This window comes from Akkermansia massiliensis, assembly GCF_023516715.1.
GTDB lineage: Bacteria > Verrucomicrobiota > Verrucomicrobiia > Verrucomicrobiales > Akkermansiaceae > Akkermansia > Akkermansia massiliensis.
Genome location: NZ_JAMGSI010000002.1, coordinates 1094221 through 1151891, shown reverse-complemented (window position 1 = coordinate 1151891; position 57671 = coordinate 1094221). Strand labels below are relative to the sequence as shown.

The 57671-nt window shown below is 57.9% G+C and carries 54 protein-coding genes (1 of these 54 running past the window's edge); 36 read left to right on the top strand and 18 right to left on the bottom strand.

From position 1 onward, the window contains the following. From M8N44_RS12505 to M8N44_RS12495, 3 genes are all read right to left on the bottom strand, one after another. A protein-coding gene (locus M8N44_RS12505; RefSeq protein WP_102728720.1) for an alpha/beta hydrolase crosses the window boundary here: on the bottom strand, positions 1-502 show its 5' portion. The gene continues 230 nt to the left of window position 1, outside the view; 502 of the gene's 732 nt are visible here — the first part of the coding sequence; the start codon lies at positions 500-502; the stop codon falls past the left edge of the window. A gap of 92 nt (positions 503-594) precedes the next feature. Continuing rightward, positions 595-1224, bottom strand: a complete 630-nt coding sequence (locus M8N44_RS12500; protein ID WP_102728721.1) for a DUF805 domain-containing protein — start codon at positions 1222-1224, stop codon at positions 595-597. A 9-nt stretch (positions 1225-1233) separates the two neighbouring features. Then, positions 1234-3393: a sulfatase-like hydrolase/transferase gene (locus tag M8N44_RS12495; protein WP_102728722.1), complete on the bottom strand. Its 2160-nt coding sequence runs from the start codon at positions 3391-3393 to the stop codon at positions 1234-1236. A 386-nt stretch (positions 3394-3779) separates the two neighbouring features. On the opposite strand from M8N44_RS12495, the gene M8N44_RS12490 reads away from it, so the two are divergent. After that, positions 3780-3986, top strand: a complete 207-nt coding sequence (locus tag M8N44_RS12490) for a hypothetical protein (RefSeq protein WP_102722657.1) — start codon at positions 3780-3782, stop codon at positions 3984-3986. 69 nt (positions 3987-4055) lie between these two features. Here M8N44_RS12490 and M8N44_RS12485 read toward each other — a convergent pair whose 3' ends face one another. Then, positions 4056-5870 (bottom strand): DEAD/DEAH box helicase, encoded by a 1815-nt coding sequence (locus tag M8N44_RS12485; RefSeq protein WP_102722656.1) that lies wholly within the window; start codon positions 5868-5870, stop codon positions 4056-4058. A 194-nt stretch (positions 5871-6064) separates the two neighbouring features. Here M8N44_RS12485 and M8N44_RS12480 point away from each other — a divergent pair, with 194 nt between their 5' ends. From M8N44_RS12480 to M8N44_RS12405, 16 genes are all read left to right on the top strand, one after another. Next, the gene (locus tag M8N44_RS12480; RefSeq protein ID WP_102749486.1) at positions 6065-6868 is read left to right on the top strand and encodes a VC0807 family protein; all 804 of its coding nucleotides are present in this window, start codon (positions 6065-6067) and stop codon (positions 6866-6868) included. 11 nt (positions 6869-6879) lie between these two features. Beyond that, positions 6880-8418: a sialate O-acetylesterase gene (locus tag M8N44_RS12475; RefSeq protein WP_022396491.1), complete on the top strand. Its 1539-nt coding sequence runs from the start codon at positions 6880-6882 to the stop codon at positions 8416-8418. A 21-nt stretch (positions 8419-8439) separates the two neighbouring features. Further along, positions 8440-9417 carry a GDSL-type esterase/lipase family protein gene (locus M8N44_RS12470; protein WP_102728725.1) on the top strand — a complete coding sequence of 326 codons (978 nt, stop codon included), beginning with the start codon at positions 8440-8442 and terminating at the stop codon, positions 9415-9417. Between the two features lie 235 nt (positions 9418-9652). After that, a complete protein-coding gene (locus M8N44_RS12465) occupies positions 9653-10114 on the top strand; it encodes a DoxX family protein (protein WP_022396489.1) in 462 nt (153 codons plus the stop codon). A 103-nt stretch (positions 10115-10217) separates the two neighbouring features. Beyond that, a complete protein-coding gene (gene purM / locus M8N44_RS12460; protein WP_022396488.1) occupies positions 10218-11219 on the top strand; it encodes a phosphoribosylformylglycinamidine cyclo-ligase in 1002 nt (333 codons plus the stop codon). Positions 11220-11284: 65 nt separating this feature from the next. Further along, positions 11285-13204, top strand: a complete 1920-nt coding sequence (locus M8N44_RS12455; protein WP_022396487.1) for an amidophosphoribosyltransferase — start codon at positions 11285-11287, stop codon at positions 13202-13204. Between the two features lie 60 nt (positions 13205-13264). Then, positions 13265-13837 carry an RNA polymerase sigma factor gene (locus tag M8N44_RS12450; protein WP_179218865.1) on the top strand — a complete coding sequence of 191 codons (573 nt, stop codon included), beginning with the start codon at positions 13265-13267 and terminating at the stop codon, positions 13835-13837. A gap of 106 nt (positions 13838-13943) precedes the next feature. Then, positions 13944-14465, top strand: a complete 522-nt coding sequence (locus tag M8N44_RS12445; protein ID WP_102722652.1) for a hypothetical protein — start codon at positions 13944-13946, stop codon at positions 14463-14465. 72 nt (positions 14466-14537) lie between these two features. Further along, entirely contained in the window at positions 14538-15347 is an 810-nt protein-coding gene (locus tag M8N44_RS14080) for a PDZ domain-containing protein (protein WP_146019197.1), read from the top strand. A gap of 112 nt (positions 15348-15459) precedes the next feature. Beyond that, a complete protein-coding gene (locus M8N44_RS12435; protein ID WP_022396483.1) occupies positions 15460-15828 on the top strand; it encodes a hypothetical protein in 369 nt (122 codons plus the stop codon). Positions 15829-15841: 13 nt separating this feature from the next. Beyond that, positions 15842-16381, top strand: a complete 540-nt coding sequence (locus M8N44_RS12430; protein ID WP_022396482.1) for a flavoprotein — start codon at positions 15842-15844, stop codon at positions 16379-16381. A 64-nt stretch (positions 16382-16445) separates the two neighbouring features. After that, positions 16446-17030, top strand: a complete 585-nt coding sequence (locus tag M8N44_RS12425; protein WP_022396481.1) for a hypothetical protein — start codon at positions 16446-16448, stop codon at positions 17028-17030. Between the two features lie 15 nt (positions 17031-17045). Further along, positions 17046-18095 carry a M23 family metallopeptidase gene (locus M8N44_RS12420; protein ID WP_022396480.1) on the top strand — a complete coding sequence of 350 codons (1050 nt, stop codon included), beginning with the start codon at positions 17046-17048 and terminating at the stop codon, positions 18093-18095. Positions 18096-18102: 7 nt separating this feature from the next. Then, positions 18103-20766 carry a tetratricopeptide repeat protein gene (locus M8N44_RS12415; RefSeq protein WP_146021155.1) on the top strand — a complete coding sequence of 888 codons (2664 nt, stop codon included), beginning with the start codon at positions 18103-18105 and terminating at the stop codon, positions 20764-20766. 16 nt (positions 20767-20782) lie between these two features. Then, positions 20783-22126 (top strand): PPK2 family polyphosphate kinase, encoded by a 1344-nt coding sequence (locus M8N44_RS12410; RefSeq protein WP_180971043.1) that lies wholly within the window; start codon positions 20783-20785, stop codon positions 22124-22126. Positions 22127-22341: 215 nt separating this feature from the next. Then, a complete protein-coding gene (locus tag M8N44_RS12405) occupies positions 22342-23091 on the top strand; it encodes a DeoR/GlpR family DNA-binding transcription regulator (RefSeq protein ID WP_022396477.1) in 750 nt (249 codons plus the stop codon). Between the two features lie 59 nt (positions 23092-23150). Here the strand turns inward: M8N44_RS12405 and M8N44_RS12400 are convergent, their stop codons facing one another. Next, positions 23151-23438 (bottom strand): GNAT family N-acetyltransferase, encoded by a 288-nt coding sequence (locus tag M8N44_RS12400; protein ID WP_022396476.1) that lies wholly within the window; start codon positions 23436-23438, stop codon positions 23151-23153. A 212-nt stretch (positions 23439-23650) separates the two neighbouring features. On the opposite strand from M8N44_RS12400, the gene M8N44_RS12395 reads away from it, so the two are divergent. Continuing rightward, a complete protein-coding gene (locus tag M8N44_RS12395; protein ID WP_102726651.1) occupies positions 23651-27142 on the top strand; it encodes an autotransporter family protein in 3492 nt (1163 codons plus the stop codon). 157 nt (positions 27143-27299) lie between these two features. Here M8N44_RS12395 and M8N44_RS12390 read toward each other — a convergent pair whose 3' ends face one another. Beyond that, entirely contained in the window at positions 27300-28502 is a 1203-nt protein-coding gene (locus tag M8N44_RS12390; RefSeq protein WP_180972886.1) for a cysteine desulfurase family protein, read from the bottom strand. 70 nt (positions 28503-28572) lie between these two features. Between M8N44_RS12390 and M8N44_RS12385 the strand changes: the two genes are divergently transcribed. The 3 genes from M8N44_RS12385 to M8N44_RS12375 all read left to right on the top strand — a co-directional run bounded on the left by M8N44_RS12385 (position 28573) and on the right by M8N44_RS12375 (position 31474). After that, a complete protein-coding gene (locus M8N44_RS12385; RefSeq protein WP_022396473.1) occupies positions 28573-29247 on the top strand; it encodes a phosphopantothenoylcysteine decarboxylase domain-containing protein in 675 nt (224 codons plus the stop codon). An 81-nt stretch (positions 29248-29328) separates the two neighbouring features. After that, positions 29329-30450 carry a ribosome small subunit-dependent GTPase A gene (gene rsgA, locus M8N44_RS12380; RefSeq protein ID WP_102728839.1) on the top strand — a complete coding sequence of 374 codons (1122 nt, stop codon included), beginning with the start codon at positions 29329-29331 and terminating at the stop codon, positions 30448-30450. 52 nt (positions 30451-30502) lie between these two features. Further along, complete coding sequence (locus M8N44_RS12375; RefSeq protein WP_102728729.1) at positions 30503-31474, top strand: retropepsin-like aspartic protease; 972 nt, start codon at positions 30503-30505, stop codon at positions 31472-31474. Here M8N44_RS12375 and M8N44_RS12370 read toward each other — a convergent pair. The 3 genes from M8N44_RS12370 to M8N44_RS12360 are packed head-to-tail and all read right to left on the bottom strand — an operon-like array spanning position 31458 to position 34133. After that, the gene (locus tag M8N44_RS12370; RefSeq protein WP_022396470.1) at positions 31458-32744 is read right to left on the bottom strand and encodes a 3-deoxy-D-manno-octulosonic acid transferase; all 1287 of its coding nucleotides are present in this window, start codon (positions 32742-32744) and stop codon (positions 31458-31460) included. The genes M8N44_RS12375 and M8N44_RS12370 overlap by 17 nt on opposite strands. Before the next feature lies 1 nt (position 32745). Beyond that, entirely contained in the window at positions 32746-33321 is a 576-nt protein-coding gene (gene rsmD, locus M8N44_RS12365; protein ID WP_022396469.1) for a 16S rRNA (guanine(966)-N(2))-methyltransferase RsmD, read from the bottom strand. 35 nt (positions 33322-33356) lie between these two features. Next, on the bottom strand, positions 33357-34133 hold the full coding sequence (locus M8N44_RS12360; RefSeq protein ID WP_022396468.1) for a hypothetical protein: 777 nt from the start codon (positions 34131-34133) through the stop codon (positions 33357-33359). A gap of 58 nt (positions 34134-34191) precedes the next feature. Here M8N44_RS12360 and M8N44_RS12355 point away from each other — a divergent pair, with 58 nt between their 5' ends. Continuing rightward, the gene (locus M8N44_RS12355) at positions 34192-34635 is read left to right on the top strand and encodes a hypothetical protein (protein WP_146017859.1); all 444 of its coding nucleotides are present in this window, start codon (positions 34192-34194) and stop codon (positions 34633-34635) included. Between the two features lie 139 nt (positions 34636-34774). Here the strand turns inward: M8N44_RS12355 and M8N44_RS12350 are convergent, their stop codons facing one another. Together M8N44_RS12350 and M8N44_RS12345 are read right to left on the bottom strand one after the other, a co-directional pair. After that, on the bottom strand, positions 34775-35701 hold the full coding sequence (locus M8N44_RS12350; RefSeq protein WP_102728840.1) for a polyphosphate kinase 2 family protein: 927 nt from the start codon (positions 35699-35701) through the stop codon (positions 34775-34777). A 128-nt stretch (positions 35702-35829) separates the two neighbouring features. Continuing rightward, a complete protein-coding gene (locus tag M8N44_RS12345; RefSeq protein WP_180975229.1) occupies positions 35830-38016 on the bottom strand; it encodes an NPCBM/NEW2 domain-containing protein in 2187 nt (728 codons plus the stop codon). Positions 38017-38248: 232 nt separating this feature from the next. Here M8N44_RS12345 and M8N44_RS12340 point away from each other — a divergent pair, with 232 nt between their 5' ends. Further along, positions 38249-38716 (top strand): hypothetical protein, encoded by a 468-nt coding sequence (locus M8N44_RS12340; protein WP_180972888.1) that lies wholly within the window; start codon positions 38249-38251, stop codon positions 38714-38716. Beyond that, positions 38713-39528 carry an alpha/beta hydrolase gene (locus tag M8N44_RS12335; RefSeq protein ID WP_180972889.1) on the top strand — a complete coding sequence of 272 codons (816 nt, stop codon included), beginning with the start codon at positions 38713-38715 and terminating at the stop codon, positions 39526-39528. The genes M8N44_RS12340 and M8N44_RS12335 overlap by 4 nt, the downstream gene beginning before the upstream one ends. Positions 39529-39534: 6 nt before the next feature. On the opposite strand, the gene tsaE is transcribed toward M8N44_RS12335, so the two are convergent. After that, on the bottom strand, positions 39535-39984 hold the full coding sequence (gene tsaE / locus M8N44_RS12330) for a tRNA (adenosine(37)-N6)-threonylcarbamoyltransferase complex ATPase subunit type 1 TsaE (protein ID WP_102722640.1): 450 nt from the start codon (positions 39982-39984) through the stop codon (positions 39535-39537). Between the two features lie 88 nt (positions 39985-40072). Between tsaE and rplU the strand changes: the two genes are divergently transcribed. From rplU to M8N44_RS12270, 12 genes are all read left to right on the top strand, one after another. Next, on the top strand, positions 40073-40390 hold the full coding sequence (rplU, locus tag M8N44_RS12325; RefSeq protein WP_022396461.1) for a 50S ribosomal protein L21: 318 nt from the start codon (positions 40073-40075) through the stop codon (positions 40388-40390). A gap of 28 nt (positions 40391-40418) precedes the next feature. Continuing rightward, positions 40419-40682 (top strand): 50S ribosomal protein L27, encoded by a 264-nt coding sequence (gene rpmA / locus M8N44_RS12320; protein ID WP_022396460.1) that lies wholly within the window; start codon positions 40419-40421, stop codon positions 40680-40682. A gap of 154 nt (positions 40683-40836) precedes the next feature. Beyond that, on the top strand, positions 40837-41277 hold the full coding sequence (locus M8N44_RS12315; RefSeq protein ID WP_022396459.1) for a Fur family transcriptional regulator: 441 nt from the start codon (positions 40837-40839) through the stop codon (positions 41275-41277). Between the two features lie 15 nt (positions 41278-41292). Further along, positions 41293-42051, top strand: coding sequence for a Fe-S cluster assembly ATPase SufC (sufC, locus tag M8N44_RS12310; RefSeq protein ID WP_102722639.1), 759 nt, complete (start codon positions 41293-41295; stop codon positions 42049-42051). Positions 42052-42074: 23 nt separating this feature from the next. After that, complete coding sequence (gene sufB / locus M8N44_RS12305; protein ID WP_022396457.1) at positions 42075-43511, top strand: Fe-S cluster assembly protein SufB; 1437 nt, start codon at positions 42075-42077, stop codon at positions 43509-43511. Positions 43512-43519: 8 nt separating this feature from the next. Further along, positions 43520-44776, top strand: coding sequence for a SufB/SufD family protein (locus M8N44_RS12300; RefSeq protein WP_102728731.1), 1257 nt, complete (start codon positions 43520-43522; stop codon positions 44774-44776). 383 nt (positions 44777-45159) lie between these two features. Continuing rightward, a complete protein-coding gene (locus tag M8N44_RS12295) occupies positions 45160-46122 on the top strand; it encodes a glycosyltransferase family 2 protein (RefSeq protein ID WP_022396455.1) in 963 nt (320 codons plus the stop codon). Continuing rightward, positions 46109-48364, top strand: a complete 2256-nt coding sequence (locus tag M8N44_RS12290) for a glycosyltransferase family protein (protein ID WP_102728732.1) — start codon at positions 46109-46111, stop codon at positions 48362-48364. Before M8N44_RS12295 ends, M8N44_RS12290 begins: the two co-directional genes overlap by 14 nt. A gap of 58 nt (positions 48365-48422) precedes the next feature. After that, positions 48423-48689, top strand: a complete 267-nt coding sequence (locus M8N44_RS12285; RefSeq protein WP_102728733.1) for a hypothetical protein — start codon at positions 48423-48425, stop codon at positions 48687-48689. An 84-nt stretch (positions 48690-48773) separates the two neighbouring features. Then, entirely contained in the window at positions 48774-49739 is a 966-nt protein-coding gene (gene bioB, locus M8N44_RS12280) for a biotin synthase BioB (protein WP_102726658.1), read from the top strand. Positions 49740-49769: 30 nt separating this feature from the next. Further along, positions 49770-51119, top strand: coding sequence for an adenosylmethionine--8-amino-7-oxononanoate transaminase (gene bioA / locus M8N44_RS12275; RefSeq protein WP_102728734.1), 1350 nt, complete (start codon positions 49770-49772; stop codon positions 51117-51119). Between the two features lie 106 nt (positions 51120-51225). Next, on the top strand, positions 51226-52311 hold the full coding sequence (locus M8N44_RS12270) for a hypothetical protein (RefSeq protein ID WP_022396450.1): 1086 nt from the start codon (positions 51226-51228) through the stop codon (positions 52309-52311). Between the two features lie 81 nt (positions 52312-52392). On the opposite strand, the gene M8N44_RS12265 is transcribed toward M8N44_RS12270, so the two are convergent. From M8N44_RS12265 to rffA, 6 genes are all read right to left on the bottom strand, one after another. Then, complete coding sequence (locus tag M8N44_RS12265; RefSeq protein ID WP_102728735.1) at positions 52393-54171, bottom strand: hypothetical protein; 1779 nt, start codon at positions 54169-54171, stop codon at positions 52393-52395. A 128-nt stretch (positions 54172-54299) separates the two neighbouring features. Next, on the bottom strand, positions 54300-54644 hold the full coding sequence (locus tag M8N44_RS12260; RefSeq protein ID WP_022396448.1) for a hypothetical protein: 345 nt from the start codon (positions 54642-54644) through the stop codon (positions 54300-54302). After that, positions 54637-54978 carry an EamA family transporter gene (locus tag M8N44_RS12255; protein ID WP_022396447.1) on the bottom strand — a complete coding sequence of 114 codons (342 nt, stop codon included), beginning with the start codon at positions 54976-54978 and terminating at the stop codon, positions 54637-54639. Before M8N44_RS12255 ends, M8N44_RS12260 begins: the two co-directional genes overlap by 8 nt. A 23-nt stretch (positions 54979-55001) precedes the next feature. After that, the gene (locus M8N44_RS12250) at positions 55002-55940 is read right to left on the bottom strand and encodes a glycosyltransferase family 2 protein (RefSeq protein ID WP_022396446.1); all 939 of its coding nucleotides are present in this window, start codon (positions 55938-55940) and stop codon (positions 55002-55004) included. After that, on the bottom strand, positions 55937-56437 hold the full coding sequence (locus M8N44_RS12245) for a GNAT family N-acetyltransferase (RefSeq protein WP_102722630.1): 501 nt from the start codon (positions 56435-56437) through the stop codon (positions 55937-55939). The genes M8N44_RS12250 and M8N44_RS12245 overlap by 4 nt, the downstream gene beginning before the upstream one ends. Next, the gene (gene rffA, locus M8N44_RS12240; RefSeq protein WP_102728736.1) at positions 56434-57573 is read right to left on the bottom strand and encodes a dTDP-4-amino-4,6-dideoxygalactose transaminase; all 1140 of its coding nucleotides are present in this window, start codon (positions 57571-57573) and stop codon (positions 56434-56436) included. Before rffA ends, M8N44_RS12245 begins: the two co-directional genes overlap by 4 nt. Positions 57574-57671 lie beyond the last annotated feature (98 nt).

Here is a 57671-nt window from a genome sequence, read left to right as displayed (position 1 = left end):
GGGAAATGGCCTTATCGACCAAAAGGGGATGCCTGGCCGCAAAAAGCATGACCATGTCCCCTCCGTTTGAGTGCCCTATGAGAATAAGCTTTCCCCAATCCAATCCCGGTTTCAGCTTCCTGAACTCCTGAATGGCAAACAGGATATTTTCCACTCCCCTTTCCCAATTCGGCATGCGGGCCTCCATCAAATTCCCTTCCATTGCCAGAAGCGGATCCTGGGGCAATTCATGCTGTATGCTGATTACATAATACCCCTTTCCTGCAAGAAAACGGTTCAAATAGGAATATGCCTGGCTGGATTTGACGTTCCTGTTTCCGTCATAGCCATGATTGAAAATGATTACCTTTGTCTCGGAGCTTTCCTTCTCCGGCTGATAAACGGTTACCGGAACCACTCTGTTCCTGCCGCCATCAAAAAGGCCAATGGTGAATTCCATCTGGGAGAAGCCATGGGCAGCGCTTTGAACCAGCACAACCAGTATAACAAAAAAACTGTTCATTTTCAATGCTGCAATCATGCAGAAATTCCCTTAACCGGACGTTCCATCCCGGCCTGTTCTCCTTCAATGCGTCCAGCTTCCGGCTTCATTCTTCAACTCCAGGGCGGATCACCGTACTTGTTCTCTCCCGGCAGGCTCTCCCCATAACACAAATACATCAACAGCAGCCAGCCCACTACGGGCACGGCCAGCCATATCAGGAAAAGGCCGCTTTTCCCCACATCATGCAGGCGCCGCACCATCGTAGCCGCCAGGGGGAGAAACAACACGGGAAGCACCACGTAAGCCAGGGGAAAAAGCAGCTCCAACAGGGGGGACACGGAAAAAAAACCGCTTTTCATGATGGACGGAACCCCTGCCACGACCAGCCACGCGATGCCCATGGTGGAATAAACCTCGCGCATCTCCTGTTTTCCGGCGCGTCCTTCAAAACTGCACCATCCCTTAATGATGCGCGTCCAATACTTCTTCCGCGTCCAGGCGGGAATGGCGGGCTCTCCCCCGGTTTCGAGCTCCGGCATGGCTGATTCCTCCATATCGGCATCCATGACGGTCATGGAGGGAATGAAGGAAGACAGCGGCTGCCAGCCCCCGTCGGGAAGCTTCCTCACCAGGGTACGGTTGGACAGCCGCCCATGGTTGCGAGCCTGAATCAGAAGCACCAGAGAGACGGGTCCCTTGGAGGAACCGTCAATCGCCTGGTACTCGTAAAGGTCGCTCATCGGAGGTTCTTATTCGGCCCCGCCGTCATGGCTGAACGCGGACGCGGGAATCTCCTGCTTGGACAAGCCGGGGCCTTGCCACTTCAAGACCAGCTTGGAGGCGGGACCGGCATTGCCCACATAGCCGATGCGGATGGGATGCAACCCGGCCTTTAAATAAACGGGATTCTTCCGGTCGCCCAAATCGGAGGAAACTTCGGAGCCCGGTTCGTAAGTCTTGTCCGCATCAATCAATTCCATGCCGTGCAGGCGGACAAAAGCCTTGCTTCCCTTATTCGCATCCGTGGACAGATAAAAAGTATACTCCCCGTCAGCGGGCACCTTCACGTACCCCGTCAATTCCACCCCGCGCTTCCGGGGCCCGTTCATCTTGACGGACGGAGACGGGGCCACGCCATGCGCGGCAGCCTGCTTCTTGAGCTGGCGGAAATCCGGAACCCAGGGGAACTCTCCTTCATAGAGGGACCACTTCAAGCCGGGGGAGGCAGCCCCTTTTGTCTCCACTGCCGGGACCAGCGCCGTATCAAACACCGTCTTGGAAGGAAGGGAGGCACGCCGATTGGACAGGGCAGCGGCCTTCATGCGGGCCTGAAGCTCCGGCTTGGAGGAAGCAAGGTCCTTGCTTTCCTGCGGATCATTCAGGGTATCGAAAATCATGAAATCCTTGTCCGCGTCCTTCACCCCCATGCGCAGGCCTTTCAGGCCGTCCACAAAGACGATCTGCTGCTGGCCCCGTTCCGCTCCCTTGTGTTCGCCCAGGAAATCCTTGTAGCCGGGCGTCTTGCCGCCGACGTTATATTCGGAATAAATAATGCCGGGCTTCTGCTGGTCCGCATGGCCTGTCAGCGTCGGCAGCAGGGAAACGCCGTCGCTGCGGGCGGGAACCGGCACTCCGGCGGCATCCGCCAGCGTAGCCAGCCAGTCATGGAACTGTCCGGGCTGGAGGCTGATCTGGCCCTTGGGAATGCGGGCGGGCCAGCGTACCAGCGTGGGAACGCGCATTCCGCCTTCCCAGCAGTCGCGCTTGATGCCGTCCATCATGCCGTAACTCTTGAAAAACTGCGGATTCTGCGCCCCATGCCTGTGCTTGGGGTCGGCGCCGCCTTCATTGTGGGGGCCATTGTCGGAGGTAAAGACAATCATCGTATCGTTGTCGATCTTCAAATCCTTCAGCAGATGAATCAAATCCGCCACGGCATCATCCACGCGGCGGATCATCGTGGAATGCCGTTTGGCCACCTCATTCGGGAAGCGGGCATTGTCCGGATAAATGTACGTGTCCTTGTCTTTTTCCGCCTTGGCGTCAAAAGCCGTATTTACGGATTCCGTGCCGTTCTTCTTCACCCACTGCAGGCCGCCTTTCAAACCGCCGCCGGAAGGATAGGGCGTTCCGGGAACCACCAGGTTGCCGTGAGGGGCCGGAAAAGCCAGGTACAGGAAAAACGGCTTGCCGGTCTTGCGGGCGGACTTGCGCTGGTCCACAATCCATTGCTTGGCGCGGGCGGCAAACAAATCCGTGGAATAGGCGGTCTGGGGAACCTTGTCCTTGATATTCTTCCATTCGGGATTGGAGGCGTAACCGTTGTACTCGAAAATGTCGCGGGACTCGGAAGGATAATGGAAATGCCCGGCCAGATGGTCCAGGATGCCGTAAAAATAATTGAAGCCGCGCTGGTGGGGACCGCCCGTCACCGGACCATGGCTTTCGCCGCCGCCGCCCACGCCCCACTTGCCGATGGCGGCGGTATCATAACCGGCGTCACGCATCACGGTGCCCAGCGTATGGGAATCTTCAATGGGATGGTCAAAGCGGTTGTTCCTCACCACGCGGGAATTCCCCTGGTGCACCCCCAGCAGCAGGGAGGCGCGCGCCGGAGCGCAGACCGGAGCGGCGGAATAATGCCGGCGCAGTTGAATTCCCTCCCGGGCCAGCGCGGACAAAGCCGGGGTCTTGAACTCGTTCTTCCTGTCCACCGTCCGCCCGTTCAGCTTCTGCTGGCTCCAGTTGGAATCCAGATCGCCCCAGCCCATATCGTCTACCAGAATAAAAATAACATTGGGTTTTGAATTCTTGACGGCCCGGGCGGCGGGCTTCGCAGCCTGCCCGGAAGCGCTCATGCACGGAACCAGGGCAGTCAGAAGAACGGATAGGAAAGATACCAGCTTCATGATTCAGATGAAAATAGACTCTAGGGGAAACGTTAAAACAGAGCGCGATCTTACATGAATTCTCCCATCTCTCAAGATAATTAAACGGAAAGGGAATTGATGATTGCTGTATCAGGCCTATAGTGAAAAAACTATGAAACTGCCCCATACTCTATTGATTGCATCCGCCCTTCTGCTTCCCTCCGGTACGCTCTGCGGGCTGGACGTGTGAATGGCTGACCTGGAAAAAGCCGCCGCACAAGCCGAAAAAGAGAATAAGGACCTGTTCATCGTTTACAGGGGGGGCGCCTGGAATCCGGAGGCATACGGCGTGCCGGAACGGCAGATCTTCCAAATCTGCATGGCAGGGCGCCATTTAAAAAAAGGAACTGTCTGCCGGACTGGAAATGCTGAAATCCGCCAGGGGCATGGCTCCATGGAGCAAACACGCCAACAAGGCCCACACCGATTTCCTGCGCATCCCAGGCAACCGGGATACGCTGCATAGGCTGTGGAAGCAGTACAAAAACGGCGCCGAGGAGGCGGGGACCGCCTACCGGAAAGGCATCCTCCTGAATCCGGACCCCGTGCCCATGGAACTGAAACTCCAGTAAAGCAGCCGCTCCCGTGGAAAAAACCGTTTCCGGAAGGACGCAAGTAACGTGTCCGGAACCGCGGAAGCGTCAGAACCGCTTCTTCCTGTCGTCCCTGCGGGGGCGGTCGCCCCAGCGTTCACCACGGTCACTGCGGAAGCCTCCGCGGTTTCCCCTGAATCCGCCGCGGTCGCTCCGGTCCCGGTCTCCGCGGTAGCCGCCGCGGAAACCTCCGCTGCGGCGGGGTGGACGCGGCCCGTCGGAATATTCCGGCGTGCCCTTGTCCTCGCGGACGTTGACCTCATACCCGCAGACGGTGGCCGTAGCCAGGGCGTCCAGGAGCTGGGGAGCTACGGAAGCGTCCACCTCAATCAGGGAATGCTTGGGGAAAATCCGGATATCGCCCACGGCGCCCTTCTCCATTTCCACCGTATTGTAAAACAATCCGGCGATGTCCTTGGGCCGCAGGCCGATCATCTTGCCGCCGTTCATGAACAGCGTGACCGTATCCCCCTTGTGCTGCCAGGAATCTCCCTTTTGCGGGCTCTCCGCCTCTTCTCCGGGCTGGGATACATGGCGCGTCCTGCGGGCGGGCTTGTCCTCCGGAATGGGCTGTACTTCCCGGTGCGTGCGCTCCCGGAGCAAATCAAACAGGGCGGCGGCCATGGCTTCCGGAGCGGCTTCCACTTCCTTCAATTCCTCCGGCAGAACGGCATCCGGCTTGAGGCGTTCCAGAATATCATCCACCAGGGATTCCGTCCGGAGCTGGTCCACCTGAACGGCGGTCAGCACGGGTTCCGGAGTCAGCTTGACGCCGATGAAGCGTTCAATGCGGCTCATCAGGGAAAAATCACGGCGCCCCATAAAAGTGATGGCCTTCCCCTTGCGCCCGGCGCGCGCCGTGCGGCCGATGCGGTGCACGTAATCCTCCGGATCACGCGGCAGTTCAAAATTCACCACGGCATCCACATCGTCCACATCCAGGCCGCGGGCGGCAATATCCGTAGCCACCAGCAGACGCAGGCTCCCCTTGCGGAAGGAATCCATCACGCGCTCCCGCATGATCTGGGGCATGTCCCCGTGGAGACGGTCCACGGGATAACCCCGGGCCGTCAGGCCGTCCACGATGTCGTCCACCACTTTCTTGGTATTGGCAAAAACCAGGCCCATCTTGATCTTCCCCGTGTCCAGCAAGCGGCTGAGCACCTCAATCCGGGAAGAAAATACCACCTCATAATAAGACTGTTCAATGGTGGGCACCGTCAGCGTGGGCCGCTCAATGGTGATCTGGACGGGGTCCTTCATGAACCGGTTCACCAGCCGGTTGATTTCCGGAGACATGGTGGCGGAGAAAAACAGGGTCTGCTTCGTTTCCGGCATGAACTCCGCAATACGTTCAATATCTTCCAGAAAGCCCATGTCCAGCATCTCGTCCGCTTCATCCAGAATCAGCATGCGGAGATTGTCCAGCTTCAGCGCACCGGACTCCATCAGGTCCATGACGCGGCCGGGCGTTCCCACCACGAACTGGACCCCGCGCCGCAGGGCGTCCAATTGCGGGCGGAAGGAGGAACCGCCATAAATGGGAACGGCGGAAACGCCGTCCATGAACAGGGCCAGCTTGTCCACCTCCCGGCAAATCTGGACGGCCAGTTCCCGCGTGGGGCAAAGGGCCAGCACCTGGACATTCCGCTCCTCGGGATCAATGCACTCCAGGGCCGGAATGGCAAAGGCAAGCGTCTTTCCGGAACCCGTATGGGACAGCCCCACGATATCGGACCCTCCGATCGCAGCGGGAATCGCCTGCTCCTGAATGGCGGAAGGAGTATCGAAGCCGAGCACTTCAATGGCTTCCAGAATCTCCGGCGAAATGCCAAGCGTCGAAAAAGAAGATGTTTGAGTCATGGGGGAAAAATGATCTGTCAGAGTCACGGGAGAAGCTGAACATTATTCACACCTGTGTCCAGCCAAAAGAACGGAAGATGCCGTTAGATGCCACGATTTCCGCGGGGCCGCCTGCGGAGGAAAAAACCGCCTCCCCCCGCTTCTGGTCTTTACATTCACACACGGGGTTGCAACTTGCGGGGACGCATCTGCGTATGATACAAGTACCTGCCTCCGAATTCATGGATAAAACGCAAAACAACTCACGTTCCTCCCTGCTGGGAATTTTCATCAACATCCTGCTCCCGGTATTGATTCTGGACTACTGCAGCGCGGGCCCCGCCAATCCCCTGGAACGTCCGGCGGGGGAAAGCTTCTGGCACATCGGCCCGGTATGGGCGCTCGTTTTCGCCCTTTCCCTTCCCCTGGTCTATGGAATCCGTTCCCTGGTCGTCACCAGGAAATTTGACCTGATGTCCGGCGTAGGCATGGCCGGCGTGCTGCTGACGGGCGTCATCAGCATCTTCGTCATCGGGCCGGAGGGGCGCATCCACAGCGCCACTCCCTGGCTGTTTGCCGGAAAGGAGGCCCTGATTCCCCTCATCCTGGCGGCGGCGGTCGTCGTCTCCCGCTCCACCGGCTCCCCCCTTCTCAACATGTTCATTTACACGCCGAAGCTGTTTGACGTGCGCAGGATAGAACAGGCGGTGGCCGCCAACGGCGAGGAACAGACCTACCAGCGCCTGCTGGCAAACTCGTCCTGGATTCTGGCGGGCACGCTGGTTGCCTCCTCCATCGGCAACTTCTTCCTGAGCCTCTCCTTCATGTCCTCCGTCATGCGCCAGCCTGAGGCGGAACAGCAGGTGGCCTACAACGTGGCCATCGGCAGCATCACCTGGTGGGGCTTCCTGATCATCGGGGTGCCCATCCTGGTCGCCCTCGTCTTCATCATGACGCGCCTGATCAAACGGCTCGGACGGCTGACCGGCCTCACACGGGACGAACTCCTTCTCAAATAACCTGTTAAATCATGCATCTCCATACTCCATGCATCCTGGCTGCCGCCATCGCCCTGAATGCGGCTTGGGCGGCCGCTCCCCAATTCGACCGGGTATTCGGTTCCCACATGGTCCTTCCCCACGGGAAAAACGTGCCCGTCTCCGGCACGGCTGATCCCAACAAGGAAGTGACCGTCACCTTCGGAAGCTCCTCCCTGAAAACAAAGGCGGATTCCAAGGGAAAATGGAGCGTCACCCTGCCCCCCATGAAACCCAGCGCAGAGGGACAAACGCTGACGGCCACCCAGAACGGAGACTCTTCCAAGCTGGACGACGTGCTGGTGGGAGAAGTGTGGCTGGCCTCCGGGCAGTCCAACATGCTGTTCCGCCTGAACCAGACCTCCACGGCCAAGGAAGACATAGCCGCCTCCGCGGACGAGCAGCTCCGCTTGTTCAACAACGTCCCACAGGCCCACACGAACAACGCCCCCTATTCCGACAAGGATTTTGACGCCGTCACTACGGACAAATTCTATAAGGGGCAGTGGGCCGTCAGTTCCCCCGCCGCCTCGGGCCCGATGGCGGCCGTCGGCTACTACTTCGGCAAAAAACTCCGTGAAGGGCTCGGCATTCCGGTAGGCATCATCCATTCCTCCCTGGGCGGCTCGGAAATAGCGGCGTGGATTCCCCGGCAGGTCATCAATGCCAACAGCAGCTTCCGCACCCTGCGCGGCAACCACTGGCTGGACTCACCCCTCATCTCCGACTGGGTAAGGGGACGCGCCAGAAAAAACATCTCCCCGCGTCTGGACCAGGGGTCTCCGGACCATCCCTACAAACCGGCGTTCCTTTATGAATCCGGCATCGCGTGGATGACAGCCCTCCCCATCACGGGCGTCATCTGGTACCAGGGCGAATCCGACGCTGAAATCATTGACAACGAACAGAACGGCATGCTGCTGAAAACCATGATCTCCTCCTGGAGAAAAGCCTTCCGCAATCCGGAAATGCCCTTCGTCATGATTCAGCTCCCCCGCATCAACGATCCGTCAAAAATCCGTGCCGGCTGGCCGGAATTCCGGGAAATGCAGGACACGGTAGCCAAAACCGTCCCGCAGGTCTACAGCGTCAACACCATTGACCTGGGTTCCACCAACGCCGATGTCCACCCCCCCTTCAAGCGTCCCGTGGGAGAACGCGCGGGGAACACGGCACTCAACAAGGTTTACGGCAAAAAGGTTCCCTGTGAAGGCCCCTCCTTCAAAGCCTTCAAACCCTCCGGCAGCGCCCTTCTGATCCAACTGGAACACGCCAAAGACCTGACCACGACGGACGGCAAGGAACCGGCCCAGTTTGAAATTGCCGGGGCGGACGGCGCTTACCATCCCGCCACGGCGGAAATCACGAACAGGAAAGGCAGCACCGCTGTCATCCGCCTCACCTCCCCGGAGGTCAAATCCCCCAAACACGCACGGTACTGCTGGAACCGCTTCGTGACCCCCAACCTGGTCAACGGCGACCAGCTCCCCGCCCGCCCCTTCCGCACGGATGCGCCCACTCCTAAAAAATAACCCTTCTCACTCCACCATACCATGAACCTTCATCTTCTCTTCGCTTCCCTGGCCGCGGCCCTTTCCCTGGGCACCGCGGCACAGGCCGTCCCCACCAAAGTAGCCTGCGTGGGGGACAGCATCACCTTCGGCTCCGGCCTCCAACCCGGAGATGCCCGGTATCCGCAGGTGCTCGGCACGCTGATGGGCCCGGACTTTGACGTCCGGGGATTCGGCAACCCCGGAAAAACGGCGGGCGACTATCCGGGCCAAGTGGGCCGCTGGTACGGCAGCACCAAGGAACACAAGCAATCCCTGGAATTCAAGGCGGACGTTTACATCTGCAACCTGGGCATCAACGATACGGGCCGCTGGTGGGACCCCAAGCTGTTCGCCAAGGGTTATGACGACCTGTTCAATGCCTGGAAATCCGCCAATCCCAAGGCCAGATTCTTCGCCTGGGGCCTGCTGGGTCCGGACTACCGCGGCCCGCTCAACAAAAAGGCGTTCCCCGGCAACTGCTACCCGGATGTGCGCAAATACGCAGGCTCGGACAACGGCTCCGCGGCCAACCGTCCGGAAGCGGAAAAACTGATCGCCACCGTGGCGCGCAAGCACAAGGTCGGCCTTTTTGACGCGCTGCACCCCCTTTCCGATCATCCGGAATGGTATGTGGACGGCCTGCACCCCACGGAGCCGGGCGCGCGGCGCATTGCTGAAATCACCTTCGCCAAGCTGGCAAAAAGCATGAAGCTCAAGCAGCCCGCCCCCAAGCTGGAACCTGGCATCGGCAACGTGATTATCAACAATTCCGGAGACTCCGGCATCCTGCTGGACGGCTGGAAGCTGACGGACGGCTCCAATACGCTCGTCTTTGAAAACGCTACCGTCATCCACCCCAAAGACAGGCTTATCATCACCATAGGCGCGGAAACTCAAAAGGACCCGACCAAGCCCCTGGAAATCAAATCCGCCAAATCCCCCTCCGCCTTCCGCCTGATTCCCGCAAAAAAGCATTGAACACCCCTTGAAAAACCTATTGAAGAGGCTGTCTGCCAGCCTCTTCAATAAGAAACATTATCTCCTTCTCCACCCGCGCGCGGCAGTGTCTGCCGGCAGGCCGGAAACTGCGGAAAGTGCCCGGCTTCTCCTCAAACGGAACGTCCGCGCAGCAGGCCGCTTCCTCCTGGTTCCGGATATTTCATTTCATCCTATTTTATTTGAGCATTTCTGCCGCACGAACGGTCTACAGTGCATGGAACAGAATAAATGCAAATCATCCGCGTGCTGCCTGCTGGGCTCTTTCTCCACCAACACCAGCATGGACTTCGGCGTCCTATTGCTGCGCCTGGGCGTAGGCGCGATGATGCTTGTGCACGGCATCCCCAAGCTGGGAATGCTCATCAGCGGAAACTGGGCGGCTTTCCAGGACCCGCTGGGAATCGGCAACTTCCTGTCCCTGCTGCTGTGCGTAGGCGCGGAATTCGGATGTTCCATCCTCATCTTCCTGGGGCTCTTCACCCGCCTGGCCTCCCTTCTCCTGATCATCAACATGTGCGTGGCTCTCTTCCTCGTCCTGGGCCTCTCCGGCTGGGGCGCACAGGAGCTCGCCGCCATCTATCTGCTGATTTACCTGACCCTCTTCTACACGGGACCGGGCAAATTCTCGCTGGATGCCTGGTGGCTCTGGCGCGACTGCAAGATAGAAGTGGAATAAAAAGGCTTCCTCCTGCGCGGCCTATGGCAAAAATACTTCTTTTTTCACTCGCCGCGGCAGGAGCCTTCCTTTAGGATGCTGGCACACCCAGTCCATCCGTTCAATGTCCGGCAAACTAACCTACAAGCAATCGGGGGTCGATACCAAAGAAGCAGCCGCTTTCGTATCCGACATCAGCTCTCACGTTAAAAGAACGCAAAAGCAGAGATCCCTGCACCAGGCCTTCGGTCTTTTTGCCGCCGCCTATGACCTGAGCTCCTACAAGGAACCGGTCATCGTCACCGGATGCGACGGCGTAGGCACCAAGACGGAAATCCTTTTCGAACTGGACATGGTGGAAACCGCCGGCAAGGACCTGGTGGCCATGAACGTCAACGACATCCTTACCACGGGCGGAGACCCTCTTCTTTTCCTGGACTACCTGGGCATCTCCAATCTGGAACAGGAACGTACCCGCATCACCCGCCTGGTGGCCGGCATGTGCGACTATCTGGAATCCTGCAACTGCATCCTGGCCGGCGGAGAAACGGCGGAAATGCCCGGCGTGGTTCCGGAATCCATCGTGGAACTCTCCGGCTTCTGCATCGGATGCTGTGAAAAAAGCAAGCTGATCGACCCCAAGACCGTTCGCCCCGGAGACGTATTCATCGGCTACAAATCCGACAGCTTCCATGCCAACGGCTGGAGCCTTATCCGCCGCATTCTGGAGGAAAACCCGGACGTGGTTGATGAAGAGGAACTCCGTTCCCTGCTACAGCCCACCCGCCTGTACCATGACGTGGTGGCGGACATGCGCCGCTTCAACGTCATCCCGAAGGCATACGCCCACATCACGGGGGGCGGCCTTCCGGAAAACCTGGAACGCTTCCTGGGCGACTACGGCGCGGACCTCACCATTCCCTGCTGGGACAACACCGCAGCCCAGAAAATCCTGAAGCATGTGGACCCGCAGGACCGCTTCAACACCTTTAACATGGGCATCGGCTGGGTAGCCATCGTGAAGCCGGAGGACGTGGAAGCCGCGCTGAAGGCAGGCCCCGGCGGCACCGTCATCGGCACGTTGAGAGAAGGCCGCGGCATTCATGTCAAGGTACAGGGCGAATAGAGAAGGCACCATCTCCTTGCAGCGGATACACCACACTTACAGGACAATCTTTTCATCACAATCCCATGAGCGATTTTCTTAAACACGAGTGCGGCGTAGCCGCCATTCGTCTGCTTAAGCCTCTCTCTTATTTTCAGGATAAATACGGCTCCACCCTCTGGGCGTTCAACAAGCTGCTCATCCTGATGGAAAAGCAGTACAACCGCGGCCAGGATGGCGCGGGCATCGGCTGCGTGAAACTGAACATGCCCCTCGGCCAGCCCTACCTGTTCCGCACCCGGGACGCCAGCAAGGACGCCCTCACCACCATCTTCAACGGGCAAATCAAGAAGCTTAACAAAAAAGTCCGCCGCGGTCAGGTCAACCTGAAAGACGCTGAAGACATTAAAAACAACTTTGACTACGGCGGGGAAATCCTGATGGGGCACCTCCGCTACGGCACCTCCGGCCTCTTTGACGAAGGCTCCTGCCATCCCTACCTGCGCCGCACCAACTGGCCGACGCGCACCCTGATGGTGCTGGGCAACTTCAACATGACCAACACGCCGGAACTGAACCAGCGCATGATTGAGCGCGGCCAGCATCCCGTCTTCGGCACGGACACGCAGACCGTCCTTGAAGAAATCGGCTACCATCTGGATGAAGCCCATACGGACCTTTACCGCGCCCTGCGGGACAGCGGCATGCCCGGCCCGGAAATCCCCCATGCCATCTCCTCCCGGCTCAACATCCAGGAAATCATTCACAACTCAGCCAGGCAGTGGGACGGCGGCTACGCCATCATGGGCGCCATCGGCAACGGGGACTACTTCTGCCTGCGGGACCCGCACGGCATCCGCCCCTGCCACTACCTGATTACGGATGAATTCATTGCCGTGGCCTCTGAACGCGTCCCGCTGATGACCGTCTTTGAAGTGGAAAGCGAACAGGTGCAGGAACTGCCGCCGGCCAACATGCTTTCCATCAAGGCGGACGGCACGCACGTCATCACGGAATTCACCACGCCCCTGAAACCCACGCCGTGTTCCTTTGAAAAGATATACTTCTCCCGCGGGAACGACCCCATCGTGTACCGGGAACGCAAGGCCCTGGGCGCGGCGCTGACCCCGCAGATCGTGGACTCCCTGGAAGACCGCTTTGACAAATCTGCCATCACCTACATTCCCAACACGGCGGAAACCGCCTACTACGGCCTGCTGGAAGGCCTGCGCGTCTACCGCCGCAAGCGCGTGCACGCCCAGCTACTGGAAGCCCTGAGAAACGGGACCCTGGATGAAAACATGCTGGACAGCGCCATCCTGAAACGGTGGCCGCGCGGTGAAAAAATCGCCCACAAGGACATCAAGATGCGCACCTTCATCACGCAGGAAAAGAGCCGCGCGCAGCTTGTCTCCCACGTATATGACCTCACCTACGGGGCCGTGGGACCGGAAGACGTGCTCGTCGCCATTGACGACTCCATCGTCCGCGGCACCACGCTGAGAAGGTCCATCCTCCGCATCCTGGGCCGCACCAATCCGCGGAAAATCGTCGTCGCCTCCACCGCTCCGCAAATCCGGTATCCGGACTGCTACGGCATTGACATGTCCGAACTGGGGAACTTCATCGCCTTCCAGGCGGCAGTCTCCCTGATCAAGCAGCACGGGCAGGCCCGGTTGCTGGAAGAAGTATACAAGGCATGCAAGGAGGAACTGACCAAGCCCAGGGAAGAACGGCGCAACTGCGTCAAGGCCATTTACGAAGGCTTGACGGACGCTGAAATCTCCCGTGAAATCACCCGCCTGGTCACTCCGCACGACGCCCCGTGCCCCGTGGAAGTCATCTTCCAGACCATCGAAAACCTGCACGAATCCATAGAAGGCCCCTGCGGCGACTGGTATTTCACCGGAGACTACCCGACTCCGGGCGGATATACCACAGTTAATGTGGCATACATGCGCTGGTTTGAGGGTAAAGGGGGGCGTGCATACGATTTGCCCTTGTAGCGGGTCCCTATTTTTGGGTATTCTGCTGCTAATATGTCGGGACCCATTGCATATACGACCTTGGAAGACACTGAACTGGTCGCCAGGGCGCGGGAGGGAGATTCGCGAGCTTTTGACGAACTTGTCATTCGCCACAGCCGCAAGCTCCATGCCACCCTGTACCAGATGACGGACAACTACGACGATGCCTATGACATCGCCCAGGAAGCGTTCTCCAAAGCCTACCGGGCCTTGCGCTACTTCAACGGACAAAGCGCCTTTTATACATGGCTGCACTCCATTGCCGTCAACCATGCCAGAAACTTCCTGAAAAAACGCAACCGCAGGATGACCTACAGCCTGGACGACGACGAGTACGGCGACCATACGGAAAAGGACATGAACATGGCTGACGAAACGGACGGAGCGGACCCTGAACGACGCACCCATCTGAACGAACTTCAGCTCAAGATTAATGAAGCATTGAAAAAACTATCCACCAAGCACAGAGAAGTCGTTGTGCTTCATGATGTAAAAGGACTCAACCACACGGAAATATCCGCCCTTCTGGGCATCTCTGAAGGAACGCTCAGATCACGTCTGCATTATGCCCACAAGGAGCTGCAAGGCCTGCTGGCGGAATATCTGAGTTAACGGTGGAAAAAATATTGAACATCGGTTCCCTCCGCCCTGTCAAACGCATAGTCCCAGATTCGGGACTAAAACACCCTAACCTTTATTACACTTAACATCAACGACGATGGATAAACAATCCACAGAACATAACGAGGAAACTCTGGTTGCCATGCTGGCATCTTTCCGTAAGGAAGCTTGTTACCATGACAACTTTGAAGAAGATTTCCTCCGCAATTTTCATCTTAGAAAGGAAACCGATCCGGCTACCCACTCTGCTTGGAAATTGTTACTCGAACGCCTGGACAACTATCTGCAGAACTTTCGTGGCTGGCAGTGGGTCTATGCTTCCATGTCCATCGTGACATTGGCTGCGGTAGGCGTTATTATCGCATCCGGGAACATGGATGATCCTTCCGACTCTTACGCATCCTCCACCAAGGATAAGGAAGAGATTCTCCTGAAGGAAAAAGCGGTTCCCGTAAGTAAGGAAACTATTGAACAACCCTCAACCGAAGTCGCCCCTGCGGAAAAACCCGAATTCACCACGGGAGCGCCTTCATATGAAACATCGGCCAACGACAATCAGCTGAAAACTGATTCCAATACCGATAAAAAACCGGTATCCCGAGTTCTCATCGAGATGTAACAATCCATGATGAACCTGGCTCCGATATTGGCGGGCATAGCCGTTGCAGGCTTGATTTATCAAGCGGCGGCCGTGCCTGCCCCTTTTAAGGTAGAAGCCATTCCCCACCAGGCGGAAGGAGAGCCGTACACGGCCATGGCGGCGCAGGTCGGAAAAGACATGCTCGCCTCCCTGATTCCCTACCGGGTCTTTAAAAACGGCGGTGTGACCTACTACCTTGGGGACAAGGACACCCCTCCCCTTCAGGTATGGGCCCAGGAAAAGCTCACGGGCCTGACGATTTTCAAGGTGGACGCTGCCCGCATACACGACGGGCAGGCGGTTGTGACGCCCTCCGGCCTTCTCAAGCGCGGCGACAAGCTGGCCTTTGCCAGCAGCCGGAATGAAACCACCCTGGGAATTTACGTGGGCATGGAGCACTCCATAGGAGACACCAGCTTCCCGCTGCGTCTTGTCCGCGCCCAATTCCCCAAACTGGCTGCGCCGCCCATCGGCCAGCCGTGCTATGACGCTGAAAACCGTCTGGTCGGCATCGTGCTGGGAGTTTCCCGCAAGGGAACCTGCCACCTGCTGCCCGCCCAGGCCATCTCCTTCCTGGCAGCCCATCCGGAAGCCAAGAGGGTGCGCCTGGGATGCCTGCTGGATATCAACGCCTCCACTCCCGTCATTGAAGGCCTCATTAACGGAGGCCCTCTCGCGCGGGGAGGCATCCAGACAGGAGACATCCTCATCAGCATCAACGGCACGACCATTAACAACTACGGGGACATGCTGGATGCCACCTATTACCTCACGGGGGAAAAGCCTCTGACCGTTGAAGTCATTCGCGGCACCCAGGTGGTAAAAAGCAGGGGCATCATCCCCACGCAGGACTCCCGTTAATCCGGAACCCCGGCTCCCAAGGGAATGCCGGGGTTCGGAACGGTCCTTCTCAAAATCGGCCCGTGCCTTGTTTCAGGCTTGAACTAACCCGCCGGCGCACTTAAAAAAGGGCGTGCTTCAAATCGTCTTCAATAAAATCAGCGCTGCGGAAGTATCCAGCATCCCCACCCTGGAACAACTGGACCTGCTCGGGGACTTCCAGGTCTCTGAATCCACCCTCCAAACCCTTGATGACGCCCGCTTCGGCAAGATGGAAAAGGATGGCAAAATTCTTTACCGCTACGTAGCCAGGGACTACCGCATCTACTTTGAAGTCATTGAAGGCAAAGTGGTCGTCCACCGCGTTCTGCACGCCAACAGCCTGAACGACTTTCTGTTCCGCACCAACATCTCCCCGACCGCAGGGGAAGATGAAATCCTGAGCCAGTCCAAACACTTCTGGAAACTCATTGACGAAGGCAAAAAAGCCTCCAAAGCCTGACCCCTCCCCACCCATGGCCTGCATCATTCTGGGCATCACCGGCTCCATTGCCGCGTACAAGGCGGCGGACATCGCTTCCGCCCTCGTCAAAAGCGGGCATGAGGTGCACTGCGTCTGCACGGCCAAGGCCCTGGAATTCGTTACAGCCCTCACCCTGCACACGATCTCCCGCAATCCCGTCTTCTCCTCCTTTGAGGATGAAAAGGCGGACTGGGTTCCCCCGCACATCCAACTGGCCCAGCGGGCGGACCTTCTGCTCGTGGCCCCCGCCACGGCCAACACCATGGCCAACTTCGCCCACGGCTTCGCCCCGGACATGCTCAGCTCCCTCTATCTGGCCTGCCAGGCCCCGGTGCTCATCTGTCCGGCCATGAACGTCCACATGTGGGAACACACGGCCACGCAGCAAAATGCGGCCGTCCTGAAACAAAGAAAGGGCCACTGCATTCTGGGGCCCTGTGAATCCGGCGTGCTGGCCTGCGGAGCGGAAGGAGCGGGAAAACTGATGCCAGTAGACCTGATTGTTCAAAAAACGCTCTCCCTCCTGCCGTAACGGCGGCATAAAATTACTCCATGCCTGTTTATTGGTTTGCCCCGGGAGAACTAAATCTTTTATCATGGACATTATGAAAATGCTCCTGTTCTTCCTTGGCTCCCTCATGCTCTGCTCCTGCGGCCCGGACAAGTATCCCGTCAGCTTCCACATGGAGACGGGAGCGACGGACAGCAAAAAATTCGCCTTTGAGCGGGACGGGCATTACTACAGCAAGGCTCCCTTCATTTCCCAGAAGGACATTGAATCCTACTACTCCTTCCCGGCAGAGGACAATACCTACGGCATTGTGGTCAATGTCAGAAAAGGCCTGGACAGCCGGGTAGAAGGAGTAACCGCCGCCAACCTCGGCAAGCAGATACTGCCGGTCGTCAACGGTCATGCCATGCAGCCTCTGCGCCTTTACAACAAACCCGTTACCTCCGGCAAACTGGCCGTCATGGGCGGCTTCTCCCCGGCGGACCTTGCCGCCATGGCGGAATTCATTCCTCCGGCGGACCCCAAGAGGGAAGAGCCCATCAACAAGCTGGCCGCCGTCACCAAGCCCCTTCTTCCCATCAAGGACCCCACCCAGGAAAAGAAGGAAGCCAAGGAGCCCGAAGAACATAAGGACCGCACCGTGGTCAGCACCCGCCGGGGGCGGATCTGATCCAGCACCCCTTGTATGAGCATGCACGGCAAGTTCTTCCCTTCCCTGATCGGCATCCTCTTGTTCTTCTGGAGCATGCCATTCCTGATGGCGGATATTGTCGTGCGCTTCCCCACGGAAAACACGGCCTTGCTGGACAACCGTCCGCAGGACTTCTACATGTACGTGGACCGGAACTTTGAAGGGAAGAAATCCCAGCCCTGGGAGGCGGGAGCCTACGGCTTTACCCGGACCCTCGTCAGAACCCAGGCAGGCCCCGTAGCCGTCAAATTCCATGAAGGAATCGATATCAAGCCGCTCAGGCGCGACGCCTCCGGCATTCCGCTGGACGACGTGCATCCCGTAGCCGGAGGCACCGTGGTCCACGCTTCCGCCAACCCCACCCACAGCAACTACGGCCGCTATGTGGTCATCGAACACCAATTGGCGGACGGCCCGCTTTACAGCCTGTACGCCCATCTGGCTTCCGTCTCCTGCAAGGAGGGGGACCGGGTAGGCACCGGAAACGTCATCGGAAAACTGGGCTACTCCGGAGTGGGCCTGAACAAAACACGCGCCCATGTGCATCTGGAACTTTGCCTCAAGCTCCAGGACGACTTTGAAAACTGGTATTCCAGCCTGAAACTGGGTACCCCCAACCGCCATGGCGCCTACAACGGCCTGAATCTGGCCGGTTTTGACCCGGCCCCCGCCCTCATGCAGTGCAAGGACGGCGCGGAATTCTCCCTCTCCCGCCATATCTCCTCCCTGCCCGTTCAGTACGTCGTACGCGCTCCATCTACCGGAAGCCTGCCCAATCTTGTCAAACGCTACCCCTTCCTGCTGAAACCGGGACCGGCCAATCCCAAGTCCTGGGAAATCAGCTTTACGGGAACGGGAGTTCCCGTTTCCGTGACTCCCTCCGACCAACCCTGCACGGAACCCTCCGTCATCCGGGCTGTTCCCCATCCCTTCTCCCAACTGTACAGGACCTGCAACCGCGTTTCCGGCTCCAGCAAAGATCCGAAGCTGACCGCCTCCGGCAAACGCTACATCCGGCTCATCTTCATGGGGCCTGAATCATAATCCTACGATGATGCACACCTTCTTCAGTCCCCGTTTTTCCCTTGCCGTTCTTACGTCCTGCGCGGCTTTTCTGCTCACCATGGGGGGCACTCCCCCTGCAGCCGCGGCAACACCTCCTCCGGAGGCTCCCCTCTCGCAGGACAGGCAGGCCCTCCTGAAAAATAAAAAATACCAGCAGGGTCTGAAAGCCCTGGAAGACCGCCTGCCCCTGGAAGCCAGCAAGCATTTTCAGGAATGCCTGAACTCCAAAAATCTTCCGGAATCCCAGAAAGCCATCATCCGCCCCTTCCTGGCGGAAGCCCTGATCCGCGCCAGAAAAACGGAAGAAGGGCTGACTGCCTGGGAACAACTTCCGGACTCCTCCATGAAATCATACTGGATGGCGGCGGGCCTCTTTAACAAAGGCTCCTTTACCAGGGCCCTGGAAAAACTCTCCTCCATTCCTGAAACGGACCCGCTCTCCCTCTACGGCTTCCAGCTGAAAGCCCAGCTCGCGCGCCAGCTTCAGGACCGGCAGCTTTTACTGGATGCCCTCACCAGGCTGGGGCAGGCGGAATCCACCGCCATCTCCCGGACCGCGCACGTCCTTCTGGCGGACGTTCTGGTGAACCTGGGGCGCTATGCGGAGGCCGCCGCCATTCTTGAACAATTCAAGACGGGAATGGACGACGGCACGGCCAGGGACCTGCCCATGCGCTCTTATGCCGAACTCGTGGAAGGCAAACTGGCCGACAAACAGGGGAACCTGGACCAGGCCATAAAAATCTTCGCCGCCGTCATGGACAACAAGGCCTATCCGGGGAAAATCCGGGATCTGGGCCGTCTGGCCCTCGCCAGGGCGGAAATCGTCCGGGAGAAAAACAACCCGGAACAGGCGGAAGAGGAAACGCGCGCCCAGCCTCAGGAAGAGGAAGCCCCACACACTGCCGGAACGGCGGAAGAACGCCTGCTGGCGTTCATTGGCGGCAAATCGGAATCCTCCCTGCTGATGGACGCCTTCAACATCCTGCTGGAGGAGGACATCTTCCGCACCAATCCCCAGGCGCTGGAAAAACTCACCGGCTGGGTGAATGCCAGGGATGCGGGCCGCCAGCCGGCAGCCATGTATGCCATGGGAAGCCTGCTTCTGGCAAAGGACGACCTGGCGGGAGCTGTCAAAATGGCGGAGGACGGCCTCTCCAAATATCCTCAGAGCCTTCCCGTCCAGACCCTTTCCCTGAATACCATCACCACTCTGCTGGACAAAAACCGCGTGGAAGACGCGGAACGCCTTATCTCCAAATATCCCGGAACGTCCCCCGGCCTCGTCTTCCAGCAGGGAGCCCTGGCCTTCCGCAAGGGAGACTACCCTCTGGCGCAGAGCCTCTTCCGGGAAGCAGCCCGGCGCGCCTCTGAAAAAACGGCGGAAAGCGCCCTGTTCAATGAAAATCTGGCTGCGCTGAACGCCAATGACGCCGCTGGAGCCGCCGCCCTGGTCAAGGAAGCCGCCGGCTCTGCCCAGCTCCGGGAACACATCCTCTTTGAACAGGCCCATTACGCCGCCAAAAGAATGAACCCCCAGGCTCCCGAACTGCTGGCGTCCTTCGTGGCACTGGCGACAGACCCGGCCCTGAAAACCCAGGCCCGGCTGGACCAGGCGGAAGTGGCCCTGAACCTCAACCCGCCGGACCTTGAAACCGTGCAGGCCATTCTTCCGCCGCTGGAAAAAGAACAGCTGACTCCGGAACAGACCATGCAGCTTGCGCGGCTGAACATCCTGGAGGCGGAAAGCCGGCAGGAATGGCCCAGCGCCATCCAAGCCTGCCGCCAGGCCATCGCCCTGGATTCGGAAGGCAAACAGGCGGACATGCTCTATCTCAAGCTGGGGGAACTCCTGTACAAGAACGGGGATTTCCATGAAGCGCAGCTTGTCCTCCAGCCCTTCCCCTCCAAATACCCTGGCAGCCCCCTCCAGGCGGCGGCCCTCTTCCTGGCCGGAAAAGCCGCCCAGCAAAGCAACACCGGCAATACGCTGAAAGCCGCCCTGAACATCTTCAAAACCCTGGGCGCGGGGGACACCCCCTTTGCGCAGCCCGCCAGGATAGAAGAAGCCTCCGTCCTGCTGCGCATGGGAGAAGCGGACCAATGCATCGCCGCTCTGGAAAACCTGCTTTCCTCCCCCCTTCCGCGCTACATGCGCCTGCTGGCCCTCTCCATCCAGGCGGACGCCTGGGTGACGAAGGAAGACACCCATTCGGACACCCTCCGCAAGGCCATCAACCTGTGCACGGAAATTCTGGACACCCCCAACCTGGGCCTGGCCTGGAAATTCAAGGCCCTCACCCAGCGGGCCCAATTCTACGAACGGATGAACGACCAGAAAAAGGCGCTGGATGACTACGCCTCCATCCTGGCCCATACGCCCAGCGGCAGTTCCGCCAACAAGCGCCGGGACTGGCACTGGTTCTACAATGCCGGTTTCGCCTCCATCCGCCTGCTGGGCCAGCTCCAGGACTGGGACGGCGCCCTGGCGCTGGCTAAAAAACTGGCGCAGACCTCCGGTCCCAGAGCCAGGGAAGCGGCGGCCTACGCGCGCCGCATCCAGCTGGAACACTTCATCTGGCAGGATGAACCGGAAAATGCCGCTCCAGAAACCGGAAAGCCGGAAACGCCGGCTCAAACCGCCAGTTAAGCCGCCCCCTCCCGTCATGGACACTCCATCTACAGCCAAAAACTGGAGACTCAACGCAGCAGCCGTCATCATGGACGCCGACGGCTACGTGCTGCTGGGCAAGGACAACGGCCGCAACCCGTACTGGCACTTCCCGCAGGGAGGCGTCATTAAAAATGAAAGCATTGAACGGGCGCTCGCGCGGGAGGTATGGGAGGAAGTGGGCCTGCGTCCCACGGAATACACCATTGTCAGTCGCCTCCCCGGCCTGCGGTACAAATACCCCTCCGGCAACCGCAAAGTCACGCGCTGGATAGGCCAGGAGCAAACCTACTTCCTGGTGCGCTGCAAGGCCAGGCGCCCCAAGACGGACCTGCACCGCAGCCCTGAATTCTCAAAAACGAAATGGATACCCCTCCAGGACCTCAAGCTGGAGATGTTCCCCAAATTCAAAAGGAAAGTCATCAAGGACGCCCTTCAGCAATTCTTCGGGCCGGATTTTCCGGCCAAACCCGCCGCCATGAAAACCTCTTCCACCTCCTCTCCCGCTTCTTCAACGTTAACTTCGCATACAATGAACCGTTACCTGGTGCCTCCGGGCAAAAAACTGCGTTTAAAGGATTACTCTCCGGATGACAAATCTCTCTTCTCCGGAACCAAGGAAGAATCCCTGGTTGAATTCGACAAGCTGAGGGAAGAACTGCAGGAACTGCAGAAAAAACTCTTCGCCCAGCACAAGCACAGGGTTCTCGTCATTCTGCAGGCCATGGACGCAGGCGGCAAGGACGGATGCGTCAAGCACGTCTTTTCCCGGGTGGACCCGCAGGGGCTGCACGTGGTTCCCTTTAAAAAACCCACTATTGAAGAACTGGACCACGACTTCCTGTGGCGCGTGCACAAGGAAGTGCCCGCCAAGGGGCAGATCGCCATCTTCAACCGTTCCCATTACGAGGACATCATCGCCGTCCGCGTGAAAAAAATCTTCCCGGACCCCGTCTGGAAGCGACGTTACAAGCACGTTCTGGATTTTGAATCCATGCTTGCGGAAGAAGGCACCGTCATCATCAAGCTGTTCCTGAATATTTCCAAGGCGGAACAGAAAAGACGGCTGGAATCCAGGCTCCAGGATCCGGACAAACTTTGGAAGTTCTGCATGGACGACCTGGATGACCGGAACCGCTGGGACGAATTCCAGACGGCCTATCAGGATCTCATTGAAAAAACGTCCACTCCGGATGCTCCCTGGTACATCATTCCGGCAGACCGGAAATGGTACAGGAACCTCGTCGTCGCCCGCCTGATGGTGGAAAAACTGCGCCATCTCCAGCTCACGTTCCCCACTCCCAACTTCGATCCGGCGTCCATTATCATTCCAGATTGATAAACTCTGTCATACCGATAACTAGTTTGTGCATCATAAAATTATTTTTGTACATTTCTCGGTATTCAATTGTCCCATTATTACAAAATCTGCATTATTCACAATAACAATCAAAACTTAGAATTTCTAACGCTTGACTGGGACAGTGAAAAATTGTTAGAAAACAACTTAACACCTAGAACGTGTAAACATTCTATATAGAAAAACAGAACCCAATGTATTTAGCATCCCAACGTAAAGAGTTCATTCTGAAAACGCTGGCCGAACATGGAGCCGCAAGAACCATTGCTCTGGCCAAACAGATGAAGGTCACGGATGAAACGGTCCGTAATGATTTGATTAACCTTGAGAAACGCGGCTTTCTCAAGCGCGTCCACGGCGGCGCTCTGGCCCTTACCCATAAATCCCTCCATGAAGACATTGTCACTCAAGACGATGTTTCCATAAGGATTGCAAAAAAAGCCGTCCAGAACATCCCCGCTTCCGTGGTCATGTTCATTGACAGCAGCACCATGGGCTACCAGATCTGCAACCACATTAATTCCAGGGATACGCACGTGGTTTCCAACAACCCCACGCTGCTGACCCGGCTTGAAGGCATTCCGAACCTGAGCTTCTACTGCACGGGCGGACGCTTCGACCGCGAAGCCCTGGTCTATGTGGGACAGGAAGCCGCCAAGGCCGCAGGTTCCCTGAGCATTGACATGGTTGTACTGACGCCGGACTGCTACTCCCCCAAGCATGGCGCCGGATACAAGAACATGCTTCAATCCGAATTCATCAAGAGCGTCATTCCCCCGGATGCCAAGGTGATCATCGCCATGCCTTCCACCAGCGTAGCGAACAACCCGGCATTCTATACCGTTGCGCCCTCACAGATCTCCATGCTCATCACTGATGAAGCCCTTTCTCCTGAAATGGCTGACCAGATTGAAAAGAGCGGCGTCAAGGTGGAGCTCGCCTGACGCCGGCCTGCTTTACAGGGGGCGGAAGTTCTTCGGAACTTCCGCCTTTTTTATGATGATCATATACTCTCTCCTTTCCATTCCGTCCAGTACTCCCGGCTTCCTGTCAGCTCGTCATCCCTGGAGCCGATCTCCTCAAATCCTCCACGCCTGTAGAACGCGCGGGCACGGGCGTTCTCCTCGTAAACGCCCACCGTCAGCATCCCCTTGCTGTGCTCCTTCACCCAGTCCAGCAGAGCCGTGCCTATTCCCTCGCACTGACGCTCCGGCGCCACAAACAGAGCGGCTTCTTCCCCTTCCCCCACCAGGCAGGCAAACCCGACAACACGGCCGCCGTCCCTGCACATCCATGACCCTTACGATTACTTAGGGATGCACCCTTACCGTGATTTATGGCCGGTCACACCATTTTTGAGCTGATAACAGTTTATACTTGACCATCCCCTGAATTTATCTGAAAAGAAAAATCGCTTATTTAGTATTTGGAAATGAGTAAAGGTAGGCTTGTTTCAGAATTGTATAAATAAACGAAAAACACCATAGATTTTCTGCAATAAACATGGAAAAGATTGCTGCTTCCCTGTTGGCGACAGCTGGTATTGCCTGCGCCCAAACATACAACTACGATTCCTCCTCTGAAACGCTTGTGATAACAGGCAAGGGCAATACGGTTGCCGACCGCATTACTCTGGAAGGACCAATAACCCCCGGGAGCACAGTCCCTGGGACTTCGGAAATATTCGGAGACACAAAAGAAATTATCTTAAAAGACGTTTGGACATCTCCCGATTCGATCCGCATTAAATATGTGGAGCCGACTTCTGAGGGAAACAACACGACGCTGAAATTAGAAAATTCGCGTTTGGGCGCATCGGGGGACTTTGATAAAGGCGGCACGGGGTTAATCCTTATTTTGGATTCCCAATCCAGTCTTGAACTATACGGGAACCGGCTCACCAACACAATCAGAATCGAAAACCAAGGCAACATAAGATGCACAAACGGCACTGTAAGTGCAAGCTCGTATTTGTGGGACAACAAGACAACCACAGGTTCTTCAGGCGTTCTGGGCGGAAGTGGATATTATAGCTTCGGGAACGTTTCCTCTATCGAGACTAATAAAGATTTCGGACTCATCAAGACCAGCGGTCAAATTACAGACCTCGAAATTTCGGGAATTTACACTGTGGACGGGAATTCCGCAAAAACAATCGACGACGACTCCTACATCGTGGGTGTGAACACGTCGAGCAGTTCTGACGGGCAGGCGATGACGATTTCGGGTTCACTTACAATCAATGCAAAACAAGGCACGGGGATAGGTATACTGGCCAACCAGCTCGGCAGCGACGACGTTTCGCTCAAAAATAACTATTCGGGCCAAATTTACGTGACAGCAAAAGACGCCTTCGGTGTAAAAGTTGGTAAAAACGCGGCCAAGGACCCCTCTGCTGCGGGCGACATCTACTCGCTTTCCGTGGGCGAACTCGACATCGAAAGCACAATCACTTCGGGCAGCACGCAGGGTGAAGCAACGGGTATATACGCAAAAAGCGTCAAGCGCGATTTGACAGCAAATGCAATCACAGTAAAGGGGTACACCAATGCAACCGGTATCCATCTGACGGAAGGCGGCCGCAACCTCACCATATCCGATATGCAAGTAAGCGCGGGAATCAGCGGCAACGCAGCAGGCATAATCGCCGCGCCAGGCAGAGATAACCCTGTTTCCACAGCCGGAAACCTCGAAAACATCAGGATAGATAATTTGGAGGTTTCAGGCGGCGCAGATGCCACGGGTATCTTTGCAAACTCCATTACAAAATCGGGCCAAAATGAAAACATCATAGGCAACATTACGGTTTCGTCTGAAAACGGATTGGCAAACGGTATTTTCGCCGACAACGCTGACATCACCCTCGGCGGCAAAATCCTATCCTCAAGCGAAAACTCCAACGCCTACGGAATTTGGACGGAAAACGACCTTTTCTTAAAAATGCTCGATGGTTCGGAAATCTCGGCAATCGCTGCAAACGAAAACTCCAGCGCCCAGGCAATCCGCTCGAAAAACCTCTATCTGACATTCGACGGCAGCGCGACGATAAATGGCGACCTCATGGCGGACGCCGGCATGGAGCTAAACAACGGAGGCAATGTAGTCGTCAACGGCAATATCGAGGGTAAACATCTTGCCGCAGAATCAACAATCGGCACGGTTTCAGGCAAAATGAAATTCGACTCGGTTGCCGGCCTGAACATTACCGCATCAGTGGGTTCGCTCGAAATCGGTACGTCGGGCGAGGATTCGGGGTATATTAAAGTCAACACAGTCGAGACATCAGCAAACATTTCAAACGCCGTTTTGGTGACAATCGAAAACGCAAACGGCAACGTCTCGTTCAACTCGGTTAATTCGGCGACGGTAAACAACGCCGTTGGCGACATCTCAGCAACAAATGTCACTAACGGACTGAACGTCGGCGATGTCGGCAACATCCGCGTAAGCGGTACGAATGTCAATGTGCTTGACGGCAAAACTGTGAGCGGCGACATCGTTTCGACGACAGACCTCATACTGTCAAACGAAGGTTCGGCAACACTCACGGGTTCAGTTTCGGCGGGCGGGAACAGACTTACGATAAACAGTGTCTTCGGCATAAACTCTTCAGCCGCGACCGTAATCAGCGCGGGGACACTCGGGGGCGCGGGCTTGCGCGGCACCATCAACAACCACTACGACAACATCTTCGGTTTCTCCGCAACCGACGACTCTTCGGGAAGCCTCACCGCCGCAACCGCCTTGAAAGGCACGCACGACGTCGTCTCGAACAACATTTCGGGCATGATCGACGGCGACTTGGATCCTTTTGAAAACACCTACATCACCGTGAAGTACGTCAACGTCGGCAGCAATGTCGGCTACGAAATCAAGAAGAACACCTATCTTGCCGAAGCAGTTGCGACAAACGAATTCGAAAAGGCGTTGGCAAAAACCTACGACGATCTTGAATACATCGACGGCGACGACGCGGCGAACGAGGCGGCAGTTACCAAAAAACGTAATTTCGCCGCAATGGTAAAAAGCGGCACACTGGGTGCGATACTTCCGCAGTCGGTAGTGCACAGCGTGCGCATGAACATGGATCTTGCCGACATAATCCACCTCGACACGCTCAACCGCACGAGCGCGGCAATCGACGGCCTCGGCGCAAAAAGCAGCGGCACGGAAGTTTCGGGGGGGCGTTTTTCAGGCATTACCGTCCGCAACATAAACAGGTTTGCCACCTACGGCGGCGATGAAAACATGGATGGGTCGAGCGACTATATTTCGGGCGGCTTGGTGAATTTTGAATACACGGCGGGTAACACGTTTCTTGCGGGCTTCGGCTTCGGCGGTTTTCAGGCAAAATCGTCAGGCAAGGGCAACTGCGGCAAGGCGGAAACCCAAAGCCTTGCGGTCAACGCCTACACCGACTGGCGGTTCTTCGGCAACTTTGACTGGTACTTCGGTGCAACCTATGCTTTCGGCATGAACAAAGCCGAAAGGATGAACATCCTGAACAAAAGCAAAGCCGATTGGAATTCAAACCTCATCGGTGTCTTCACGGGCGTTCGATACGCGTGGAAGCCTTTTGCCGACACCGGATTTTACCTGAAACCCACAATCGGCGTAAACGCGGACTTCCTGATGAACCCGTCGTTCACGGAAAAAAGCGGGGAAGAACGCATGAGCGCGGAATCAGAAAACTATACAAGCGTGAAGTCGCTTGTGGGAATTGAGGGCACTTACGCGTTTTCAAACGGCTTCTACTTTACGGGCAGAATGTTCTACACGCACGAATTTTGCGACGACCGCTACGGAGTAAATGCCATGCTCGGCTCTTCCTTCATAAGGGTAAGGGGCTGGAAAATGGACAGGGACGCTGGCGTATTCGGCGCAGGCATCGGATACAGCATCACGGAACAGTGGAGCGTCTATGCCGACTATGCCGCGGACGTTTCGGACAAAGTGCGCCACAACGTCAATATGGGCGTCACGTTTAAATTTTAAGTCGATTCGCGAATGAGCAAAAAATCTGCAATATATTTCTGCCGCAATAGAATCGCCTCATAAACATCTGTAAAAGCATTGATAGGGAGGGAGCCGCTGTTACTGAGCTCCGGTGTCATGGAACACAAACGGCTTTCTGTAAAAGCGCCCCAGCCTCTCAGCCCTTCCATTCTGGCCTGTACACGAGCACCGGGCCGGTACGCGAAGACTGAACGCCGCGCACCTTCCGAACGGCGGAGCCCACCAGGGCGGCAGCCTGTTCCACCTCCTCCTGCGTCGTCATGAAAGACAGGGAAAAACGCAGGGAGGAACGTACCGCCTCATCAGACAATCCCATGGCCGTCAGCACGTGGGAAGGCATCGGCTGCAGCGTGTGGCAGGCAGACCCAGCCGAACACAGCAGGCCGGCAGGTTCCAGCAACAGCATCAGCGCTTCCGCCGTACATCCGTCAAACGCCAGATTGGAAGTATTGGGAATACGTTCCGTTCCGCCGGAATGCACCGTCACGCCGCCCACCTGTGCCCGCAGGAGAGACTCAAAAGAATCCCGCATCCGGGACAGCCGTCCGGCGTCCTCCTCCAAGTGCCTCAATGCCGCCCGCGCCGCCGCACCAAAACCAATGATTCCCGGAACATTCTCCGTGCCGGACCTCAAACCGTACTCCTGCCCCCCCCCGAACAGCAAAGGGGAAAAAGGAGCCCCCGCTCTCCTGTACAGACATCCAATCCCTTTGGGGCCATGGAATTTGTGTGCGGATACGGAAGCATAATCCACTTCCATTCCATGCAAATCCACGGGAATTTTTCCGGCGCACTGCACTATATCCAAATGCACGGGAACTCCATGTTTCCCGGCGGAGGAACACAAAACCGCCGCATCCTGCAATGCGCCTGTCTCATTATTGGCCCAGGCAAAAGAAACGCCGGACACGCCCCCTGCGCACATGGACTCCCATTTTTCCGGAACCGCTCGCCCTTCCCTGTCCACGGGGCAGACACAGCCGCTGCCCAGGGCCAGGGCCGTCTTCAAGGAGGCGTCATGGTCCGTGGACAAAACGCCTATCCCTCCCTCCCGCTCCCCGGCCATCTGGCGGAAAGCCATATTAGACGCCTCCGTTCCGCCGGAAGTAAATACAATTTCCGAAGGAAATGCGCCCAACAGGGCGGCAACGGCCGCACGGGCTTCCTCCACCGCCTCGCGCACGCTCCTGGCGCAGCCGTAACCGGCGGACGGGTTGAAAAACCGTTCTTTTAAAAACGGCTCCATGGCCTCGTAAACCTCCGGGGCCAGCGGTGTGGTAGCGTTATTATCCCAATAAATCACGCCTTCATAACTCCCCCAATCGCGGGAAGGAGTCAAGCCGGAACATAATGCGCAGCTGCACAAGATCACTCTTCACTTTTACCCGTGATTCCGCATAATGCCTCTCATGCGTTTTCTTATCACGGCAGGCCCCACCAGAGAAGCTATTGACCCCGTCAGATACCTCACCAACCACTCCTCCGGAAAAATGGGGTATTGCCTGGCGGAAGCGGCTGTTCACGAAGGCCACAGCGTCCTTCTCATCTCCGGCCCCACTTCCCTGGACATCCCGCACGGCGTGGACTTCCTGCCGGTTGAATGTGCACGGGAAATGTATGATGCTGTCAAAAACCAGGCTCCCTACGCCGACGCCGCCATCCTCAGCGCCGCCGTAGCGGATTATCGCCCCGTTTCCGTTCCGGACCGCAAAATCAAGAAAACGGGGGAGCGCATGATTTTGGAACTGGAACGTACTGCGGATATTCTTGGCTCCATGCGCGCGGAATTCGGCTTCAGAGGCATTCTGGTAGGCTTCGCGGCGGAAACCCATGACGTGGAAAATTACGCGCGCGGCAAACTGGAACGCAAGCGGTGCGACATGATTGTGGCCAACGACGTTTCCCGCAGTGACATTGGTTTTAACTCCTCTGAAAATGAAGTGCTGCTCGTTTACCCGGACCGGACGGAGCTTTTGGAAAAAGCGCCTAAAACGCAAATTGCCTTTCAAATCATTGAGCGCGCATGCCGTCTCGCACAGGGAAAAGCTCCGTCATGGCGCACGGCAGACCCGTTCCACGCTTGAACCGGAAGAAGGTTTGCCCCACGATCCGATGTCGGCATGTAAATGCCGGCGGCCTTTCCCAAAACTACATTTTCCATTTTCATGCCCGTCACTCTTCAGGATTTAGGCTGGAACGACCACTTTCAACGCGCTTTCAACGCCGTCGCCAAACCCGGCTGGGTTCCGGGACGCCTCATCCGGGAAACGAAAATCAACTTCACCGCCCTGCTGGACGGCGGGGAAGACGTGGACGCGGTCGTCAGCGGCAAGCTCTGGCATGACGCCGCCACGGATGCGGAACTGCCCGCCGTAGGAGACTGGGTGGCGATTGACCCGGGGGAAGCGGGAGACGAAGCCGTCATACGCGCCATTCTCCCCCGCCAGACCTGTTTTTCCCGCAAAGCTCCGGGAAAAAGCAGCGCGGAACAGGTTCTGGGAACCAATGTGGACACCGTAGCCGTGGTGACGGAGCCGGGAACGGACTTCAACCCCAGGCGCATGGAGCGCTACTTTACGCTCATCCGCCGCAGCGGCGCCGCACCTCTCATCCTGCTCAATAAAACGGACCTTTTCTCCAGGGAGGAAGTGGACGAAGCCGTGCAGGCCCTGCGGGAACTCTCCCCGGAATGCTCCATCATCGGCATCAGCGCCCTGCACAACAAGGGAATCAAGGAATTCCGCAAATGCCTTTCCAGGGGAAAAACCATCTGCATCGTCGGTTCCTCCGGAGTGGGAAAATCCACGCTGGTCAATACCCTGCTGGGGGACGAATGGCTCTGGACGGGGGAAGTGAATGAGGTGACCGGCAAGGGACGCCATACGACCGTGGCGCGCGAACTGGTGCTCCTCAAACACGGCGGCCTGCTGATTGACAATCCCGGAATCCGTGAAATCCAGATGTGGACGGATGAACATACCCTGCGGGAAAGCTTTGCGGATTTGACGGAGCTGGCCCAGGAATGCAAATTTGCGGATTGCAGCCACGGCACGGATTCCGGCTGCGCCATCAGGAAAGCCGTGGAGGAAGGAACGTTGGACAGGGAGCGGTACTTGAATTTCCTGAATCTGGAAGATGAAATCGCGCGGCTTGCCAAACGCCAGAAAAAAAGGCAGATGAACGTGGAACGGGCCGGGAAGAGAGACCGGAAGGTACAGGCCCGGAATTATGAGGACCGCGTGGAACTGGAACGCCGCCACAAGCCCAACCACCGCAGCCATGACTGATTCTCCGTCAAATTGGCTTGTCAAACCGCAGAGGCGCGCTTACCAGTAAGGGATGCTCTTCCCATGCAGCCTTTTCCGCGCTTCCGCGGCCCTTCTGGCATTGGGCGCGCTTCCTCTCTCCGCAGCGGAACAGCCGGACCCCGCCCAAGCCAGGCCCGTCGTTTCCATCACGGACCTGAACCCCGTCCGGCTGACGAGAGACGCCCACAGCAAACTTCTTGTGGCGCAATGCACCATTAACGGCGTTCCATGCAATCTCATTGTGGACACGGCGGCCTCCCACACCACGTTTGACATCAAATTCATCAAGAAGAATTTCCCCGGCCTGCCGCTTGAAAACGCGCAGATCGCCCCCGGCTCCAACGTCAACACCGTTCCCCAGCTTTTCGCCATGAAGTCCTTCTCCATCGGAGGGCTTCACATTAAAAACTTCTTCGGCCTCGCCATGGACCTCACCCCCCTTCAAAAAGATATGCAGGTCAGGGTGGACGGCATTCTGGGAATCAACTACCTGGGCTTCTCCCCGTTCCTGCTGTCCGTCAGGGATGCTTCCCTCCAATTTCTGGAACGCTCCCGCTTTCCCTCCCAGAACATGAAGCCGCTGGAAGTGGAACGCCACCCATCCGGAATTTTCTATGTCCGCTGCTCCCGGGGAGGAGACGCCTTCCTGCTGGCCCTTGATTCCGGTTCTTCCCTTTCCCTGGCCCCGCTGGAACAGTGGCCCGCGGACCCAAATGGAAACCAGCTCACGGCCAAGGCCTCCGACATCAACGGACACAGCGGGGACCGCAACGTCATGAAGCTGGGCATACCCTCCACCCTCCGCATGGGGCCGGACTTCCAGATGGACGGCCTTTCCTTCGCCGTGACGGGAACAGGCGGCAGATGCCAGATAGGCGTGGACACCCTCCAGCACTTTGACATCATCATTGACGCGCCGCAGGGGGAAGTCTTCGCCCTGCCGCTCCATTCCAAGCCGGAGGCCCGCGGACAAAAGGCTCCCGCCGTTAAACGGGAATCTTGAGCATGATGCAGATCATGCGGATGGTGCGGGCCGTAGCGCCGAAATGGGCTTTCAACGCCACCTGCGCGCGGGAGGACTGGGCATGGGCCAGCAGCGGATTGTCCAGCATCTCCTTGAGCACGTCCGCCAGACGCTCCTCATCGCACCGGGTAATGCCGTCCACGCCCTCAAGCAGCTGGACCAGCGCATCGAAATTCTCCATGTGCGGCCCCGTCAGCACGGGCACGCCGCAGGCAACGGCCTCCGCCGGATTCTGGCCGCCGTCCGCCAGAAAGCTCTTGCCGATCACGGCCACATCCGCCAGCGCGGTCCAATCCCTCAATTCTCCGGTCGTATCCGCAATGTAGCAGACATTGTCCTTCAGGGTTTCCGGAAGCTCGCCATCCGTCCGCAGCACGCACTGCCAGCCGCGGGCCTCCAACTCACGCACCACCGTATGGCGGCGTTCCGCATGCCGGGGAACTATCAAGGGGAAGCCTCCCGCCTTGCGCACGGCCTCCGCAATCAGCACTTCCTCCCCGTCATGCGTGCTGGCGGCCAGCACCACGGGCTTGCCGCGCTTCAGCTTGTCCAGAATGGCGGCAAACTCCGCATTGGTTTCCTTGCGCTCCGCCATCTGCTGGTCAAACTTGATGCTGCCCGTCACATGGATGATGGAGGGGCGCACCCCCACGGATTCAAACCTCCGGACGTCTCCCTTGTCCTGCACGCCCATGGCGTCCAGCGTGGAAAAATAATATCGTGACACCCATTTAAAAGCGCGGTAGCGGCTCTCGGACCTGGCGGACATTCGGGCATTGATCATCGCCATGGGAATGCCCCGCACCTTGGCGGCGCGGGCAAAGTTCGGCCATAATTCCGCCTCTACCAACACAATGGCTTCCGGTTCAAAACGGTCAAAGCACCTCCCCGGCAGGCCCAGCAGGTCAAAGGGGGCATAAATTACGCGCACGCCGGACACCTGGGCATTCACCGCCGTATCATGCCCCGTAGCCGTGCTGGTGGCCAGCACCGCGGAACCGCCGCGCTCCCGGAGCCACGCCCGGAGAAATTTGAGGGCCAGCACCACTTCACCCACACTCACGGCATGCACGTACAGCACCCCCTTCGGCTCCCGGTTGTAGGAAACCCGGTACAGGCCGAAGCGCTCCATCAACCCCGTGCCGAAGCCGCCGCGCCTCTTCTGCTTGAGCAGGTAGGAAGGCAGCGTCACCAGCCACCCGAGGGTGTACAGGACATTGTAACAGAAAGAGAACAGGAAGGCTTTCATCTTACTTCTCAGGCAATCGATAGAACAACAGCATATTTTTCCCGTACCGGCGGGTATCCACCAGGTCCAGGCCGTCAAACTCCGCGGCGCCTTCCATGCCGGTTCCCCAGCCTTCCTGCACTTCCGCAATAAACACGCCGCCGTCCTTCAACAGTCCGGCAATTCCGGCCTCCGCCAGCTCCACAATAAAATCCCGGTCCGCCGGGCCCTTGCAGTAGGGGGGATCTGCAAAAACAATGTCGTACTTCCTGCCGGCCAGCAGCTCCCTTTTCACAAACTGCACGGCGTCTCCCTGGATGACGGCGCCGCCCTCCAGGCCGGTTTTGGCAAGATTGGCCTTGGCCGTCGCGCAGGAAAGCCGGGAAAAATCCACCATGCGGGAGCTCCCTGCCCCGCGGCTGAGGGCTTCCAGGCCGAAGGCTCCGGAGCCGGTGAACAAATCCAGCACGTCGGCATGGTCAATCAGCGGGTTCAGGATGGAAAAAAGGGCCTCCCTGACCCGGTCGGTCGTGGGCCGCACTTCCCCTTTGGGAACAGACAGTGCTATGCCGCCGGCCTTTCCGCTGATGATACGCATGTTTTTACCGGAATGAAAGGAACGTCTTGTTGTCCCTACTGGCGCGCCTTGGCCTTGGCCTTTTCCAGCAGGGGGTCTCCCGTAATGCGGGTGATGGGGATGCGCAGCACGATGGACTGGTTGGCAATGGCAATATTATCCGGATTCTTCTCGGACATGTTGTAAACGAAATAGGTATATTTGCCGTCCTTGGTCTTGCCCGCGATAATGGTCTCCGTCAGGGTGGAAAGAATGGTCTTCTTTTCCATGGTCCATTCCTTGCCGCTCCATGCGCCGTACACGTTCAGATCGTCATAGGAAACGTCCCCTTTCAGGGCCAGGGCGCCGTTGGGGGAAATCCAGGATTTGGTATTGGAGTCATACTTCAGGGTGCTCATCGGCAGCGGTCCCTGCTGGGCCACCGCGGCCAGAGTCCAGATGCCGCGTTCCCCGGAGGCGAAAATGCCCACAGCTACGGGGGCCACTTCCTGCACCTGCTTCAGCTTCCAGCATTCCAGATACTTGGCATACTCATCCTTGGTCCAGCCCAGACGTTCGTCATACGGAACGGGCTGACCGGGAACGATCTGGCTGACGAGCTCCTTCTTGTCCTTGTCGGGCAGGGAGGCAAAAACGCCGTCAATCTTTTCCATGAATGGCTGAAGGCTTTCATCAAGCACAACGCTGACGGCGGAAGCTTCCGCCATTTTGCCGACCGGGAGATATTCATCGATTATTTCCGGCTTTTCTGCTGCGGACAGGGAAGAAACCAGAACGGGGACCATCAGTGTTAAAGCCAGATTGCGGAGCGCTTTCATAACGTGTTCGTACATTTTACTCAACAAAACACCCTTGGCAAGAGTCAAAGTGAGTGTTATCCGTATGTACATCATGAACTGGAAGTTACTTTTCACTACCCTGGCCGCCGCTCTGAGCCTTGCTTCCTGCGTGTCCACCCCGGCATCCCGCATCCAGAAAAACCCAGCCCTTTTCAATTCCCTTCCGCCCAGCCAGAAAACGCTGGTGGAAGCCGGACAGATTGCGGAAGGCATGTCGCCGCCCGCCGTCTTCCTGGCCTGGGGAGACCCCTCCGCCGTCGCGGAAGGCAACCTTAACGGAAAATCCGCCACCCGCTGGATTTACTCTTCCCTCCAGCCGGTTTACACCCCGCCGCCCTCCTTCTGGGCCGGGCCCTACTGGGGAGGCCCCTATTGGGGACCGGGGTTCTACCGTCCCTATTACCCGTATTACAATGACGTCACCTACGTCCCGGTGGATACCGGCTACGTGCTGTTCATCAACGGCAAGGTGAAATCCTGGGAACGCAGGCGCTGATTAAAGAACCGGCAGGCCCGCACGGGATGGAATGCGGCGGCGCAGCAGACGGAGGGAAGCTTCCGCATGATGCGCCGTTTTTCTTTTTGCCATTCTTCCGCGGCCTTTTTTCTTTCCCTTCCGTTCCCGGACTCTTCGTTCAATCCCTGTCCCCGGACAGGGGGCGTTCCAGTTCCTCCCGGAATTCAGGGAAGAACGCCTTCAATTCCCCGGACACCTTAGGGTATTCCAGTTTCATTTCCGCCAGTGCCTCCACAATGGCGCACATGCAGACAAGCCTGGAATACCACTTGTTGTCCGCCGGCACCACATACCACGGCGCGTCCCGGGAAGAAGTATGACGTATCATTTCCTCATACGCCTTCTGGTACTGGTCCCAGAACTCGCGTTCGTGGATGTCCCCCTCTGAAAACTTCCAGTTCTTGTGCGGGGTGTCCAGCCGCGCCAGAAGGCGCTTTCTCTGTTCCTCACTGGAAAGGTTAAGGAATATCTTCACGATGCGCGTCTTGTTGGCGAGCAGATGGCGTTCCAGATTATTGATGGATCTGTACCTCTCCTTCCAGAAGGCTCCCTTGGCATGGACGGGATCAAACCCCTCCCCCGCCAGAAATTCCGGATGCACGCGCACGCTCAGCACTTCTTCATAGTAGGAACGGTTGAAAATGCCGATCATTCCCCGCCGGGGAAGACGGGCCACGCACCGCCACAGGAAATCATGGCTCCGTTCCAGCGTGGAGGGCGGCTTGAAGCTGCTGACCACGCACCCCTGCGGATTGACTCCGCCCATCACATGCTTCACAATGCCGTCCTTGCCCGCGCTATCCATCGCCTGCAGCACCACCAGCAGCGCATAGGATTCGCTGGCATAAAGCACCTCCTGAAGCTGTTCCAGCAGCTCAATGCCCTTCTCCAGCTTGTCCACGGCTTCCTTCTTGCTGTCCTTGTCCAGCTTGCCCAGATCGCCCGGATCATAGTGGGATAACTTGAACCCCTTGCCGTCCGTCACCCGGTACGGCTCAATGAACTTTTTGCAGCGTTTGACCAGACGGGAAGGAATATCTATCATTCCGGTAATGACACCGTTCTGCGTCAAGACGTTGAAATAACCGTAAAAAACTCCGCCTTCCTCCCGGACGGCCGTCCGGCCCCTGCAGCATGAAAAATCCGCAAAAGGCGGAATGGCGCAGGGAAACGTCAATTCTCTATGCGCACCTGGTCCGCGGGAGTATTTTCCAGCTTGCAGTCCTCAATGGACCATGTGCGGGGAGGCTGAACCTTGTTATTTTTAATCAGGATGTTGGCGCACCTCTTGAACTGGAAGGGCTTCTGCCCCCAGCCCCTGAAATCATTGTTGTAAATGATTTTGTTGTTGACGAATTTAAGGTTATCCGTGGAAATGGCAAACAGCAGCGGCACGTCGAACGTCTTGAACACATTGTTTTCTATCAGGACATTGCGGTGATAATAATCCTTCTGCTTGTTCAACTGCTTGACTTCCGGGTAAATGGAAATGATGGCGTTCGTGAACTGGTAGCGGGAGGTCAGGTTGTTGATGAAGGTATTCCTGCGGATCACCACTTCATGGCAGGCGCCGCTTTCATACCAGCCCTGGGCGTCCCCGGCCAGCAGAATGGCCGCGCCGGAGGAATGGTCAAACAAATTGCCCTCCACCAGAACCTTCTCAGGCGTCGTGAAAAGAGAACCGCGGGCGCGGTTGTTGCGGACGATGTTGTTGCGGAATACTACGGAAGGGTAAAAATCCGCATTTTCCACGGCGTCCCCGGCCTTGACGGACGGAGGCAGCGGTTCTTCCAGCGTGATCACCAGTTCCGTAGAACTCTTCTTCACGGCGGTTTTTACGGTAGCGGTGCTTCCCGGTTCAAGCGTAGGCCCGTTGATAAAACGGATTTTTTCACCGGGCAGGAACACTTCAAACCCCACCGCCTGGCGGTGCATGTACTTGCATTTCAGCGTATGGCTGTCCACTACCTCCGTCACGCCCAGGCAGGTGGAATGAACGTTGATGGCGTCATCCATCATTCCCTCGAACAAGGCTTTCTCCACCACGATCTCGCCCCGGGTGTTGGAAAAATGGGTGGCGTCCGCCCCGGCGGTGTGCACGCGCCCCGTCCCTTTCCTGACCATGACGCCGCCGCCCTTCATGTGGAAATCCTCCGACCGCTGGACCAGCAAAGCCATGCCCGTGCTCTGGTGCAGGGCCACATCATTCAGGACCGTCTTCCGCGCCCGGTAAACCACGCATCCCGGATGGGGGCGGTTATAATTCCGCAGCACCAGCGTATCCCCCGGCTTGATTCCCTTCTGCTTGAGGTTCCAGTCCAGCCGGAGGCGGTTCCCTCCGAGGGGTTCCACCCGGCCGTTCCAGCCCATGTCCGACGTATTGGCAATGATGTGCCCGGTCCCCTTCTCAAAGGCCATGCAGCTCCCCATTCCTTCCTCCCAGCCTTCGCCCAGGAAAACGAACCTGTTGTTCCTGATTTCATAGGGGTAGGCTTTTTTGTCTATTTCCACCTCCGTGGACCTGTCGTCCGCATTCAAGACGCGCGCTTCCGTACAATAGGACCGTTCATAATCCACGGACAGACGGTTGATGCTGACGTTTTCGCTGTCCATGACCAGCAGGGGAACCACCTTGCCGTGAAACAGGAACAGGGAGCCATTGCCCTCTACGCGGACATTCCGCAAATCGGTCAGGGTCACGCACACCGGATGAACCAGGGGCTGGTCATGGTTGGAGATATTGAAGCTCATGTTCAAGGCTCCCTCCGGATAAAAATGATAGACTCCCCTAGGGATGTTCAGCACGCCTCCTCCCTGCTTCCGCAGGGCGGAAATCGCGGACCGCAGGGCCGGACCCTGATCTTTCCTGACGCCGGGAATCATGCCGAATTTGGCGGCATTCACCACGGCTCCCTTCATGCCCTGCGGCTCACCGCCCGTTTTCCAGACCAGGTCCACCCAGTCTGCGTGGTCATAGGAATTATTTTCCACCCGGTCAGCCATCAGGTAAAGATGCCGTATGCCGTTTTCCGCTACCGGAACGGAAAACTTTTTCGCAGGCATTCCCCTCTTCATCACGCCGGAACTCCATAAAACTTCGGAACCGCTCATTACACGGAATTCCACGCTGCCGTCTCCGTCCGTACCGTCGTCAATGCCGCAGGCCCCTTCCAGCTTCCACACTCTTGAGCCGCTGCCCTCCGGCACAGGGAGCGGAATCATGGATGTAGCGTGAGTGCCGATGCCCGCAGCGTATTTTTTACCCCCGATGCTCAATTCACCATTCTTGAAAGACCGGTCCAACCGCGTTTCCCCCACCTCCTGGCGGGCCATCAGCAGACTGGCGGCAGGCACCTTCACGGCTGCGGACCCGGATTGAGCCGCGCCTTCCTGCCCCCGGGATAGTGCCGGGAATGATCCCGCAACGCACGCTGCGGCCACAAAACTCCATGAAAACATCCGGTTAAACATATCCTTTATTATACCTTTTCCCCGGTTTTCTTCTATCAGAAAAATTCCAATTCCTGCAAAAGCCGCCCATGGAGAGAAAAGAGAGATTGCCTTCCTCCTCAAATTCGGGGACACTCTTTCCATGCGACCAGCTTTCCTCCTCCTGCCCGGCATGCTGCTGACGCTTTGCGCCTGCGGGCGCGGCGGCGCCACGCTTGAAACGGATAACGTCCAGGCGGAATGGTTCCCCAACGGGAGCCGCACGGCCATTGTCCTGGATGGTGAAACGGAACCTGCCCCAGCACGGGAAATCCAGCGCGCAAACTCCGGCATGACTCTCTTATACAACTCCCTGGGTGACGGCAGAGGCACCCTGGGAATCAACGGGGCTCTTCCGGAAACGGCAACGGTGACGTACCGGCAGGGAACATCACCCGCCGTCCTGCACTTTAAGACCTCATCCCGGGAAATACTCCTCAGCGGGGTGTGCCGCCTGGACGCGGAAGGCAAAACGTCCTCCCTGACCGGCTGGAGCTGCCAGGAACGGGGGACAGCCCTACCCCGCACCGGCACGGCCGGAACCATGACCACGGAAAATTCTGGACAATGAACCTCATGCGGATGCTGAAACCGGGAAAATGGAAAATCCTGAGCGCCCTGCTGGCCGGAGCGCTGGCCCTGGCGTGCGTCCAGTGTTCCGTCCGTTCCCTGGTGTACCTGCCGCCCCAGCCCAAGGACAAAACCGTGTATCTGGAAAAACGCGCCGCCTGGGAGCCCCACCGGCGCACTTTCCACCATAACGGGGCCCAGCTCAGCGGCTGGCTTATTGAAAAGAAGGGACAGCCCCTGCTGGTGTATTATGGAGGGAATGCCATGGACATCTCCATGATGCTTCCCTACCTGGACCGGTTCCCCCATGCCAAGCTCCTGGTCAACTACCGGGGATACGGTCTCAGCACCGGCACGCCCACGGAGCAGAACATCATGGGGGATTCCTTGGCGATTCTCGACTCCGTGCTGAAGGAAACCGGAAGAACGCCGGACGACGTCATCCTGGTCGGGCAAAGCCTCGGCTCCGGAGTCGCCACGCAGATAGCCTCCGTCAGGAACGTGAAAAAGCTGGTCCTGCTGGTTCCCTTTGACAGTCTTCTGGAAACCGCCCGCGGCCTCTTCCCCTACCTTCCCGTCAAGCTTCTCCTGCCGGACCACTTCCGGTCAGACCTGGCAGCGCCCAAAGTAGGCTGCCCCGTCAGCATCCTGGCGGCAGGATCGGACGAAGTCATCCCGCCTGACCACGCCAAGCGGCTCCGGGACTGCTTCTCCACGCCGGTCAACTACCAGGAATTCCCCGGCGCCATGCATAACACCATCTGGCTCAGCCCCGGCTTTGACAAGGCGTTCTCCAGGAGCATCAGCTACTGAGCCGCTTCATTCCACAGGGGCCAGAGACACCCGGCGCAGGCATTCCCCCTCGTGCTCCAGCAGCAGCCAGGAAGTTCCCTCCGGCAGCGCGTCCGGAAACAGGTTGGCCCATTCCACAATGAGCACCGCGTCCCCGTCCAGATACTCGTCCCAGCCTATGCCGAGCAATTCGGACTCATCCTTCAGCCGGTAAAAATCAAAATGGCACGCCCGTAGGCGCCCGTCCGCATGCTCGTGCACCAGGGAAAACGTCGGGCTGGCCGCCGCATCGGAACTCCCCAGCCCTTCCATAATCCCTTGAGTCAGGTGCGTCTTTCCGGCGCCCAGCTCCCCCACCACGCCCAACACTTCACCGGGCATTAAAATTTTACCTATTTGCCGTCCCAGCTCCCTCATTTCCTCCGGAGAATGAGTTAAAACGGGGCCGTTTTTAAAAATTTTATACCATTCGCTCATTTTTTCATGAAATTTTGCTTGTCTAAAAGAAGGTGATATGGTTTATTGCGGCTCCCGCATCCGCGGGTGAACCTTAACAGTGATAGCAATGGCATACGCAATTTTCAAAACAGGTGGCAAGCAGTACCGCGTTCAGGCGGGCGACGTGATCGACGTTGAGTGCATCAATACCCTTGAAGAGGGTGCTGAAGCAAGCTTCGATCAGGTGCTTATGGTGGAAAATGACGGAAACGTGACCCTCGGCACCCCGACGGTGGCAGGAGCTACGGTCTCCGCCAAGGTCGTCAGCCAGTTCCGCGACAAGAAGATCATCGCCTTCAAATTCAAGCGCCGCAAGGGCTTCCACAAGAAAAAAGGTTCCCGCCGCGCCATGACGAAGCTGGAAATCACCGGTATCAACGCCTAATTTCAACCCTTAATTTTATCCTAATCTTATGGCTCACAAGAAAGGTCAAGGTTCTGTCAAGAACGGTCGCGACTCCCGCAGCAAGCGCCTCGGCGTTAAAAAATTCGGCGGGCAGGAAGTGATCGCGGGCAACATCATCATCCGCCAGCGCGGCACCAAGTGGCACCCCGGCAAGGGCGTGGGCATGGGCCGTGACTACACCATTTTCTCCCTCGTGGACGGCCGCGTGTTCTTTGACCGCGAAGGCCGCCGCGTCAATGTGGCCCCGGAAAGCTCCGAGGCTGCCAACTAAATTACAGATAACTCTATCTCCCTGCAGGGGCGGCCATCCACAGGGATGACCGCCCCTTTTTTACCCCTCCCCGCGCCCGAATAAATAACAGGAATTGTTCTTGCAAAACAATTGACCCTCCCCCACTATCCACGCAGAGCATGAAAAATAAGATATGAATCCCAAAACAGATTCCAAACAAGCCGCCCGCACCGCCTCTACCCTCCCGGTTATTTCCGGTTTGAGACTCACCAAGCAGCGACAGGAAGTCTACCAGGTTCTCCTGGAACAGAGAGACCATCCCACCGCGAATGAAGTTTACCAGCGGGTGCGCAAAAAGCTCCCCAGCATCTCCCTGGCCACCGTTTACAACTGCCTGGAAGCCCTGGTGAATCACGGCCTGGTCAATCAGGTCAACTTTGAACGCAGCTCTTCCCGCTTCTGTCCCAATCTCGTTGATCATGGGCACTTCCAGGACACCCGGACCGGCTGCATTTACGACATCACCATCAAGGAGGGCGTGGATCTGAAGGAATTCATCAACCTGCCCGACGACGTGTGCATCGAAGAAGCCCAGATCACCCTCAGGGGCTCCATCATCACGCCGCAGGGCTAAATCCCTTTCATCATCATGAGTCTGGTCATTAAAAATTTGCACGCCAAAGTGCAAGGCACGGAAATACTTAAAGGCATCAATCTTGAAATTCCCAAGGGAGAAGTGCACGCGATCATGGGACCCAACGGTTCCGGAAAAAGCACCCTCTCCAAAGTCCTCTGCGGCCACCCGGACTATGAGGTGACGGAAGGGGAGGTCTGGCTGGACGGACAGAACCTGCTGGACATGAGCATTGACGAGCGCAGCCGCGCGGGCCTCTTCCTGGCGTTCCAGTATCCCATGGAAGTTCCCGGCGTGTCCAACGCCAACTTCCTGCGCGCCGCCATGCAGGCCCGCATGCCCCAGGGGGAGGAACTGGATGCGGTTACCTTCTACAAGACGCTGTATGCAAAAATGGACCAGCTCGGCATGTCCCGCAAATTCACCTCCCGCGCCGTCAACGAAGGCTTTTCCGGCGGTGAAAAGAAGCGCAATGAAGTGCTGCAGATGCTTCTTCTGGATCCCCTTTACGCCATTCTGGACGAAACGGACTCTGGCCTGGACATAGACGCCCTCCGCATCGTTTCGGAAGGAGTCAACTCCATGCGCTCTCCCTTCCGCAGCTTCCTCGTCATCACCCACTACAAGCGCCTGCTGGATTACATCAAGCCGGACGTGGTCCACGTGCTGGCCGACGGACGGATTGTCCGTACCGGCGGCGGAGAGCTGGTGGACGAACTGGAAAGCAGGGGATATGAATTCCTGAAAGAGGCGGAAGGAGCGGAAAAGGCGTAACGCCGCCAATCCGGCAGTCAATCATGAGCGACACACCTGACATGTCAGAGGACGGGAACAAACAGAACCTGTTTGACTTCGACCGGAGCAAGGGGAACTTCTCCTTCCCGGAACGCCATAAATTCAACGCCGGCTACGGCCTGACGGAGGCCACCATCGACTACATCTGCGACGTCAAGGACGATCCGGAATGGGTGCGCCAGTTCCGCAAAAATGCGCTTGCCGTCTTTGAAAGCAAGCCCATGCCCACCCACTGGGCGTCCCCGGACATTGAAAAAATAGACTTCTCCCAGATCCGCTACTATCTTTCCGACGGCGAACGGCCCAAGCGAAGCTGGGACGACGTGCCGGAAGACGTAAAGCGCACCTTTGAACGCCTGGGCGTCCCTGAACAGGAACGCCAGTTCCTGGCGGGCGTGGAAGCCCAGTATGACTCCGAGTCCGCCTACTCCAACATGAAGGAGGAACTCCGCAGCCAGGGCGTCATCTTCGTCAACTCCACGGAAGGCCTGAAATACCATGAAGACGTCTTCCGCCCCTGGTTCGGCAAAGTCATCCCCACGGGAGACAACAAATTCTCCGCCCTGAACAGCGCAGTATTTTCCGGCGGTTCCTTCATTTACGTACCCAAGGGCGTGAAACTCAAGCACCCGCTCCAGGCGTACTTCCGCATCAATTCGGAAAACTTCGGGCAGTTTGAACGCACCCTCATCATTGCGGATGAAGGGGCGGAGCTCATGTACATGGAAGGGTGCACGGCCCCCCAGTTTGAAACCACCACCCTCCACTCCGCCGTCGTGGAGCTGGTGGCCCTCAAAGGAGCGAAAATCCAGTACGTCACTGTGCAGAACTGGTCCTCCAACGTCTTCAACATGGTCACCAAGCGCGGACTGGCCATGGAAGACGCGGAAATCCGCTGGATAGACTGCAACATAGGCTCCGGACTCACCATGAAATACCCGGCTGTGGTGCTCAAGGGCAGGCGTGCACGCGGGGAAGTCATCTCCATCGCCCTGGCGAATACGGGCCAGCACCAGGACACGGGTGCCAAAATGATCCACGCGGCGGACGACACCACGTCCAACATCGTTTCCAAATCCATCAGCATCGGTGAAGGGCGCGCCAGCTACCGGGGCCAGGTGGTCATGGGCAAAGGCCTCAAGGGCTGCAAGAACAACACGGAATGCGACGCCCTCCTGCTGGCGGCCAACAGCCGCACGGACACCTACCCCGCCATCACGGTGAAGGGGGACAGGAACACGGTGCAGCATGAAGCTTCCGTCTCCCAGGTCTCTGAAGAAATGCTCTTTTACATGCAGCAGCGGGGCATCCCGAAGGCGGCGGCCATGTCCCTGGCCGTCAACGGATTCATTAACGACCTCGTTCAGGAATTCCCCATGGAATATTCCGTGGAACTGCGCAGGCTCATTGACCTGGAAATGGAAGACAGCATCGGATAAGGAGGGAAATGATGAACCACTTGCTCAACGAAGAACAATTCCCCGCAGGCTTCCTTCCCGCATGGTTTGAAGCCAGGCACCGCCAGGCCCTGGAACAGGCGGGCCAGCTTCCGGAACCCTCCCGCCGCATGGAATCCTGGCGTTTCGGAACTCCCGGCAACGAATCCCTGGAAAACTTTGAAGCCGCCCCTCCCGTGGCACCGGAAGCCCTGGCCTCCATCATCAGGGAGCATGCCTCCATGCCGGACGCCATCCGCATCGTTTACGCCAACGGCCTCCCCGTCTCCATCCCGGAAGAACTGCCGGAAGGCCTCGCCGTGATGGATCTGGAAGACTTTGTGCTCCAATACCCGGACGCGGCCCGGAAACACCTGGAAACAGCGCCGGAAACGCTCGGTTCCGAAAAACTGGCCGCCCTGAACACGGCTCTCCAGCACAACGGTCTGGTCATCATGGCGGACCGGGAAATCTCCTGCCCCCTGGAAATCTTCCACTTCATCTCCGGGGACAACGTGGCCGTCTTCCCCGCCACGCTGGTCATTGCGGAGACCGGAAGCCGCCTGCACATCCTGGAACGCCACGTCAGCGCGGACCACGGCAGCCAATTCTGCGGAGCGCTCCAGCAGCACCATCTTTCCTCCGCTTCCTCCGTCAAATACGCTTTGGTCCAGGAGCTCAACAGCCGTTCCCGGGCCGTGGAGCTCTGCCACATTATGGCGGACGATTCCGCGGAAATGGAGCACCTCGTCAGCCATCCCGGCGCGGCATGGGCCAGACAGGAGACGGTCTGCCTCCTGAACGGAGACAGCGCCAACGTACGCCTGCTTTCCGCCAGCCACCTGAAGGAAAACAAGGAGCTGGACCAGAGAACCTACCAAAAGCACCTCTATCGCGGAGCCTCCAGCAACCTGCTTTACGTCAATGTGCTGGATGACGAGGCCAGCAGCATTTTCAGCGGCATGATCCTGGTGGCGGAAGGTGCTCACGATACCAGCGCCTACCAGAGCAACCGCAACCTCATCCTCAGCCCCCGGGCGGAAGCAAACTCCATTCCCGGCCTGGAAATCCTGGCGGACAGGGTGCAGTGCTCGCACGGTTCCGCCACCTCTTCCATCTCTCCGGAAGAAATCTTCTACCTGCTTTCACGCGGCATTCCGGAGCACACGGCGCGCAGGATGATCGCCCAGGGCTTTCTGAAACATGCGCTGGACCAATTCAGTGATGAAACCCTCCGCGCCGCTGTAGAGGAAATCGTCCTCTCCTGAACCGTTCTTCATCCGGGGGAAACCGTGTCCCTTTCCTCCTCCTTTCGCTTCCTTGATAAAAGCCTCCGGAATGAAGCACGGTTTTAATTGCCGGGAGGCATTCTCCCGGAGAAACGGTCCCGCGATTGACAGGGACCATCTTCATTCATAATGGAAAAACCAGCGGATTGCGAATCCGGCCAAAAGAACGGCGGTTGATGCAAACCTGAAATCTTTTGCAAGGCAGAATTTTATCAGGAATCCACACCTTCAAATTAAAGAAAAATTTCTTTTCCGATAACCGGTCTTTTCTATTAACTAATTCGGTTTCAGAAAAACATGTTGACTTCGAATTCGCAATCCGTAATCTCTGGTAAGATACTCAATTTTCAAAAGGTCATCACATGATTTCCATCGCCATCATTATCCCCGCCTACAATGAAGAATTGACCATTCGGGAAGTGATGCAGGATTTTCATTCCCACTGCCCGGAAGCGGCCATTTATGTAGTTGATAATAATTCTTCCGATAAAACTGCGGAAATAGCCAGGAAAACTTATGAAGAATTAGGCTGTTCCGGCACGCTGCTTCAAGAAAAACGGAAGGGTAAGGCCATGGCCATTAAAAAGGCGTTCCGGGAAATAGATGCGGACGTTTACGTAATGGTGGATGCAGACCTGACCTATCCCGCCGCCGACCTCCCCCGCCTGCTGGAACCGGTTCTCCAGGGAGATGCGGACATGGTATGCGGAGACCGCCATGACGCCGGCATTTACAGCCGGGAAAACAAGCGCCCCATGCACAATACGGGAAACAAGGCCGTCCGCATGCTCATCAACAAACTGTTCCAGGGCAACCTGCATGACATCCTGACGGGCTACCGCGTCTTTTCCAAGCGGTTCGTCAAAAACTTCCCCATTCTCTCCACGGGCTTTGAACTGGAAACGGAAATCAGCATCCACGCCCTGGACAACGGCTATTCCGTCGTGGAAATCCCCACTAATTACATGGACCGCCCGGAAGGCTCCGTATCCAAGCTCTCTACCGTATCTGACGGGGTGAAGGTCATCAAAACCATCTTCGCCGTCCTGATGAACCACCGCCCCCTGTTCTTCTTCTCCATCATCAGCGCGGTTCTGCTCATCCTCGCCATTCTGGCCGGCATCCCTGCCGTTCTGGACTACTTCCGGTACGACTATGTCTTCCACCTTCCGCTGGCCGTCCTGTCCATGGGCCTTTTCACCGTATCGGCCCTCGCGCTGACCATCGCCTTCATACTTCACGGCCTCCGGTCCGCCCAGCGGTACGACCATGTCCTCTCCCTCATGCATTGGGAGGAACGCAATCTTAAGCATGAAAAACACTGACTCCCTCTCCCGGCGCTCTTTCTGGCTCTGCTGCCTCCTCTGGGCCGTCCTCGTTGGGGCCTGCTTTGCCCCGGCCATCTTCGGGGGCAAAGTGCTGGCGCCCATGGACATCATGGACTGCCTCATCTCCCCGTATGCCACGCAGCCCATGGAAAACGTCCACAACCACTTTACCGTGGACGCCATCTCCCAATACCTGCCCTACAACTACTCCGTAGCGCAAAGCTTCCGGCAGGACGGTTACATGGGCTGGAATCCGTACACCCACAACGGAACGGCCATTGCGGAAAACACGATGCTGTGCCCCGGTGACTGGCACCACGTCCTCTACTTCTTCCTGCCCTTCTGGACGGCCTGGGACACGGGCATCATCCTGCAATTCTTCCTTGCGGGTCTGGGCATGATCGTCTTCCTGCGGAGCCGCCAGGTTCCGGCTCCCTACTGCCTGCTGGGGGCGATAGGCTACGGCTTCTACTCCCAATTCGTCCTGTGGATTTACCACCGGTGGGTGCTGGGAACCATGTGCTGGGCCCCGTGGATATTATGGGCGCTGATGCGCAACAGGGAAAAAAGAATCATCGACCTTCCTTCCATCCTCTTCATCGCCCTCGGGTTCCGGGGCGGCCACCTTCAGGCGTGCCTGTTCATCGTACTGCTCACGGGGTGCGTTTGGCTGGCGGACTGGTGGACGTCCCCCTCACGCTGGAAGTTTAAAACCCTCTGGCGCGTCTCCCTGCCCTACCTGGTGTCCGGCATCGCCGGGGGCCTTCTCTCCATAGACGTGCTGGCCCAGACCATTCCACCCCTGATGGAAGGTTGCAGGCCCATTCCCTTCCTGACCGGAATCACTCATCTTCCCTCCCTGGTCACCGTCCTGTTCCCCACGCTCCTGGGCGTTCCGGAAACGATTGACCTGTTCAAACTCATGGGCCAGGACCTGTTTGACCTGAAATTCACCGGAGGCGTCATCTTCGTCCTTGCCGTGCTGGGCCTCTTTAACAGAAAAGCCCCCCTGACGGCAAAATTCCTGATGGTCATCAGCCTGATTCTGGCCTTCACCCCCCTCATCACCTATTTTTATTCCCGTTCCACCACGGTCTATGCCCTGGGCGCCTCCTGGCTGGCCGCGTGGCAGCTCCATGCCTTTACTCAGGAACCCGCAAGAACGGTCTGGAAGAAAATCTTCATCGCGCTGGGCATCCTAACGCTGGGATGGCTTCTGTGCTCCATCCTGATTCAAATCTTCCACCAGGACATTCTCTCCACCCTCCAGAGAAACCTTGTTTCCCGCCTCTCACCCGCTGAAACGGGCAGGGAAGCCTGGTACATGCTGAGGACGGAACGCCTGCTGGAACAAACGTGCATCTGGTATCCCCGCACGCTGGCCCTGCTTGCACTGCTGTGGGGAGGCCTGTGGGCCGCCTCCCGCATCCATGTCTTCGCACGGCACAAGCTGCTGCTGGCCTCCGCGGTCATTCTGTGCTCCCTGGGGGAACAGCTTCTCGTTCAGGCCACCTGGGTCCACTATGCGGACAAGCCCGAATCCGCAGGCCTGTACAGGGAACCCGAATGGCTGCCGCACCTGAAACAGCAGGTGGGGGACGGTTCCGTCCTGTGCTACACTTCACACAGGGACAAGGACTATTTCCACGACAACCACCTTTCCAGCTTCGGCATCAAACAGGCGGAAGGCTATGAAACCGTCAGGCCCAAACGTCTCCATGCCCTTCAGGACATCCTGACCCATCCGGAAGCCGCCGCCAAGGCAGGCATTTCCCACCTTCTCGTTAACCCGCGCCAGCAGCTCCCGGAAACCAAAGGCTGGAACCTGGTGGAAAACACTTCCCGGTACGTCCTCTTTGCCAACCCGCATTACAGGGGCAGATACTTTGCAAACGGCCCTGCTACGGAAGAAAGCGCCGTCGTGCACCCCAACTGGCTCACGTACAATAAAATGGACTTCACCGTCCCGCCGGGGGCCTCCTCACTGGATATTCTGGAAAGCTATTCCGAAGGCTGGACGGCACGCATCAACGGAGGGGTGCCCGTTCCCGTGGAATGCTCGGAAAACTACGGCATCATCGTTCCCCTTCCCGTTTCCGACACGCCCGCGCATGTCCTCCTCCAATACAGGGACCACCGCCAGAACACCTATTACTGCATCATCCTCGCCACCCTTCTCCTGATTTGTGCCGCCTGTCTCTGGCGGCATGTAAAAAAACGGCCTTCCTCCCCCCATTAAGATAGACCTCTCTCCCGTCCTGCTGGGTAAAAAATCCGCCCTGAAAGACAGGAAACCCGTGGTTTGGGCGGGAGGCGGCTACGGCGGCCAGGTGGCCGTGCGCTTTGACGCAAAGAAAGTCATCCGCCTCAACCTGTTCCCTGGCAAAAAACCCGGCAACTGGGAAGTGTACGACATCGTAAAAGACCCCGCGGAGAAAAACGACATCGCCGCGGAAAACCGTGACCTTATTGACAGGGCCATCGCCATCCTGGACAAGGAATACAAGCCCGCGCCCGGATTCCAGGCCCTGCGCTACAAGGCCCCGGAACAGCCGGCCAAATAAGGAAAAAGGGAAGGATTCCCCACGATACGTAACCCCCGGCATTCTGCCCTTGACGTGAACCGCGCCGGGGGTAGTCTTTGACGCATGAGTCTGACCTCTTCCCTCCTCTCCAGGGTGCTCCAGGGCGGTTCCTGCACCAGAGAAGAACTGATAGCCCTCAGCCGGGAACCGCTGGAGGAGCTGTGCCAGGCGGCCAACGCCATCCGGGAGCACTTCTGCGGAAACGTCTTCGACCTCTGCACCATCATCAACGGGCGCAGCGGCAAATGTTCGGAAAACTGCAAGTACTGCGCCCAGTCCGCCCATTACTCCACCGCGGTGGAGGAATACCCCCTCTTAAGTGATGAAGCCCTGCTGGCGGGCGCCAGGTACAATGACGAACGGGGCATCCTGCGCTATTCCATCGTCACCTCCGGCAAGAGGCTGACGGATGCGGACGTGGACCGGCTCTGCGCCAGCTACAGGCACATCGCCGAACGCTGCGGCATCTCCCTCTGCGCCTCCCACGGCCTCATCTCCAAAAAGCACTGCGAACAATTGAAGGCCGCGGGCGTCTCCCGTTACCACAACAACCTGGAAACCTCCCGCCGCAACTTCCCGAATGTCTGCACCACGCACACGTACGACGACAAGCTGCAAACCATCAAGTGGGCTATGGAAGCCGGGCTGGAAGTGTGCAGCGGCGGCATCATGGGGCTGGGGGAAACCCTGGAGGACCGGATAGATATGTACATGGACATCGCCGCACTGGGCATCAAGTCCGCGCCCATCAACTTCCTGACGCCCATCCCCGGTACGCCGTACGCGAACATGACCCCGCTTGGGGAGGAAGACCAGCTCCGCATCGTGGCGCTGGTGCGCTTCATCATGCCGGATGGCTTCGTCCGCATCGCCGCCGGAAGGAACACCATGAAGGACCACGGCAGGAAAATCTTCATGTCCGGGGCGAATGCCGCCATCTCCGGGGACATGCTCACCACCTCCGGCGTCACCATCCGGGAAGACCTGGCCATGCTGGCGGAGCTGGGCTATGAAGTCCGCATGAAATAAGGGCTGTCCCGTTTTCCCGCTCCTTTCCCCATGAATCACTCCGACTGGTCAAAAAAAGATCTGGAATACATCTGGCATCCCTGTTCCCAGATGAAAGACTATGAAACGCTGCCCCCCATCGTGATCGAACGCGGGCAGGGAATCCACCTGTACGACGTGGACGGGAAGCGCTATCTGGACGTGGTCAGCTCCTGGTGGTGCAACCTGCTCGGGCACTCCCACCCTAAAATCAACCAGGCCATCAAGAACCAGCTTGATTCCCTGGAGCACGTCATCTTCGCCAACTTCTCGCACAAGCCGGCCATCACCCTGTGCGAGGAGCTGATGAAAAAAATCCCGCAGGGACTCTGCAAGTTCAATTTTTCCGACAACGGTTCGGCGTCCATCGAATCCGCCATGAAAATGAGTTTCCAGTACCACTACCAGACCGGAAACCGCCAGAAAGTGCGCTTCATGTCCCTGAGTGACGGCTATCACGGAGAAACCCTGGGAGCCCTCTCCGCAGGCGGCCTGGACCTTTACTCGGAACTCTACAAGCCCCTGCTGCTGGACATCGTGCGCATTCCCGCTCCGGACTGCTACCGCTGCCCCAAGGGAAAAAAACGAGGCTGCTGCCAGGCGGAATGCATTGACGCGGCCCAGGAGGCCTTTGCGCGCCATGGGGACGAATGCGCCGCCCTGCTGGTGGAACCCCTGCTCCAGGGCTCCGCGGGCATGCGAATGTACCCCCCCGCCTATCTGGCGAAGCTGCGCGCCCTGTGCGACGCCTATAACGTGCACCTCATTGCGGATGAAATCGCCACCGGCTTCGGCCGCACGGGCAGCATGTTCGCCTGCGACCAGGCCGGCATCTCCCCGGATATCATGTGCGTCTCCAAGGGGCTCACGGGCGGCTACATGCCCATGTCCATCACCATCACCACGCAGAAGATTTACGATGCCTTTTATGCGGACTACCGGGAAGGAAAGGCCTTCATGCACAGCCATACCTACTCCGGCAACCCCCTGGGCTGTTCCGCCGCCCTGGCGGTGCTGAAGATTCTGGACGAGGAACAAATTATTTCCCGGGCGCAGGAAAAGGCCCCCCTCTTCCACCGGATGATCGCCGATGCGCTGGGGAACCATCCGCACGTGGGGGAAATCCGCAGCCTGGGCCTGGTGAACGCCATTGAACTGGTGGAGGACAGGGAAACCAAGAAGAGCTTCCCGTCCGAACGGCGGCTGGGATACCAGATTTACAAGGAAGCGCTTAAACAGGGCCTGCTGCTTCGGCCGCTGGGAGACGTCCTGTACTTCAACCCGCCCCTCATCATTTCCCCGGAGGAAATGGAGGAGGCCGTAGCCGTCTGCTCCGCCTGCGTCCGCAAGGTGCTGGGGTAAACATTTTTCCTCCGTAACAATATGTGCTGTTCTTTTTTTTGAAGAAAAGCTGCAACTTTTCTTCAGGGGAGGGGTTTGTAAAAATACCCTGTAACCTCATACCGTCATGATACACTTCACCCCGCTCCGCAAACGTCCGGCGCTTTCCGCGCTGATGCTTCTCATCCTGGGCTCCGGTTTCTGCCAGGCTCAGGAAATGCTTACCGATTCCGCAAGGAAGGAAGCCACCGAGTGGCTTAAGGAAGTCAAATCCGGCTACCTGAACACCAGCTCCGCCCGTATCCAGAAGGCTGTGACCGCCCTCACCGCGGCCACCAGCACGGAAAACGCCGCCATGAAACTTTATGTAGACGCCATGAAAGACCGCTTTCTGAACCCGACCAGCATGATGTCCCGCATGCTGAACCGGGGCGGAGGGGGAGGATTCCGGATGATGCGCATGCCGGGCTCCGGAGGAAGAGGAGGCAGCAACGGCAACAGCAGCAAGCCGGACAGCCCCAGCACCGCCTTTTCCAACTGGCGCAAGCAGAATACGGGGAACAACGTGGCCCCAGGCTTCAAAAAAGCCCTTCAAATCCAGTGCAAATGGATGCTGCTGTGCCTGAGAAAGGCGGATGCCGAGAAGAACGAGCGCGAACTCAACGTTTCCTCCAGCGTCTTGTCCATGCTGGATGAAGTGGCCGCCAACGCCAAGGATGTGGGCGAACAGCTCCCCATGGTGGGCGGAGCCAGTGAAGTAATCCGCTCCTACCTGAACATCAGCGACTACCGTTCGGATACTCTGCCGGACAACCTGATGGACCTCAACACCATCTTCGACCGCGTGCTGCTGGCTCCCTACAAGGAAAAAAAGGATGTGGAAAACTTCCGGAAACTCTGGAATAAACGCATCGGACTGGAAGCGACCCTGCTGCAAAATAATTCCGCCAGCGACAAAAAAACGGCGGAAGTGGAAAAAGCCAGCTTCCTGGTCAAAAGGCAGTGGGAACGGGAAAAGGCATGCTTTGAGCTCGGCGACCAGGTGGCCGCCCTTGAAAAAATGAAAAGCCTGATTTCCGGCATCAAGGATCCCGCTGAAAAACAGCGCGCCATCCGCGACCTGGAATTCCTGCTTCTTACCCCGGCGGAACAGGCAAAACTCCGTGAAGAGCGCACAAACAGGCGCATGCCCGGCGGCGGCCCGCGCTTTTAACAACCGTCGACAGCTCCAATTTCCCTTTCATCCCCCGGTGCGCAGCGTGCATCGGGGGATTTTACTTTCCGGCGCGGCGCATCACCGGGACGGAGGCAGTTCCTGCTTCCCGGGCTGGAACCATGTCTTGCGCAGGCGGTAAATGCGCACGCCCTCAATATTCTCATCCAGATGCCAGGCCGTGCGTACGCCGTGCCGCTCCCATATATGGCGGCTGAGCATCCCCATGAACTTGCTGTCCATGTCGGAAACGTCCCCCTGCGGAGTCAGGCAGACAATATATACGTTGTCCCTGCACAGGTTCAGGGAGGACTGCCCCTCCCAGCCCATCTCCTTCAGCTTCCGCTGCACGGGCTTCAACGGAAAATTCCAGCCGCCCAGCGTCACGACATTCTTCCGGGAACAGCTCCATGCCTTGCGGAAAACGGACTGTCCCGGAGCCAGGTCGTCAATGGTGCCGCCGGACATCTGGACGCAGAACAGGGAATCCGGTTCACGGTCCACCCGTTCGCACAGCAGGCGGCCGGCATCCGGGGAAAAAGACTCCAGATTGGCCTCCCACACGGCGGCGCACGCCTGTGACAAAGAAACGGTGAACGCGCAGAACATGGGCACGCCGCCTGTCAGGGCGCCCTTTCCGGTCCATTTGAAACGAATGGGGCGGTATTTATCCGACCATAGCAGGCACAGCCCGGCAATCAGGAACGTGGGATACACCACGCGGAAATACAGGCGGTCTATGCTGGACATGTACAGCAGAATCAGCACCAGCAGGGCGCCCACGCAGAACACCAGAGCCGGGGAATCCCCCCGCCGGAAAGACACGCGGCAGGCCAGGCCGAATAAAATCCAGCACGGCAGAAGGTCCATGACGGAATCCCAGGAAAACAGATGAAGGGCCTTCTCCCCGCGGACCCAGGCCCTGGGCCAGAACTCGCCCCCGTCCCGCGCCAGCAGAAGCCTTTCCAGATAATCCGTGTTGAAAGCGTCCATATCGCAATTGGTGAACATCCGGACCATCTTGATATCGTTGGCGAACACGCCGTACTCCTCGCACTGGTAGGCGCCCTCCGGCCTGATGGGGCATGTGTCCGAAAGGAGGGCGCGGGCCTGGTTCCACGCCGCCACGTCACAGCCCTCCAGCACATTCCGGTGGGCGTGCTTGTTATACTCATTCAGACCGAAGGAGACTGCCAGTACGCCGGCCAGGGCCAGCCAGAGACGGCCGCGGGCACGCATCTTTTCCCGGGACGGTTTAAACCCGTCCAAACTGCCAGCCAGCAGGATGGCCCCCCAGAAAGCATCGCACACCAGGGCGGCGTCCAGCCGGATCATGCTGCCCAGCACGCACAGGAATCCCCCCGTGCACAGTCCCTTCCAGGAGGAGGAACCGTACTTCAGGCATACCAGCACTCCGGTGAACCCCGTCAGGAAGGCGGCATGGCTGAATTGCAGGGCGGCATAAAAGCCCGGCATGATTAAAAGCCACACCAGCAGCAGGACCAGCGTATTGAAATCATATCTGCGCGCCTTGCGGGCGTGCGCCGTCAGCATCGTGAAAATGGCCGCTCCGCTGGACAGCGTGGCAAGCGCCAGGAACACGGGCCAGACGGACAGGCCGCCCAGAACGGGAGCCGCTTTCAGCAGCAGCCCGGTCAGCAGGGGATTGACGAAAATGACGTGAGCGTCCGCGTAGGAGGGGTCGCCCCAGCCGTCAAGCACGGACGCAATCACCAGATCGTCATTGGATTGGTACGCCACGCCCACAATGCTCCAGGCCAAAACCAGCAACAGCAGGTTGAACCATACGGGATGGAGCAGCGGAAAAAGCGATACCCATCTCCAAACCTGTTTCAACATAAGCAAATTCCCTGACTTTGCGGGCTGTTCTCCCTGCCCGGGCCCGCATACTAGAAACGGATAAAATGAAAGTCAAGAGCCTATCCCGGCGCAAAGCCCGGAAGGACCAAAAGGCCATGGCCGCCGCCTCAGCGGTTCAGGCAGATGATAATGCCCGCAATAATCATCAGGTTGCCGCCCACCTTGCGCATGGTAATGGGCTTGCCGAAAAAAATCCGGTCGAAGAAAAGGATGTACACGTATGCGGAGCATTCCAGCACATTCACTGTAATCATCGGCAAATGGGACAGGCAGTAAAACGTGAGCAGGCAGCAGCCCAGGAAAATGGAATACGCCGTCACGGTGGCCGGATTCACGAAATAGGAAAGGCCGGACAGCCGTTCGTTCATGGCGGACTTTTTCAGAATCACCTGCGTGCAGGAGGCCAGGAAAACGGAAAACAGGTTCAGGCCGATGTAGAATTCCTCATTCATGCGCGTCCTCCTCCGTGGAAACAAGAATAATGCCGCTGATAATCAGCACCGCCCCTGCCGCCAGCGTCCAGGAAAGGGTCTCCCCCAGGCAGAGCCACGCCAGCAGGATTCCCCAGATGACCACGGCGGAACGGTTGGCATAAGCCACGCCCAGATTGAACTTTTTCAGCATCACCTGCCACCCTGCCGCATAAATGCCCAGCAGGAACAGCACGCCGGCCAGCAGGGCGAACCGGTGCCAGTCCGTCCAGCTATAGGGAGCCGCCATCCGCCCCAGAACGGTATTCAGGGCGTAAACGATGAACAGCAGGTGCAGAATAAGGTAGTTGATCATGAGAGAAAAAAGAGCGGAGGAACTCACTCATACCGGCGCGCCACCACTACGGCGGGCCTGTGCTTGGTCTCCTTGTAAATCTTGGAAATGTAAATGCCGATGACCCCCAGGCTCATCAGAATCAGACCGCCGACCAGCCAGATGGAGGCCACGGAGGAGGCCCAGCCGGGAGGCGCCACATTGTACAAAAGCTGGCGCACAACCACCCAGATGACGTACAGCATGGCAATCAGGGTGACCCCCAGTCCGAAGTAGGAAATGTACACCAGCGGCCTGGCGCTGTAGGAAACCACGGAATTCATCGCCAGCGCCATCTTCTTGCGGAAGGTGTAGGTGGTGGGGGAAGAGGACGCCTTCTTCACCGTGCACGGCACCTGCCGGAAGCCGGCGGAAACGCACAGGCCGAAGAAAAAGGGCTCCCGGTCCTGGAATTTCAACATCTCCCGCAGGAAACGCGCGCTCATCAGCCGCGCCGTGACCATGTTCCTGGTAATCTGCTGGTCGGAAAGCAGGTTGAACAGCGTGTAAAACAACTCTCCGGAAACGGCTTCAAACAGGCCGCCCTTTCTCTTCTCCTGCACGCCGTACACCACGTCCGCCCCGGTGGAGGCCATCTCCCGGGAAAAATCCGCCAGCCATTCGGGGGCTTCCTCCAGATCACTGTCAATCAGGAACACGCGCTCTCCGCGGGCTTCCTCGCAGGCTACGTACATGGCCAGATGGTGGCCGAAATTGCGGGACAAATCCACCACGCGCACCCGGCTGTCCTTTTCCCGTTCCTTCAGGGCCTGTTCCAGCCCTCCCCTGGGGCAGCCGTCATTCACCAGCACCACCTCTGTGCGGGAGGGGTCATAACCCGCCTCAAGCGCGGCAGCAAAACTGCGGGAACAGAACTCCGCCAGATAGCCACCCGTGCAGTACACGGTAGCCACAATGGACAGTTGAACCTGTGGATCAGTCATAACATTTTTACATACATCAGAACGCGCTTTCTTTCCCCGTTCTTCTCGCACTCCCCGTCCTCTTCCGGGGCATGGGAAAATCCCATGCGTTCATGAAAACGGATGGAAGCGGCGTTATTCTCCAGAATCCGGGCGTACAGCCGTTCCAGCTCCAGCTCTGTTGCAGCCAGCTCCATCATCCGCGCATACGCGGCGGAAGCCGGGCGCAGTTCCCTGAATCCCCGGTCATACAGATAAATGCCTATCTCACCGCGGCGCGCGGCGCGGTCAAACCACGGCAGGTACACCAGCCCCAGCGGCACCCGGTCCGCGTAAATCACGCAGGCAAGGGCGTCCTCACCGCGGATATTCCTTTCCAGCCATGCCTGGTGCTGGTCCTCCGTTACCTGGTCCAGCAGAAAAAAAGGGCTGACCGCGTCGGAATTGCGCCACATGCGGAGCTGCATGCGCATGGACTCGTCCACATCGGACACGTTGACCAGGTGAATCTTCATCATTCTTCAAACTCTTCCAGGCCGAACCCGGCCCGCAGCACTTCCCGGCAGCCCTCTTCCCCCAGGTCATAATACAGGGGAAGCCTCAGCAGCGTTTCACTGGTGCGGTCCGTATGCGGCATGGGGCCGGCACAACGCCCAAACCTCACCCCGGCGGGGGAGGAATGCAGGGGGATGTAATGGAACACGGCCTTGATTCCGCATTCCGCCAGTTTGCCAATCAGGCTGGTGCGCTCCTCCAGAGAATTGAGCAGGATGTAATACATGTGCGCGTTGTGCGCGCAGTGTTCCGGAACGCACGGACGCCGCAGGACGCCCTGTTTTTCCAGGGGTTCCAGCGCGCGGTGGTACATATTCCACCACTTCAGTCTTTCCCCGTTGATCTCCTGCCCGTGTTCAAGCTGGGCGTACAAATAGGCGGCTGTCATCTCTCCGGGCAGGTAGGATGAGCCTACGTCCACCCAGGTATACTTGTCTACCTGGCCGCGGAAAAACTTGGCCCGGTTGGTTCCTTTTTCCCGGATAATCTCCGCGCGCTCCATCAGCTCCCGATCATTCACCAGCAGGGCGCCGCCCTCTCCGGAAATGACGTTCTTGGTCTCATGGAAGCTGTAGCACCCCAAATGGCCGATGGAACCGAGTCTGCGCCCCCTGTAACAGGAGCCTACGCCCTGGGCGGCGTCTTCAATCACGTACAAATGGTGCCGCCGGGCAATCTCCATAATCGCATCCATCTCGCACGCCACGCCCGCATAATGAACTACGCAGATGGCGCGGGTGCGGTCCGTGATGGCCGCTTCAATCAGCGTCTCGTCAATATTCTGCGTATCCGGCCTGATGTCCACGAACACCGGAACGCCGCCGCGCAGCACAAACGCGTTCGCCGTGGAGACGAACGTATAGGAAGGCATGATAATCTCGTCCCCCGGGCGGCAATCGATCAGCAGGGCCGCCATTTCCAAAGCCGCGGTTCCGGAATGGACTAGCAGGGCCTTTCCGGCCCCGGTGCGCTCCATAAGCAGCTCATGGCATTTCTTCGTATAATAGCCGTCCCCGCATAAATGGGCACGCTGGATGGCGTCCCGGATATAATCCAGTTCGGGACCGTGTTTGTGAGGTTGGTTGAAAGGAATCTCCATGGCTCCAGAAAGGACCGGCTCATGACGAACGCCCGGCGCAGGCATGCCGGTCCACGCGGAAAACGCTCCACGCGGCAGCGCCGCCCGCACGCGGAAGA

What these genes read in the sequence shown, in the direction of transcription:
- bioA (WP_102728734.1), top strand. Translation starts at nt 49,770, where the DNA reads ATGAATCACTCCGACTGGTCAAAAAAAGATCTGGAATACATCTGGCAT.
- bioB (WP_102726658.1), top strand. Translation starts at nt 48,774, where the DNA reads ATGAGTCTGACCTCTTCCCTCCTCTCCAGGGTGCTCCAGGGCGGTTCC.
- M8N44_RS12300 (WP_102728731.1), top strand. Translation starts at nt 43,520, where the DNA reads ATGATGAACCACTTGCTCAACGAAGAACAATTCCCCGCAGGCTTCCTT.
- M8N44_RS12445 (WP_102722652.1), top strand. Translation starts at nt 13,944, where the DNA reads ATGGATAAACAATCCACAGAACATAACGAGGAAACTCTGGTTGCCATG.
- M8N44_RS12245 (WP_102722630.1), bottom strand. Translation starts at nt 56,437, where the DNA reads ATGATGAAGATTCACCTGGTCAACGTGTCCGATGTGGACGAGTCCATG.
- M8N44_RS12415 (WP_146021155.1), top strand. Translation starts at nt 18,103, where the DNA reads ATGATGCACACCTTCTTCAGTCCCCGTTTTTCCCTTGCCGTTCTTACG.
- M8N44_RS12255 (WP_022396447.1), bottom strand. Translation starts at nt 54,978, where the DNA reads ATGATCAACTACCTTATTCTGCACCTGCTGTTCATCGTTTACGCCCTG.
- M8N44_RS12265 (WP_102728735.1), bottom strand. Translation starts at nt 54,171, where the DNA reads ATGTTGAAACAGGTTTGGAGATGGGTATCGCTTTTTCCGCTGCTCCAT.
- M8N44_RS12455 (WP_022396487.1), top strand. Translation starts at nt 11,285, where the DNA reads ATGAGCGATTTTCTTAAACACGAGTGCGGCGTAGCCGCCATTCGTCTG.
- rpmA (WP_022396460.1), top strand. Translation starts at nt 40,419, where the DNA reads ATGGCTCACAAGAAAGGTCAAGGTTCTGTCAAGAACGGTCGCGACTCC.
- M8N44_RS12260 (WP_022396448.1), bottom strand. Translation starts at nt 54,644, where the DNA reads ATGAATGAGGAATTCTACATCGGCCTGAACCTGTTTTCCGTTTTCCTG.
- M8N44_RS12400 (WP_022396476.1), bottom strand. Translation starts at nt 23,438, where the DNA reads ATGTGCAGGGACGGCGGCCGTGTTGTCGGGTTTGCCTGCCTGGTGGGG.
- M8N44_RS12485 (WP_102722656.1), bottom strand. Translation starts at nt 5,870, where the DNA reads ATGACTCAAACATCTTCTTTTTCGACGCTTGGCATTTCGCCGGAGATT.
- M8N44_RS12355 (WP_146017859.1), top strand. Translation starts at nt 34,192, where the DNA reads ATGAACTGGAAGTTACTTTTCACTACCCTGGCCGCCGCTCTGAGCCTT.
- rsgA (WP_102728839.1), top strand. Translation starts at nt 29,329, where the DNA reads ATGCCCGTCACTCTTCAGGATTTAGGCTGGAACGACCACTTTCAACGC.
- tsaE (WP_102722640.1), bottom strand. Translation starts at nt 39,984, where the DNA reads ATGAGCGAATGGTATAAAATTTTTAAAAACGGCCCCGTTTTAACTCAT.
- M8N44_RS12350 (WP_102728840.1), bottom strand. Translation starts at nt 35,701, where the DNA reads ATGATAGATATTCCTTCCCGTCTGGTCAAACGCTGCAAAAAGTTCATT.
- M8N44_RS12500 (WP_102728721.1), bottom strand. Translation starts at nt 1,224, where the DNA reads ATGAGCGACCTTTACGAGTACCAGGCGATTGACGGTTCCTCCAAGGGA.
- M8N44_RS12430 (WP_022396482.1), top strand. Translation starts at nt 15,842, where the DNA reads ATGGCCTGCATCATTCTGGGCATCACCGGCTCCATTGCCGCGTACAAG.
- M8N44_RS12340 (WP_180972888.1), top strand. Translation starts at nt 38,249, where the DNA reads ATGCGACCAGCTTTCCTCCTCCTGCCCGGCATGCTGCTGACGCTTTGC.
- M8N44_RS12335 (WP_180972889.1), top strand. Translation starts at nt 38,713, where the DNA reads ATGAACCTCATGCGGATGCTGAAACCGGGAAAATGGAAAATCCTGAGC.
- M8N44_RS12420 (WP_022396480.1), top strand. Translation starts at nt 17,046, where the DNA reads ATGAGCATGCACGGCAAGTTCTTCCCTTCCCTGATCGGCATCCTCTTG.
- M8N44_RS12375 (WP_102728729.1), top strand. Translation starts at nt 30,503, where the DNA reads ATGCTCTTCCCATGCAGCCTTTTCCGCGCTTCCGCGGCCCTTCTGGCA.
- M8N44_RS12490 (WP_102722657.1), top strand. Translation starts at nt 3,780, where the DNA reads ATGCTGAAATCCGCCAGGGGCATGGCTCCATGGAGCAAACACGCCAAC.
- purM (WP_022396488.1), top strand. Translation starts at nt 10,218, where the DNA reads ATGTCCGGCAAACTAACCTACAAGCAATCGGGGGTCGATACCAAAGAA.
- M8N44_RS12290 (WP_102728732.1), top strand. Translation starts at nt 46,109, where the DNA reads ATGAAAAACACTGACTCCCTCTCCCGGCGCTCTTTCTGGCTCTGCTGC.
- rplU (WP_022396461.1), top strand. Translation starts at nt 40,073, where the DNA reads ATGGCATACGCAATTTTCAAAACAGGTGGCAAGCAGTACCGCGTTCAG.
- M8N44_RS12475 (WP_022396491.1), top strand. Translation starts at nt 6,880, where the DNA reads ATGCATCTCCATACTCCATGCATCCTGGCTGCCGCCATCGCCCTGAAT.
- M8N44_RS12395 (WP_102726651.1), top strand. Translation starts at nt 23,651, where the DNA reads ATGGAAAAGATTGCTGCTTCCCTGTTGGCGACAGCTGGTATTGCCTGC.
- sufB (WP_022396457.1), top strand. Translation starts at nt 42,075, where the DNA reads ATGAGCGACACACCTGACATGTCAGAGGACGGGAACAAACAGAACCTG.
- M8N44_RS12425 (WP_022396481.1), top strand. Translation starts at nt 16,446, where the DNA reads ATGGACATTATGAAAATGCTCCTGTTCTTCCTTGGCTCCCTCATGCTC.
- rffA (WP_102728736.1), bottom strand. Translation starts at nt 57,573, where the DNA reads ATGGAGATTCCTTTCAACCAACCTCACAAACACGGTCCCGAACTGGAT.
- M8N44_RS12270 (WP_022396450.1), top strand. Translation starts at nt 51,226, where the DNA reads ATGATACACTTCACCCCGCTCCGCAAACGTCCGGCGCTTTCCGCGCTG.
- M8N44_RS12470 (WP_102728725.1), top strand. Translation starts at nt 8,440, where the DNA reads ATGAACCTTCATCTTCTCTTCGCTTCCCTGGCCGCGGCCCTTTCCCTG.
- M8N44_RS12495 (WP_102728722.1), bottom strand. Translation starts at nt 3,393, where the DNA reads ATGAAGCTGGTATCTTTCCTATCCGTTCTTCTGACTGCCCTGGTTCCG.
- M8N44_RS12480 (WP_102749486.1), top strand. Translation starts at nt 6,065, where the DNA reads ATGATACAAGTACCTGCCTCCGAATTCATGGATAAAACGCAAAACAAC.
- M8N44_RS12405 (WP_022396477.1), top strand. Translation starts at nt 22,342, where the DNA reads ATGTATTTAGCATCCCAACGTAAAGAGTTCATTCTGAAAACGCTGGCC.
- M8N44_RS12360 (WP_022396468.1), bottom strand. Translation starts at nt 34,133, where the DNA reads ATGTACGAACACGTTATGAAAGCGCTCCGCAATCTGGCTTTAACACTG.
- M8N44_RS12315 (WP_022396459.1), top strand. Translation starts at nt 40,837, where the DNA reads ATGAATCCCAAAACAGATTCCAAACAAGCCGCCCGCACCGCCTCTACC.
- rsmD (WP_022396469.1), bottom strand. Translation starts at nt 33,321, where the DNA reads ATGCGTATCATCAGCGGAAAGGCCGGCGGCATAGCACTGTCTGTTCCC.
- M8N44_RS12250 (WP_022396446.1), bottom strand. Translation starts at nt 55,940, where the DNA reads ATGACTGATCCACAGGTTCAACTGTCCATTGTGGCTACCGTGTACTGC.
- M8N44_RS12295 (WP_022396455.1), top strand. Translation starts at nt 45,160, where the DNA reads ATGATTTCCATCGCCATCATTATCCCCGCCTACAATGAAGAATTGACC.
- M8N44_RS12465 (WP_022396489.1), top strand. Translation starts at nt 9,653, where the DNA reads ATGGAACAGAATAAATGCAAATCATCCGCGTGCTGCCTGCTGGGCTCT.
- M8N44_RS12410 (WP_180971043.1), top strand. Translation starts at nt 20,783, where the DNA reads ATGGACACTCCATCTACAGCCAAAAACTGGAGACTCAACGCAGCAGCC.
- M8N44_RS12370 (WP_022396470.1), bottom strand. Translation starts at nt 32,744, where the DNA reads ATGAAAGCCTTCCTGTTCTCTTTCTGTTACAATGTCCTGTACACCCTC.
- sufC (WP_102722639.1), top strand. Translation starts at nt 41,293, where the DNA reads ATGAGTCTGGTCATTAAAAATTTGCACGCCAAAGTGCAAGGCACGGAA.
- M8N44_RS12385 (WP_022396473.1), top strand. Translation starts at nt 28,573, where the DNA reads ATGCGTTTTCTTATCACGGCAGGCCCCACCAGAGAAGCTATTGACCCC.